45 protein-coding genes, 1 tRNA gene and 1 pseudogene (1 of these 47 cut by a window edge) are annotated in these 57671 nt (G+C 63.4%); 31 read left to right on the top strand and 16 right to left on the bottom strand.

The genetic code is table 11. The features are described from left to right. Positions 1 to 105: 105 nt before the first annotated feature. The gene (locus F6X39_RS02705) at positions 106 to 2223 is read left to right on the top strand and encodes a prolyl oligopeptidase family serine peptidase (protein WP_187615470.1); all 2118 of its coding nucleotides are present in this window, start codon (positions 106 to 108) and stop codon (positions 2221 to 2223) included. 51 nt (positions 2224 to 2274) lie between these two features. On the opposite strand, the gene xth is transcribed toward F6X39_RS02705, so the two are convergent. The 7 genes from xth to F6X39_RS02670 form a co-directional block, all read right to left on the bottom strand. Then, positions 2275 to 3051, bottom strand: a complete 777-nt coding sequence (gene xth, locus F6X39_RS02700; RefSeq protein WP_090800854.1) for an exodeoxyribonuclease III — start codon at positions 3049 to 3051, stop codon at positions 2275 to 2277. A gap of 338 nt (positions 3052 to 3389) precedes the next feature. Then, on the bottom strand, positions 3390 to 4409 hold the full coding sequence (locus F6X39_RS02695) for an ABC transporter ATP-binding protein (protein WP_187615469.1): 1020 nt from the start codon (positions 4407 to 4409) through the stop codon (positions 3390 to 3392). Next, complete coding sequence (locus F6X39_RS02690) at positions 4406 to 5407, bottom strand: ABC transporter ATP-binding protein (RefSeq protein WP_187615468.1); 1002 nt, start codon at positions 5405 to 5407, stop codon at positions 4406 to 4408. The genes F6X39_RS02695 and F6X39_RS02690 overlap by 4 nt, the downstream gene beginning before the upstream one ends. 1 nt (position 5408) lies before the next feature. Continuing rightward, the gene (locus F6X39_RS02685; protein ID WP_409340029.1) at positions 5409 to 6359 is read right to left on the bottom strand and encodes an ABC transporter permease; all 951 of its coding nucleotides are present in this window, start codon (positions 6357 to 6359) and stop codon (positions 5409 to 5411) included. A gap of 1 nt (position 6360) precedes the next feature. After that, positions 6361 to 7296 carry an ABC transporter permease subunit gene (locus tag F6X39_RS02680; RefSeq protein ID WP_184022273.1) on the bottom strand — a complete coding sequence of 312 codons (936 nt, stop codon included), beginning with the start codon at positions 7294 to 7296 and terminating at the stop codon, positions 6361 to 6363. A 17-nt stretch (positions 7297 to 7313) separates the two neighbouring features. Continuing rightward, entirely contained in the window at positions 7314 to 8930 is a 1617-nt protein-coding gene (locus F6X39_RS02675; RefSeq protein ID WP_187615467.1) for a peptide ABC transporter substrate-binding protein, read from the bottom strand. Positions 8931 to 9060: 130 nt separating this feature from the next. Further along, entirely contained in the window at positions 9061 to 11751 is a 2691-nt protein-coding gene (locus tag F6X39_RS02670) for a TonB-dependent receptor plug domain-containing protein (protein WP_187615466.1), read from the bottom strand. Between the two features lie 1073 nt (positions 11752 to 12824). On the opposite strand from F6X39_RS02670, the gene F6X39_RS02665 reads away from it, so the two are divergent. The 13 genes from F6X39_RS02665 to F6X39_RS02605 all read left to right on the top strand — a co-directional run bounded on the left by F6X39_RS02665 (position 12825) and on the right by F6X39_RS02605 (position 28029). Further along, positions 12825 to 13436 (top strand): MotA/TolQ/ExbB proton channel family protein, encoded by a 612-nt coding sequence (locus F6X39_RS02665; RefSeq protein ID WP_184063922.1) that lies wholly within the window; start codon positions 12825 to 12827, stop codon positions 13434 to 13436. A 24-nt stretch (positions 13437 to 13460) separates the two neighbouring features. Further along, positions 13461 to 13880 carry an ExbD/TolR family protein gene (locus tag F6X39_RS02660; protein WP_090800842.1) on the top strand — a complete coding sequence of 140 codons (420 nt, stop codon included), beginning with the start codon at positions 13461 to 13463 and terminating at the stop codon, positions 13878 to 13880. Beyond that, positions 13877 to 14620: an energy transducer TonB gene (locus tag F6X39_RS02655; RefSeq protein ID WP_187615465.1), complete on the top strand. Its 744-nt coding sequence runs from the start codon at positions 13877 to 13879 to the stop codon at positions 14618 to 14620. Before F6X39_RS02660 ends, F6X39_RS02655 begins: the two co-directional genes overlap by 4 nt. 175 nt (positions 14621 to 14795) lie before the next feature. Further along, positions 14796 to 16694 carry an extracellular solute-binding protein gene (locus tag F6X39_RS02650; protein WP_187615536.1) on the top strand — a complete coding sequence of 633 codons (1899 nt, stop codon included), beginning with the start codon at positions 14796 to 14798 and terminating at the stop codon, positions 16692 to 16694. 7 nt (positions 16695 to 16701) lie between these two features. Continuing rightward, a complete protein-coding gene (locus tag F6X39_RS02645; protein WP_187615464.1) occupies positions 16702 to 17754 on the top strand; it encodes a microcin C ABC transporter permease YejB in 1053 nt (350 codons plus the stop codon). After that, positions 17708 to 18820, top strand: coding sequence for an ABC transporter permease (locus F6X39_RS02640; RefSeq protein ID WP_187615463.1), 1113 nt, complete (start codon positions 17708 to 17710; stop codon positions 18818 to 18820). The genes F6X39_RS02645 and F6X39_RS02640 overlap by 47 nt, the downstream gene beginning before the upstream one ends. After that, the gene (locus F6X39_RS02635; protein WP_187615462.1) at positions 18820 to 20466 is read left to right on the top strand and encodes an ABC transporter ATP-binding protein; all 1647 of its coding nucleotides are present in this window, start codon (positions 18820 to 18822) and stop codon (positions 20464 to 20466) included. Before F6X39_RS02640 ends, F6X39_RS02635 begins: the two co-directional genes overlap by 1 nt. Beyond that, positions 20463 to 21902, top strand: a complete 1440-nt coding sequence (locus F6X39_RS02630; protein ID WP_187615461.1) for a TldD/PmbA family protein — start codon at positions 20463 to 20465, stop codon at positions 21900 to 21902. The genes F6X39_RS02635 and F6X39_RS02630 overlap by 4 nt, the downstream gene beginning before the upstream one ends. Next, positions 21899 to 23287, top strand: a complete 1389-nt coding sequence (locus F6X39_RS02625) for a TldD/PmbA family protein (protein WP_262413105.1) — start codon at positions 21899 to 21901, stop codon at positions 23285 to 23287. Before F6X39_RS02630 ends, F6X39_RS02625 begins: the two co-directional genes overlap by 4 nt. 94 nt (positions 23288 to 23381) lie before the next feature. Then, a complete protein-coding gene (locus F6X39_RS02620) occupies positions 23382 to 23903 on the top strand; it encodes a GNAT family N-acetyltransferase (protein ID WP_262413103.1) in 522 nt (173 codons plus the stop codon). After that, entirely contained in the window at positions 23900 to 24463 is a 564-nt protein-coding gene (locus F6X39_RS02615; RefSeq protein ID WP_187615459.1) for a GNAT family N-acetyltransferase, read from the top strand. Before F6X39_RS02620 ends, F6X39_RS02615 begins: the two co-directional genes overlap by 4 nt. A gap of 7 nt (positions 24464 to 24470) precedes the next feature. Then, complete coding sequence (locus tag F6X39_RS02610) at positions 24471 to 27656, top strand: multidrug efflux RND transporter permease subunit (protein WP_187615458.1); 3186 nt, start codon at positions 24471 to 24473, stop codon at positions 27654 to 27656. A 296-nt stretch (positions 27657 to 27952) separates the two neighbouring features. Continuing rightward, positions 27953 to 28029, top strand: a tRNA-Met gene (locus F6X39_RS02605). A 222-nt stretch (positions 28030 to 28251) separates the two neighbouring features. Here the strand turns inward: F6X39_RS02605 and F6X39_RS37510 are convergent. Beyond that, positions 28252 to 28347, bottom strand: a pseudogene (locus tag F6X39_RS37510) (aspartate racemase); the annotation flags it as partial. Positions 28348 to 28460: 113 nt separating this feature from the next. On the opposite strand from F6X39_RS37510, the gene F6X39_RS02600 reads away from it, so the two are divergent. After that, the gene (locus tag F6X39_RS02600; RefSeq protein WP_187615457.1) at positions 28461 to 29297 is read left to right on the top strand and encodes an RNase A-like domain-containing protein; all 837 of its coding nucleotides are present in this window, start codon (positions 28461 to 28463) and stop codon (positions 29295 to 29297) included. Positions 29298 to 29304: 7 nt separating this feature from the next. Next, positions 29305 to 29595, top strand: coding sequence for a contact-dependent growth inhibition system immunity protein (locus F6X39_RS02595; protein WP_184067505.1), 291 nt, complete (start codon positions 29305 to 29307; stop codon positions 29593 to 29595). Between the two features lie 161 nt (positions 29596 to 29756). Here the strand turns inward: F6X39_RS02595 and F6X39_RS02590 are convergent, their stop codons facing one another. Continuing rightward, a complete protein-coding gene (locus tag F6X39_RS02590) occupies positions 29757 to 30455 on the bottom strand; it encodes an aspartate/glutamate racemase family protein (protein ID WP_187615456.1) in 699 nt (232 codons plus the stop codon). A gap of 163 nt (positions 30456 to 30618) precedes the next feature. Here F6X39_RS02590 and F6X39_RS02585 point away from each other — a divergent pair, with 163 nt between their 5' ends. After that, the gene (locus F6X39_RS02585; protein ID WP_187615455.1) at positions 30619 to 31920 is read left to right on the top strand and encodes an amidohydrolase family protein; all 1302 of its coding nucleotides are present in this window, start codon (positions 30619 to 30621) and stop codon (positions 31918 to 31920) included. 130 nt (positions 31921 to 32050) lie between these two features. Here F6X39_RS02585 and F6X39_RS02580 read toward each other — a convergent pair whose 3' ends face one another. The 4 genes from F6X39_RS02580 to fixL form a co-directional block, all read right to left on the bottom strand. Then, entirely contained in the window at positions 32051 to 34156 is a 2106-nt protein-coding gene (locus F6X39_RS02580) for a M3 family metallopeptidase (protein ID WP_187615454.1), read from the bottom strand. A 335-nt stretch (positions 34157 to 34491) separates the two neighbouring features. Further along, a complete protein-coding gene (gene folD / locus F6X39_RS02575) occupies positions 34492 to 35355 on the bottom strand; it encodes a bifunctional methylenetetrahydrofolate dehydrogenase/methenyltetrahydrofolate cyclohydrolase FolD (protein WP_090800818.1) in 864 nt (287 codons plus the stop codon). 438 nt (positions 35356 to 35793) lie between these two features. Next, on the bottom strand, positions 35794 to 36438 hold the full coding sequence (gene fixJ, locus F6X39_RS02570) for an oxygen response regulator transcription factor FixJ (protein WP_062129599.1): 645 nt from the start codon (positions 36436 to 36438) through the stop codon (positions 35794 to 35796). Continuing rightward, positions 36435 to 38951, bottom strand: coding sequence for an oxygen sensor histidine kinase FixL (fixL, locus tag F6X39_RS02565; protein ID WP_222945096.1), 2517 nt, complete (start codon positions 38949 to 38951; stop codon positions 36435 to 36437). The genes fixJ and fixL overlap by 4 nt, the downstream gene beginning before the upstream one ends. 275 nt (positions 38952 to 39226) lie before the next feature. Here fixL and aceE point away from each other — a divergent pair, with 275 nt between their 5' ends. From aceE to lpdA, 3 genes are all read left to right on the top strand, one after another. After that, complete coding sequence (gene aceE, locus F6X39_RS02560) at positions 39227 to 41923, top strand: pyruvate dehydrogenase (acetyl-transferring), homodimeric type (protein WP_187615452.1); 2697 nt, start codon at positions 39227 to 39229, stop codon at positions 41921 to 41923. A gap of 83 nt (positions 41924 to 42006) precedes the next feature. Then, positions 42007 to 43662, top strand: coding sequence for a dihydrolipoyllysine-residue acetyltransferase (gene aceF, locus F6X39_RS02555; RefSeq protein WP_187615451.1), 1656 nt, complete (start codon positions 42007 to 42009; stop codon positions 43660 to 43662). A 129-nt stretch (positions 43663 to 43791) separates the two neighbouring features. Beyond that, on the top strand, positions 43792 to 45570 hold the full coding sequence (gene lpdA, locus F6X39_RS02550; RefSeq protein WP_187615450.1) for a dihydrolipoyl dehydrogenase: 1779 nt from the start codon (positions 43792 to 43794) through the stop codon (positions 45568 to 45570). Positions 45571 to 45888: 318 nt separating this feature from the next. Here lpdA and F6X39_RS02545 read toward each other — a convergent pair whose 3' ends face one another. Next, positions 45889 to 46464: a phasin family protein gene (locus tag F6X39_RS02545; protein WP_013089827.1), complete on the bottom strand. Its 576-nt coding sequence runs from the start codon at positions 46462 to 46464 to the stop codon at positions 45889 to 45891. A gap of 749 nt (positions 46465 to 47213) precedes the next feature. Here F6X39_RS02545 and pbpG point away from each other — a divergent pair. After that, the gene (pbpG, locus tag F6X39_RS02540; RefSeq protein ID WP_187615449.1) at positions 47214 to 48404 is read left to right on the top strand and encodes a D-alanyl-D-alanine endopeptidase; all 1191 of its coding nucleotides are present in this window, start codon (positions 47214 to 47216) and stop codon (positions 48402 to 48404) included. A 143-nt stretch (positions 48405 to 48547) separates the two neighbouring features. On the opposite strand, the gene F6X39_RS02535 is transcribed toward pbpG, so the two are convergent. After that, positions 48548 to 49378: an IclR family transcriptional regulator gene (locus F6X39_RS02535; protein WP_090800805.1), complete on the bottom strand. Its 831-nt coding sequence runs from the start codon at positions 49376 to 49378 to the stop codon at positions 48548 to 48550. 181 nt (positions 49379 to 49559) lie between these two features. On the opposite strand from F6X39_RS02535, the gene F6X39_RS02530 reads away from it, so the two are divergent. After that, positions 49560 to 50282 (top strand): (Fe-S)-binding protein, encoded by a 723-nt coding sequence (locus F6X39_RS02530; protein ID WP_187615448.1) that lies wholly within the window; start codon positions 49560 to 49562, stop codon positions 50280 to 50282. A 111-nt stretch (positions 50283 to 50393) separates the two neighbouring features. Further along, positions 50394 to 51809, top strand: a complete 1416-nt coding sequence (locus tag F6X39_RS02525) for a lactate utilization protein B (RefSeq protein WP_187615447.1) — start codon at positions 50394 to 50396, stop codon at positions 51807 to 51809. A gap of 95 nt (positions 51810 to 51904) precedes the next feature. On the opposite strand, the gene F6X39_RS02520 is transcribed toward F6X39_RS02525, so the two are convergent. Continuing rightward, on the bottom strand, positions 51905 to 52417 hold the full coding sequence (locus tag F6X39_RS02520) for a hypothetical protein (protein WP_187615446.1): 513 nt from the start codon (positions 52415 to 52417) through the stop codon (positions 51905 to 51907). A gap of 263 nt (positions 52418 to 52680) precedes the next feature. Between F6X39_RS02520 and F6X39_RS02515 the strand changes: the two genes are divergently transcribed. The 8 genes from F6X39_RS02515 to hscA form a co-directional block, all read left to right on the top strand. Continuing rightward, entirely contained in the window at positions 52681 to 52920 is a 240-nt protein-coding gene (locus F6X39_RS02515; protein WP_184067533.1) for a hypothetical protein, read from the top strand. A gap of 151 nt (positions 52921 to 53071) precedes the next feature. Continuing rightward, a complete protein-coding gene (locus F6X39_RS02510; protein ID WP_187615445.1) occupies positions 53072 to 53569 on the top strand; it encodes a low molecular weight protein-tyrosine-phosphatase in 498 nt (165 codons plus the stop codon). Between the two features lie 163 nt (positions 53570 to 53732). Continuing rightward, positions 53733 to 54263 carry a Fe-S cluster assembly transcriptional regulator IscR gene (gene iscR, locus F6X39_RS02505; RefSeq protein WP_018417524.1) on the top strand — a complete coding sequence of 177 codons (531 nt, stop codon included), beginning with the start codon at positions 53733 to 53735 and terminating at the stop codon, positions 54261 to 54263. 83 nt (positions 54264 to 54346) lie between these two features. Beyond that, positions 54347 to 55570: an IscS subfamily cysteine desulfurase gene (locus F6X39_RS02500; protein ID WP_184005994.1), complete on the top strand. Its 1224-nt coding sequence runs from the start codon at positions 54347 to 54349 to the stop codon at positions 55568 to 55570. A gap of 72 nt (positions 55571 to 55642) precedes the next feature. After that, positions 55643 to 56056, top strand: coding sequence for a Fe-S cluster assembly scaffold IscU (gene iscU, locus F6X39_RS02495; RefSeq protein WP_184022374.1), 414 nt, complete (start codon positions 55643 to 55645; stop codon positions 56054 to 56056). 78 nt (positions 56057 to 56134) lie between these two features. Continuing rightward, a complete protein-coding gene (gene iscA / locus F6X39_RS02490; protein ID WP_184022376.1) occupies positions 56135 to 56458 on the top strand; it encodes an iron-sulfur cluster assembly protein IscA in 324 nt (107 codons plus the stop codon). 143 nt (positions 56459 to 56601) lie between these two features. Next, the gene (gene hscB, locus F6X39_RS02485; RefSeq protein WP_090800792.1) at positions 56602 to 57129 is read left to right on the top strand and encodes a Fe-S protein assembly co-chaperone HscB; all 528 of its coding nucleotides are present in this window, start codon (positions 56602 to 56604) and stop codon (positions 57127 to 57129) included. Positions 57130 to 57293: 164 nt separating this feature from the next. Beyond that, positions 57294 to 57671 carry the beginning of a Fe-S protein assembly chaperone HscA gene (gene hscA, locus F6X39_RS02480; RefSeq protein WP_187615444.1) on the top strand. 1494 nt of this gene lie beyond the right edge of the window, so the window shows 378 of its 1872 coding nt (coding positions 1-378); the start codon lies at positions 57294 to 57296; its stop codon lies off the right edge, out of view.

The raw sequence follows: 57671 nt of genomic DNA, 5'->3' as shown, positions 1-57671 counted from the left end.
GGGCGGCTCAGGCCGCCTTCGTCGTTGTTGCATCGCGCCCCGCGGCAAACCGTCGACCATCGCGCACGAGGCATAATCAACGCTGTTCCGATCCAACAGCCGACGATGCCAGCTTCTTCAGCTTCTCCCGCCCCGTTCGAGTGGCCGCTTTCCCCCGATCCTTTCCTGTCGCTCGAAGAGCTGGGCGACGCTGACGCACTCGCATGGGTCGACGCGCAGAATGCGCGCACCCGTGTGGCGTGGTGCCGCGGCGAGTCGTTCGACACGCTCAGACGGCGGCTCGCCGATGCCTATCTGCCGCGCGAGCGTCCGGTGATTCCGGATCGCTGGAAGGACTGGGCCTACGATTTGTGGCAGGACGAGCGCAATCCGCGCGGTATCTGGCGACGCACTGCGTGGGCCGCATGGCGCAACGGCGCACCGGTGTGGCAGAACCTGCTCGACTTCGACGCGCTCGGCGCGGCCGACGGCACGCCGTGGGTCTGCGTCGATCTCGATATCCTTTATCCGGACGGCGACCGCGCGCTGATCACGATGTCGCCGGGCGGTTCGGATGCGCTCGTCGTGCGCGAGTTCGATCTCGACGCGCGGCGTTTCGTCGACGATGGCTTCGCGATTGCGAAGGCGGGCAAGCACACGGTGTCTTGGATCGATCGCGATACGCTGTACGTCGGCTGGGACAATGGGCGCAAGACGCTGACGCGCTCTGGTTATCCGCGCGACGTGCGGCGCTGGACCCGCGGTACGGCGCTCGCCGATGCGCCCGTCGTGTTTCGCGGCGAGTTTGGCGACATCGGCGTGGAGGCGCATTACGATCCGGTCGATCGCCGGCATACGGTGACGAGCAGCGTCGACTTTTTCGATTCGCACACGTATTACCTCGACGACGCTAGCGACGCCTGGCATCGTTACGAAGTGCCGTCGCACGTCGCGGTGGGGGCGTGGCAGGGCTGGCTGTTGCTCGAGCCGCGGCTCGATTGGGAATGCGAGTGGGACGGCAATCTCGCGCGCTATCCGGGCGGCGCGCTGCTCGCGATTCGCGAGGACGCGTTTCTGCGCGGCGAGCGCGACGTGACGCCGCTCTTCACGCCGACGCCGCTGACCTCGGCCTGCGAGTGGTCGCATACGCGCCATCATCTGATCGTGTCGTATCTCGACGACGTGCGCGGCAAGACGCTGATCTGGACGCCGTCGCAGCGCGAGGACGGCACCTGGCAGTGGCGTGAGCGTGTGTTCGCGTCGCGCGGCGATGCGCAGGTCGACGTGTCGCCGGTCGAGTCGACACTGAACGACGAAGTGTTCGTCGACACCGACGATTATCTGCAACCGCCCGCCTACTGGCTCTCCGAGCTCGCGCTCGAGGAGCCCGGCGAATGGGAGTTGCTCGACCGTTGGCCGACGCAGTTCGACGCGACGCGCGTTGCGGTGACGCGCGGACATGCGGTATCGGCCGATGGCACGCGCGTACCCTACACGGTGATTGGGCCGAAGGAAGCGCCGTCATCGCCGGGCGATGAAAGCCCGACGCGCCCATGTCTGCTGAGCGGCTACGGCGGCTTCGCGATTCCGCTGCTGCCGAGCTATCTGACGGGGCAGGGCATCGGCTGGCTCGAACGCGGCGGCGTGTACGTGGTCGCGCATATTCGCGGCGGCGGCGAGTTCGGCACGCGCTGGCACACGGCGGCGCAAGGCGAGCATCGCCAGCGTGCGTTCGATGATTTCATCGCGGTCGCCGAGGCGCTGATCGCGACCGGCGTGACGAGCGCCGCACAGCTCGGCATTCAGGGCGGCAGCAACGGCGGTTTGCTCGTGGCCGCCTGCATGGTGCAGCGGCCGCAGCTATTCGGCGCGGTCGTCTGCGAGGTGCCGTTGCTCGATATGAGCCGCTATCACCTGCTGCATGCGGGCGCCTCGTGGATCGACGAGTACGGCGACCCCGACGAACCCGATGAAGCGCGTGCGCTCGCCGCGTATTCGCCGTATCACAACCTCGCGGCGGGTGTCGCGTATCCGCCGGTGCTATTCACGACGTCGACCGCCGACGATCGCGTGCATCCCGGCCATGCGCGCAAAATGGCCGCGCGCATGCAGGCGCTGGGCGCGCAGCACGTGTGGTATCGGGAGAATACGGAAGGCGGCCACGGCGGCTCCGATGAGTTGGAGCAGGCCGAGCATGATGCGATGGTGTTCGGGTTCTTGTGGGGTGTGCTGGGCGGCGCCTGAAGCAATAGGGACGCGAGCCAGCGCTGCCTCGTTTCGTCGCTGTATTCCGGATCAGCCCAGCTGCGCGAACACTGGCGCGTGATCCGACGGCTGCTCCCACTTGCGCGGCACCTTGTCGATGTCGCACGCCGAGCAGATGTCGGCCAATGCCTTCGACAGCAGGATGTGATCGATGCGCAGTCCCGCGTTGCGACGGAACGCCATCATCCGGTAGTCCCACCACGAATAGATTTTTTCCTGCTGCTCGAACTGGCGGAACGCGTCGAGCAGGCCGAGGCCGATCAGCCGCACGAACGCCGCGCGTTCCTCGGGCGACACCAGATTCTGACCTTCCCATGCCTTCGGATCGTGCACGTCGCGATCGTCGGGCGCGATGTTGTAGTCGCCGAGCAAGGCGAGCTTCGGATGCAGCGTCATCTCGGTTGCGAGCCAGTCGTGCAGCGCGTCGAGCCAGCGCAGCTTGTACGCGAACTTGTCGGTGCCGGGCGCCTGGCCGTTGGGGAAATACGCGGAGATGATGCGCACGCCGTCGATGGTTGCCGCGATCACGCGCTGCTGCGGATCCTCGAAACCGGGGATGTTGCGCACGATGCTGCTTTCGTCGACGTTCAAACCTTCGCGCACCAGAATGCCGACACCGTTATAGGTTTTCTGACCCGCGTACCAGCTTCGATAGCCGACCGCCTCGAGTTCGGCGCGCGGAAATTTTTCGTCGGGAAGCTTCAGTTCCTGCAGGCACAGCACGTCGGTGCCGCTGCTCGCGAGCCAGTCGATGACGTGTTGCTGGCGGACTTTGAGGGAGTTGACGTTCCAGGTGGCGATTTTCATCAGTTGCACAAGCTGTTGATTTTCAATAAATATTTGACTTGATGTGGTCGTGATATACGTATCGATATACTCATTTCACGAGTGGTGTTCCGTTACTCAGGAGTCACACGCCATGCCAGTCCGGCGTCGCAGGCTATATGATACGGCCTGTCACGCCGGGGGCGCGGGTTCGAGTCCCGTCCACTCCGCCAGACAAAGCCCGTTCATGGGAACCTGAACGGGCTTTTTGCTTTTGGCCCTTTTGCTTTTGGCCCATCACCAGGCCATCAGCTCGGGCCGGTCGAGCGTGGGCTTTCGCCGCTGTCCCGGTTGTTGAACTCCCGCCCATGAAACAGGCGCTATTCGGTAGGAACGGGAACCCGGATGCACGCAACCCGCCGTGCATCACCTTGCCGGGAAACCGCTTGCGGTTGCGCATCGCCGCATGCGTCGATCGCGGCGGGGCAGCGCGTGCGGAACGCGCATCCCGACGGCGGTTGCAAGGGCGACGGAATCTCGCCTTGAAGCAGCAGATGCCGTCGCGCGCGCTCGACGCTCGGGTCGGGAACCGGTACGGCCGACAGCAATGCACGGGTATAGGGATGCGCAGGTGCCGCGTACAGCGCGCGTTTTTCGCCGAACTCTATCACGCGCCCCATATACATCACCATCACGCGATGGCTGATTGCTTTCACCACGGCCAGATCGTGCGCGACGAACAGCAGCGACAACGACAGTTCGCGTTGCAAGTCGCGCAATAGATTAACGATTTGCGCTTGAATCGACACGTCGAGCGCGGACACCGGTTCATCGCAGATCACGAGTTGCGGCTCGCTGATCAATGCCCGTGCAATTCCGACGCGCTGACATTGCCCGCCCGAAAACTCATGCGGATAGCGCCGCAGATGCTGCGCATTCAGGCCGACGCGTTCGAGGATGGTCAGCACGCGAGCGCGCACATCGGCGCGCGCGACATCGGGCCGATGCGTGATCAACGGCTCCGCGACGATCTGCTCGATCGTCATGCGCGGATCGAGCGACGCCAGCGGGTCCTGAAAGATCATCTGCACGTCGCGCCGCAAGATGCCGAGATCGCGCTTTGTGCCTTGCACGGTTTCGACGCCATGAAGCTTGACGCTGCCGCCCGACGCAGGCGCAAGACCGACGATCGCGCGCGCGAGCGTGGACTTGCCGCAACCGGATTCACCCACCAGCCCGACGGTTTCGCCGCGCCGTACATCGAACGACACGCCGTCGACAGCGCGCAGCGTGGCCTTGCCAGACCACGGTAATTTGCCGCGCGGCACGCTGAAATGCACCTTCAGTTCGTTCACCGACAGCAGCGGTTCGGTACTGTTGCAAGCGGAATGCTGGTTCATCGAACGGCCCCCAGAATGGCTGGAACCGGACGGTGGCACGCGCGCAATGCACCCGCCAGATCGCTACGCGCATCGAGCGACGGCACTGTGGTGCGGCAAGTATCGTCTGCAAACGAACAGCGCGGTTCGAACGCGCAACCCGCGCCGATTTGCCCCGGCAAAGGCGGATTGCCCGGAATGGTTTGCAACGGGCGGTCGTCGTCGTCGGTGATGCGCGGCAGCGCGTTCAACAGGCCGATCGTGTACGGATGGGTCGGCGCGGCGAACAGCGCGCGCGCGTCTGCCTGCTCGACCGTGCGCCCTGCATACATCACCATCACGGTATCGCACAAACCGGCAACCACGCCCATGTCGTGCGTGATGAGAACGATTGCCGTGCCGCGCTCGCGATTCAGTTCGCGCAGCAATTCGATGATTTGCGCCTGAACGGTGACGTCGAGCGCGGTAGTCGGTTCGTCGGCAATCAAAATTTCCGGTTCGGACAGCAACGCCATCGCAATCATCACGCGCTGCCGCATACCACCGGAAAACTCATGCGGATACATGCCGATGCGGCGTGCGGCATCGGGAATCCGCACCGTGTCGAGCACCTCGATGGCACGCCGACGCGCTTCGCGACGCGACAGCTTCTTGTGCAATTGCAGCGATTCCGTCATCTGCCGTTCAATGGTCAAAAACGGATTGAGCGCCGTCATCGGGTCCTGAAACACCATGCCGATCCGGTTGCCGCGAATCCTGTTCAGCGCTGCGTTGTTCATCGTCAGCAGATCGCCGCCGTCTTCGCCACGATACAGTGCGGTGCCCGACACGCTGCCGTTCGACGACAGCAAACCGAGCAGCGCCATCACGGTCTGACTCTTGCCCGACCCCGATTCGCCGACGATGCCCAGCGTGCTGCCCGCGTCGAGCGAAAACGACACGCGTTGGACCGCATCGACCGGCGGTCCTTCGCGGCGCGTGAAGCGCACACTCAGGTCCTTCACTTCGAGTAGCGCCATGTCAATGATCCTTGGGGTCGAGAGCGTCGCGCAAACCGTCGCCGACGAAGTTCACGCAATAAAGCGTCACGCACAGCATGACGGCAGGGCAGAGCAGCAGCCACGGCATCGATTCGAGTTTTTGGGCACCGTCTTCGATCAGCACGCCCCAACTCGTCATCGGCTCCTGGACGCCGAGTCCGAGAAACGACAGCACCGATTCCGTCAGCACGATCGACGGCACTGTGACCGTGGCATACACGACCACCACGCCGATCAGGTTCGGCACGATATGCCGCGCGATGATGGCGCGGGTGCTGACGCCAGTCGCACGCGCCGCGTCGACGAATTCGCGCGAACGCAGCGACAGCGTCTGACCGCGCACCACGCGCGCCATATCGAGCCACGAAAACGCGCTGATGGTCAGCACGACCAGATAGAATGCGCGGCCGAACAGCGTCATCATCATGATCGCGATCAGCATGTACGGAATCGCGTACATCACGTCGACGACGCGCATCATAACGGCATCGACGCGTCCGCCCATGAAGCCGGCTGTCGCGCCCCACGCGACGCCGATCAGTCCGGACACCAGCGTGCCGAGCAACCCGACTTCGAGCGATACGCGCCCGCCCACCAGCGTGCGCGCGAGCAGGTCGCGACCGAGTTCGTCGGTACCGAACAGATGCATGCCGAGCCACGACGGCGGCAGACTGATCGATCCCCAGTCGCTGTCGACCGGATTGTTGGGCAGAAACAGCGGCCCCGCAAAGCATGCGACGACGATCAGCAGCAGGATCACGAGACTTGCAAATGCCGCGCGATTACGCAAAAAGCGCATGCCGGCAATCGCGAACGGTCCGCGCGAAGCCTTCGTGACGATGCCGCCGGACAGACAGCCGCCTGCGGACGCCGCATCGGCCGGCGGCGCGACGAACGCGCGCGCGGCCAGGTTGAATCGACGAATCTTCATGTCAGTACCGGATGCGCGGATCGAGCCATGCGTAAGCAAGATCGACCAGCAGATTGAACAGGACCGCGAATGCCGTGATCAATGCGACCAGACCGAGCACCAGCGTGTAGTCGCGATTGATCGCGCCGTTCACGACCAGTTGACCGAGACCGGGCAGCGCGAATACGGATTCGGTGACGACCGCAGCGGTGATCGACGAAATGCACAGCGAGCCGAGTAGCGATACGACCGGCATCAGCGCCGGTTTCAGCGCATGACGCAAGACGATGGTGCGGCCGGCCAGACCTTTCGCGCGCGCGGTCCGGATGAAATTGCCGGACAGCACTTCGATCATGCTGCCGCGCATCACGCGCGCAATCGTCGATACGTTGATGATCACGAGCAGTACGATCGGCAATACGCGGTAGTGCCAGTCGCCATCACCCCAACCGCCAGCGGGCAGCAGACCATGCTCGCCGCGCTTGATCAGGATCGCGAAGACCCACACCAGCACGGGGCCGAGGATGAATGGCGGCACCACACCGCCGAGATTGCCGAGCAACATCACGCCGTAGTCGATCACGCCATTGCGGCGCACCGCCGCAACCGTGCCGAGCGCCACACCGATCACCAGCGCGATCGGCACCGAAATGCCGCCGACACCGAGGCTGACCGGTAGGGCTTTCCACACCAGTTCGCTGACCGACCAGTCCGTGTAACGGAACGACGCGCCGAGATCGCCGTGCAGCAGCGAGTCGATGTACAGCAAATACTGCTTCCACAGCGGCTGATCGATGTGGTATTTCGCGTCGAGATTGGCAAGCACGGCCGCCGACAGATGCTTCTCCGAATCGAACGGGCCGCCGGGCGTCAGGTGCAGCAGCAGGTAGCACGCGGTGATCACGGCGAGAATCGTCGGGATCGCCCATAACGCGCGGCGCAATGTATAAGCCAGCATGGCAAGGCTCCTTGCGCTCAGTGCTTGATGATGTACATGTCCTGCGACTGCCGCTGATCGACGTAGTTGGTCGGCGAATAGCCGCCCACATACGATTTCACGAGCCGCACCGCCGAGTACTGGAACATCGGAATCAGCGGATAGTCATTCATCGCGATGTCGTGCGCCTGCGTTAGCATCGCGGTGCGCTTCGCTTCGTCCATCTGCTGGTTCGCCTGATCGATCAACGCATCGACCTTCGGATTGCAGTAGTGCTGGTCGTTCTGCACGCTGTTGCAGCGGATCAGGTCGAAGAACGACATCGCGTCGTTGTAGTCGACGAACCAGCCGTCGCGCGACGCCTGCACCTTGCCGTCGTGGCGCATTTTCAGCAGCACGCGGTTCTCGACGTTTTCGAGCTTCACGTTGACGCCGAGCTTGGTGCGCCATTCCGACGTCGTGAATAGCGCGACCTTCTTGTGCAGGTCGTTGGTGTTGTATGTCAGCGTGAACGTCAACGGCTTTGCAGCGGAATAGCCCGCCTGTTTCAGCAGGTCTCGCGCGGTTTCGATGCGCTTCGCCATCGGCCACGCGGCCCAGTCGGGCTGGAATTGCGCCGCGCCTTGCGTGCCTTTTGCAATCAGGCCGTACAGCGGCAACTCGCCGCTTGCGGTCAGTTTGGACGTCAGCAGGCTGCGGTCGATCACCATGGACAGCGCCTCGCGCACGCGCTTGTCCCTGAAGGCCGGGTCGGCGTTGTTCAGCGAGTAGTAGTAGGTGGCGATAAACATCCCGGTCTTCAGTTCGGAGCCGAACTGCTTGCTGACCTGGTTATAGATGCCGGACGGAATCGAATACGTGTAATCGAACTGGCCGGCCTGATACATCCGCATTGCCGTTTCGTCGCTTTCGATCGGCAGATAGGTGACTTTCGTGATCGCGACCTTGCTCGCATCCCAGTACTTGTCGTTCTTCACCATCACGAGACGGTTGCCCGGTTGCCAGTCGCTCAACGCATACGCACCGTCGCTGACCATGTGGCCGGGACGGGTCCATTCGTCGCCGTACTTCGCGACCGTCGCGCGGTTCACCGGTGCCATCGTCGACATTGCGGTCAGTTGCGGAAAGAACGCGGTCGGGTCTTCGGTTTTGACCTCTACCGTGTACGGATCGACCGCGCGCACGCCGAGACTGGAGAGCGGCGCCTTGCCCGCCAGAATCGCCTTCGCGTTCTTCACGAACTCGACCAGGATCGTGTATTTCGAGCCGGTCTTCGGATCGACCACGCGTTGCCATGAATAGACGAAATCGGCGGCCGTGACCGGCTCGCCGTTACTCCAGCGCGCGTTGTGGCGCAGCTTGAAGATCCATGTATCGGGCGCGCTGCGGCTCCACGATTGCGCGACGCCCGGCACGACCGCACCGTCGGCGGCGATTCGCGTCAAGCCTTCGAACAGGTCGAGGCCGATGGTATTAGCGGCCCAGGATTCGATATGCGCGGGGTCGATCGATTCTGCCTCGACGGGTGTTTGCCGCGTCAGTTCCTGGGTGGCTGCGAGCGTGACGCCGGGCGGAATCGTCACGGCGTGGGCGGGAGAGAGAAGGGCGAGCGCCAACACGGCCAACGCCGCCCGAGTGGCGTGAATCGGTTTCATTGCGTATTCCACGTGGCATCCGAAAAGCAAAAAAGCTGGCGGTGCGCGAGGCACCGCCGCCAATCCTCTTCAACAACGAAGAAGAGGCAAGAGGAGACCTACGGTCCTGCGATAAAGCCCGCTGCGACGATCAGAAGCGGTAGGTCGCACCGATCTGGAAGAAGCGGCCCAGATTCGTGTACAGCGACTGGTCGTAGCCGGTGATGTCCGGCGTTGCTTGCCACTCCACGTCGAACGGCGGCTCCCTGTCGAAGATGTTCTGGATGCCACCATAGATCGTCCAGTTCTTGAAGCCGCGATACGTCATCATCAGGTTGAACTGGCTATACGACGCCACCGAACCCGTGCCACCGTCGCCGAACTCGGCTGCCACTGCGTTGGTGTACGGACCCGTGTACTGCCAGCTCAGCGTCGTGGTCATCTTGCGGTAATCCCAAGTCAGGCTCGTGTTGCCCTTCCAGCGGGGATTCGACGCACCGAACGGTTGCAGCAGCGCGAGGTTGTTACCCGCGAAGTCCTGCGTTGCAGAGCCCGGGCTGTTCAGCTTGAAGTGCCACACGTACGCCCAGTCGCCCGACAGCGTGAACGTGCCGTACTTCGTGCCGACCGACTTGCGGAAGTTCATATCGAAGCCGTCGGTGTCCAGCGAGCCGAGGTTGATGAACTGTTGCGCGATGTAGCGGATCGTGCCGTCAGGATTGCGCACGACCCTCGACGGGTCGTTGGCATCCAGCACGGCATTCGGATCGTCGGTACCGATCACGCCGTCGATATGAATCTTGTAGAACGCTGCACCGATATCGGTCGACGCATCCGGCGACAGTTCGAAGCCGATGTTGTAGTTCTTGGTGTGCTCCGGTTGGAGGTTCGGGTTGCCGTTGACCTGTTCCGTCGTGAAGTGCTTGGTCGGCACGCCGCTCGGGTCGTTCGGATCGACGAGGTTCTGGTGAGCCAGGTAGGTTGCCTGCGAGTTTTCGACCAGCGTCGGCGCGCGGAAACCACGGCTGTACGACGCGTACGTCGTCAGCATCTGGACCGGTTGGAAGCGCAGTGCGAAGTTCGGCGAGAACGCGCCGCCGAAGTCGCTATAGTGGTCGTAGCGGCCCGCTTGCGTGAACGTCAGGTTGTGGATGATCGGAATATCGATCTGGTAATACACGGCCGCGATGTTGCGTTCGCCGTCGACGGACTGAACGTTCGCCGGCACGACGATCCCTTGCGACGAGTACGTGCGCGGGTTGATCAGCGAGCTTTCGTGACGGAATTCCGTACCGAAACCGACGCCGACCGGGCCAGCCGGCAGGTTGAACAGATTGCCGGTCGAGGTCTTCGCCGTCACGCTGTCGAGCTTCGAGATCGCCTGCTGGTTGTCGTCCTGGAACAGGCCGTTCAGACCGTTCGGTGTCGATGCCGGGTTCGCGAAGTTGTAGCCGCCGTTCGGGCCGAGGATGTTTTCAAGCGCGGCCGTGTTGATCATGTTCGAGTACGTCGTGTCGACCGTGCTCTGCGAATGACCGTAGTCCACCGACCAGTCCCAGTCGCCGACCTTCGGCGTGGTGAACGAACCTTTCACGCCCGTCGAGGCCTTCCAGAACGTCGATACTGTGTCTGCGCGCTGCGCAACGCCCGGGAAGGTCAGGTTGATCGGCGTATCGACACCGTACGGGTTGTACGGATTCAGCGCCGACACCGTGCGGTCGAGTTGCGACACCGAGCCGGTCAGCGGATTGAACACGTTCGACGTGCTGGTGATGGCCGGGCTGCCGAAATACTGGACCGTCTCGTTGCGGCTCGCCCACAAGTCGGCGTAAGCCTGCACGTCGTCGTTGATCTTGAAGGTGCCACGCACCTTCGCGTTCATACGCGTCGTCTGTGGAATCAGCGAGTACGTGTTCGCGTTCTTGTACACGCACGATGCGCCCGCCGCGTTAGTGCTGCCCGGAGGGCATGGGCTCAACGCGGCTGTCGAGCCGTCGGGCAGTTGCCAGAATGACTGCTGATTCGGACCCAGAGGACCCGCCGACCCACCTGGGAACTGGCTGAAGTCTTCGTTTTTGGTCATGTCGCGCTGGTCGAGCGTCGAACCGGAATCGCGATAGTAGCTGGCGGCTGCCGTCACGTTGAAACGATCCGAGTTCAGGTCGCCGAAGCCGCCGAGCACGCTGAAGTTGCCCTGAGCGTTACCCGGATGCTGTGCCTTGCCGAGCTGCCCGTCGATCTGAAGACCCTGGAAGTTCTTCTTCGTGATGATGTTGACCACGCCGGCAATCGCGTCGGAACCGTATGCGGACACGGCGCCCGTCTTCACGATTTCGATGTGATCGACGATGTTCAGCGGGATCGTGTTGACGTCGAAGAACGTGTCGGTGAAGTTCACCGCCTGTGCGTAGTTCGCGACGCGTTGGCCGTCGACCAGCACCAGCGTGTACTTCTCGGACAGACCGCGCAATGCGATCCCCGAGCCGCCCGGCGCCGTGCCGTTCATCGTGGTGGAACCCCAACTGGACGCGGAGTTGGCAGACATGCCGCGCAGGAAGTCGGCCACGGTCGTGAAGCCGCTTTGCTGGATTTCCCTTGCTGTAACGGTCTGGACTTCGACGTTGCCGGTCTTGTCCGATGTGCGGATCAGCGAACCGGTGACTTCTACTCTTTCGAGCTTGCTGACGGCGGGGGGAGTCGCCGCTGGCGTGCTTGCGGCCGTCGGAACGGCCGCTGTATCAGGTTGGCTTTGTGCGTGTGCCAGCGGGACGAACGCCGCTGTCAACACCAGCTCGGCTCCGATGATTCTTTTGATGGCTGAGGCCAATCGCTTTTGTTTCACTTCCGCTCCTTCTTGTTGTTAAGGCCACTTCCGTTGAACGATCACGCAAACGCAGGCGCGAGTTGCGCGTGCGCTGCAGTGCGTTGACGTCAGCGAGTTCTTCGCTGTCCGGCGCATCCCCGCGCCGTCCCGCACATCCCGTCCAGGGTGCGTCGCCGATCGTGTCGGACGCGCGCCTTGGTCTTGAAGCGAGCGCAGCAAGAGCACGAGATATGCCATGTGTGAGGCCGCGGGCCGTCGGAAAGGCCTCGAGCGGCCTCCGCAAATGCATCGAAGCGATTGATTTGCTTAGGAATTAAGACTTACGAAAAATTTCGTTACTCGGGTAATGCATGGAAATAAATCTCTCCTCGTGCGTGTAACAGAACACAAGAAAATTTCAATTAAAAAAGAATACAGCCTGGTGGTTCGTTGTCGTTACGATTGGTGCGGAATTCGCACCGATAGAATGCGTTAATTCCGAATTGGTGCATTAAATAAAGATGCATCAAGCCCAATTAGATTCCCTAATTCTGGGCAATTGAGGCGCATTAAAAATGTTAAGTAATAAATGTAAGAAAACGATCGGTAAGATGGCTTCGCGTTGCGCGGAGCTTTTTTGGGGCGGGGATTGGTCTGCAATTGGTGTTTATGATGTAAGAAAACTGAAAGTACACAGAAAACAACATGTAATAAAGTTGGCTATGTCGTATTGGGCATTGCACCAAAGCGTTTCAATTGCGATTTTTCGCACCATTTCTGCAATAGCGAATTAAAGACCTTGCCAGGATAAGTCTTCGAAAGCGGCTTTACGCCATTACCGAAATCAATTTGTTTTGCTATACGCGTGCGCGAGCGCCACGCAAGCCTTCGGGATGCGAGTTTTTGTTACGCTACGTAAGGCCATGAAATAAAAGGCAAAGCGTTCCGTGTAAGGGATTGGCGACGTCTTTACGGAGCAATCAGGCGCTGGTCCTGGTACGGGCTTTGCATGGGTGGCAGGCCTTTTTAGCTGGCGACCCATAAGGCAGCCGGCATCTCGATACCCACCGTTATTCAACGGCCGCTTGAGCCTGTACTAACCGGAGTCCGCAGTGCTGAATACCCTCATTAACTACTCGATCCAGTCGATGGGTCTGATCCCTCTCCTCGCGTTCATCTTCCTGCTCGGCATCGCGATCATCATCGAACGATTCATGTTCTTCTCGCGTGCCGTGCGTGCCGGCAAGACCCTCGAACATGACCTGAAACTCGTCGATGCAGCCAATCCCGACGATGCCGCCAAAGTGGCCGAGCACTACAAGCAGACCGTGCAAGGCGAACTCGTGAAGTCGGCGATGAAAGTGAAGGGCAAGAGCGAAGCCGTGGTCGAACGCGAGATCGAGGAAACGATCATGTTCCAGTTGCCGCGTCTCGACCGTAACCTGTGGATTCTCGATACGGCCGTGACGCTCGGCCCGTTGCTGGGTCTGCTTGGCACGATCATCGGCATGGTCGAATCGTTCAACGTGCTCGGCACCAGCGGCACCGCGAACCCGAACGGTGTGACGGGCGGCATCGGTCACGCGCTGACGGCCACCGCGTGCGGGCTGACCATCGCGATCATTTGCGTGATCTTCCTGAACTACTTCAACAAGCGTATCCGGATGACGGTCAACCAGTTCGATCTCATCAAGTCGCTGCTCGTATCGCGCTTCGCAGTCTGACACCCGCACTCAAGGAGACGGACCATGCGAAACCATCGCAGCCATTACCTCGGCGGTGAAGAGAAAGCGCGCATCGAGATCATCCCGATGATCGACATCATGATGTTCCTGCTGGTGTTCTTCATGCTCGCGACGCTGAAGATGATCCAGGGCACAGGCATCAAGCTCGACCTGCCGCAATCGAGCACCGCCGAGCAGTTGCAGCAGACCGTCAAGCTATCGATCGGGGTGACGAAGACGGATGAAATCTATCTGGATTCGAAGCCCGTGACGCCCGACGAACTGACCGCGCGTCTGCAAGGTCTGGTTCACGACTCGAAGAAAGTAGATGTCGCGATTGCCGGCGACGAAGGCACGAGCTACAAGAATATCGTCAAGGTGATGGACCTGGTGCGCGCGGCGGGCATCAGTTCGGTTGCATTGGCCACGAACCCGACGACATGAGTTCACCGGCCATCGACATGAAAGATCCGCAAAACCGCCTGGACGGTGCACTCTGGGCATCGACGACGCCGGCGCATCACGGTCGCATGCCCATGAAGCTGGCGATCGGCGTTGCGGTGGTGGTCGAGGCGCTGGTGATTCTGGGCGTGTCGCACATGAAGTTCCAGCCGCCGCCGCCTCCGCCGCCGAAGGAGATGCGCGTGCAGATTGCGCCGCCGCCTCCGCCACCGCCGCCGCCCGAGGTGAAGAAGCTGGAGCCGCCGCCGGCGCCGCCCAAAGCGCAGCCGAAGCACGAAATACCGAAGCCGACCCCGACGCCGCCGCCGCCGCGACCGACGCCGCAGCCGGTGATCCAGCCCACGGCGAATCCGGCTCCGAACGCTCCGGCGGTCGCCTCGCCGACGCCTGCGCCGGCACCCGCGCCGGCACCAGCCGCGCCGCCGGCGCCGCCCGCGCTGCATGGCGTGGTGGACGGCCGCGGTCATTGCCAGTCGGTGCAGCCGGTGATTCCGCGCAAGGCATTGACGGACGGCATTTCGGCGGACGTGATCGCGCATCTGACGATCGGTACGGACGGCAATGTCAGCGACGTGAAGATCATGCGCGTCACGCCGCCGACGTCGGTGTTCAACGAAGCCGTGATTGCCGCAGGCAAGGCGTACAAGTGCGAGAAGAATGCCGAGCCGTATGTCGGCGAAGTTCAGTTCTCGTTCAAGACCACACCGTCCGACGACGAGTAACCACGACGAGTAACGACGACGAACAAGCTCAGCTTCGACGCGAACTTCCGGCCTTCGCAATTTACCCATCCGGCCTTCAACCCGGAACCGCGCGAGCGGTGGCTACCCGCCGCCGCCCGCGCGGTTTCGAAGCATCGCGCATCGGCTACGAGCCGATTGCGTTCAGACACGCATGATGACAACCGACAGGTTTCGAGGCCCGCGCGCGCGCGTCGTTAAGATGCTCGCGGCGCAGGTTGCGGTGACGCTCGTCGCGGGGCTGCTGGTCGTGCCGTTGACGACGGCGCCCGCGTTCGCGAGGGCGTCGATCGCGCAATACGACGCGCCGAAGTATCCGTCCGGGTTCACGCATTTCGATTACGCGGACCCGAATGCGCCGACCGACGGCACGCTGGTTTTTCAGAACTACGACGAAGCGCAAAGCTACGATTCGCTGAATCCTTTCCTGACGCGTGGTGCGCCGGCGCCGGACATCCTGCATCTGATGTTCGATACGCTGATGCAGCGCAGTTGGGACGAACTCGCGTCGGAATACGCATTGATCGCCGACGACGTCGAGGTGGCGCCGGATGGCAAATCAGCGGTGTTTCATATCGACCCGCGAGCGCGCTTTTCGAACGGCGATCCGATCACCGCCGACGACGTCAAGTATTCGTCCGATACGCTGACCAGCCCGCAGGCATCGCCGCTGTTCAACTCGCAGTTCGCGGTGATCAGCCACGCCACGGTGCTCGACCCGTCGCGGGTGCGCTTCGACTTCAGGCACGTGGAACGCGACGCGCCGTTGATCGCAGGCGACCTGCCGGTTTTCTCGCGCAAGTGGGCAATGCAAGCCAACGGCACGCGCATCGCGTTCGATCAGTTGACCAACGTGCCGCCGGTGTCGAGCGGCCCGTATCTGATCGAGCAGCGCAAGAACGACACGCAGATCGTCTACCGTCGCAATCCGGCTTACTGGGCCGCCGATTTGCCGTCGCGGCGCGGCATGTACCATTTCGCGCGCGTCGCGTTCAAGCTCTATCACGATCATTACACGCAGCTCGAATCGCTGAAAGCGCTCGATACCGACGTGATGGTCGAATACAGTTCGATGCAATGGGCGCGCCGTTATATCGGCAAGAACTTCGAGAACGGCGCGTTGCAGCGCAAACTCTTTCCGGATCACGGCGCGCAGATGCAGGGGCTGATGTTCAACACGCGCAGGCCGATGTTTTCGGATGTGCGGGTGCGGCATGCCCTTGCACTCGCGTTCGACTACGACTGGCTGAACCGGATGACCTTCTACGGCCAGTACCGGCGCACCAACAGCTACTTCGACGATAGCCCGTTCGCCGCGCAAGGCGTGCCCACCGCTGCCGAACTCACGCTGCTCGACCCGTATCGCGCGAGTTTGCCGGCGGCCGTGTTCGGTCCAATGGTCAGGCAGGCCGACACGATTGCGCCGCACACGTTGCGCGAGAACCTGCGCGAAGCGCGCGGCCTGCTCGCCGAAGCGGGTTGGACGGTGCGCGACGGCCAGTTGCGCGACGCGCACGGCAACCCGATGTCGATCGAAATCATCGACGATCAGCCTGGCATGGATCGCGTACTGCTGGCGTATATGCGCAACCTGCAACTGCTCGGCATCGATGCGCATATGCGCGAGATAGATAGTGCGTTGTATCAGAAGCGGATCGACAACTTCGAGTTCGATATGACGACGTTCATCTATCTGCGCGTGACGATTCCCGGTTCCGAACTGGAGCGTCGTTTCAGCAGCGCATCGGCGTCCCAGGTCGGCTCGGAGAACTATCCGGGCGTGAAGTCGCCGGCGGTCGATGCGCTGGTGCGCGCGGTGATCCACGCGAGCACGCTGAACGAACTCGAAACCGCGACCCATGCGCTCGACCGCGTGCTGATCAACGGCTATTACATGGTGCCCGAATATTTCGCGCCGGATACGCGGATCGCGTACAAAAGCGCCCTCGGCTACCCGTCGGTGACGCCGGTCAGTTTCCAGGGCGAGGACTGGATCGTCAGCTACTGGTATCGCAAGCCGCCGTCCGCTGCGGCCAATACCGCCGAGGCGAAGTGAGGGGCTTATGTTTATCTACATCGTCAAACGTCTGCTGCTGATGATCCCGACGCTGATCGGCGTCGTTACGCTGACTTTCTTCGTGACGCAGTTCGTGCCGGGCGGCCCGGTCGAACAGATGATGACGCAGTTGCGTCAGGGCCAGCAGCGCGGCGGCGAAGGCGGAGGCGGCGGCAGCGCATATCACGGCAGCCAGGGCGTCGATCCGCAGCAGATCGAGCAGATCAAGAAGCAGTTCGGCTTCGACAAACCGCCGCTGACGCGCTATCTGAAGATGCTGAGGAACTACGCGCGTTTCGATCTCGGCCAGTCCTACTATCACCATCAGAGCGTGTGGGCGGTGATCCGCTCGAAACTGCCCGTGTCGATCACGCTCGGGTTATGGACGGTCGTGCTGACCTACATCGTGTCGGTGCCGCTCGGGATCGCGAAAGCGGTGCGCAACGGCTCGCGCTTCGATACCGCCACCAGCGTGATGGTGCTGACCGGCTACGCGATTCCGGGCTTCGTGTTCGGCGTGCTGCTGCTGATGCTGTTTGGCGGCGGCACGTTCTGGCAGGTCTTCCCGATGCGCGGCCTCACGTCCGATAACTTCGACGAACTCAGTGCGTTCGGCAAGGTGCTCGATTATCTATGGCACATCGTGTTGCCGGTGACGGCGTCGGTGGTTGGCAACTTCGCGATCGTCACGATCCTGACCAAGAATACGTTTCTCGAAGAGATTGGTCGTCAATATGTGCTGACCGCGCGGGCGAAAGGCGCGCCCAAGCGTGACGTGCTGTGGAAGCACGTATTGCGCAACGCCGCGATTCCGCTGCTGACCGGGTTGCCCGCTGCGTTTATCGGCGCCTTCCTGAACGGCAACCTGCTGATCGAAACGCTGTTTTCGCTCGACGGCATGGGCCAACTGTCTTATGACTCGGTGATCCGCCGCGACTATCCGGTCGTGCTGGGTTCGCTGTTCCTGTTCACGCTGATTGGTCTCGTGACCAAACTCATTGCTGACGTCTGCTATGTCCTCGTCGACCCCCGCATCCAGTTCAACAGCCTGGACCGATGAACTGCCGCCCGGCGCGTTGCCGGTGTCCGTGTCGCCTGGGCGACGCGTGTGGCAGCGTTTCCGCCGGCAGAAGCTCGGTTACTGGAGCCTGATCGTGTTCGCGACGCTGTTCGTGCTGAGCCTGCTCGGCGAAGTGCTCGCGAATGACCGGCCGCTGATGGTCCGTTACGACGGCCATGACTATTTTCCGATCGTGAAGGACTATCCGGAAACGATGTTCGGCGGCGATTTTCCGACCCGCGCGAACTATCTCGATCCCTTTATCCGCAAGCAGTTGACGGAGAAAGGCAACTTCGCGATCTACCCGCCGAATCACTACCACTACGACACGATCGATTACTTCGCGACGCGGCCGTTTCCGGCGTCGCCGTCCGCGACCAACTGGCTCGGCACCGATCAATACGGCCGCGACGTGCTGTCGCGATTGCTGTACGGCTTCAGGTTGTCGGTGTTGATGGCGCTTGCGCTGACGGTGTCGGGTATCGTGCTGGGCGTGCTGGCGGGTGCGTTGCAAGGCTTTTACGGCGGCCGCACCGACCTGATCGGGCAGCGCCTGATCGAAGTATGGAGTTCAATGCCGGACCTGTATCTGCTGATCATCTTCGCGTCGATCTTCGAGCCGAGTTTGTGGCTGCTGTTCATCCTGCTGTCGATGTTCGGCTGGCTGGTGTTGTCCGACTATGTGCGCGCCGAATTCCTGCGCAACCGTTCGCTCGATTACGTTCGCGCCGCGCGCACGATGGGTTTGAGCAACTGGCAGATCATCTGGCGTCATCTGCTGCCGAACAGCATGACGCCGGTGATCACCTTCCTGCCGTTCCGGATGAGCGCCGCGATTCTGTCGCTGACGAGTCTGGACTTTCTGGGGCTGGGTGTCGCACCGCCCACGCCGAGCCTGGGCGAACTGCTTCAGGAAGGCAAGAACAACCTCGACGCATGGTGGATTTCGGTATCTGCGTTTGCCGCGCTGGTGATCACGTTGTTGCTGCTGACGTTCATGGGCGACGCGTTGCGCAATGCGCTCGATGCGCGTTCACGCGGGTCGGCGTTCGGCGGGAGGAAGTGATGGGCGACGCGACGTTGCACAAGCCTTTGCTGGAAATCGACACGTTCTCGATCCGTTTCGGCGACAAGGTCGCGGTTCGCGAACTGAATCTGACGATCGGGCGCGGCGAGCGGGTTGCGCTGGTCGGCGAATCCGGTTCGGGCAAGAGCGTCACGGCGCTGTCGATCCTGCGCCTCGTCGAACATGCGCAGACCAGCGGCCAGATCCGTCTCGACGGCGTCGATCTATTACAGAAAACCGAGCAGCAGATGCGCGGGATACGCGGCGCCGACGTCGCGATGGTGTTTCAGGAGCCGATGACCGCGCTCAATCCGCTGTTCACGATCGGTCAGCAGATCGCCGAAAGCCTGCGTTTGCACGAGGGTTTGCGGTCGAACGCGGCGCGCGCCCGCGGCATCGAACTGCTGCGCCGTACCGGCATTCCCGAGCCGGAACGGCGGATCGACAGCTACCCGCATCAACTATCCGGCGGACAACGCCAGCGCGCGATGATCGCGATGGCGCTCGCGTGCCGTCCGCGCCTGCTGCTCGCCGACGAACCCACTACCGCGCTCGACGTCACCGTGCGTCAGCAGATCGTCGATCTGCTGATCGAGTTGCAGGAACAGGAAGCCGCCGATCGCGGCATGGCGGTGCTGCTGATCACGCACGACCTGAATCTCGTGCGCCGCTTCGCCCAACGCGTGGCGGTAATGGAAAAGGGTGTGCTGGTCGAAACCAATACGACCCAGGCGCTGTTCGCAGCGCCGCAGCATCCTTACACGCAGCGCTTGCTCGACAGCGAACCGCATCGCGAGATCGGGCCGATCGAACCGCACGCGCGTCGGGTGCTCGAGGTGCAAGGCCTCGCGGTCGATTACCGGACGGCCGCGAAAGGCTGGCGCTCGCTGTTCAGCGGTTCGACGTTTCGCGCAGTGCACGACGTCGATCTGACGCTGCGTCGCGGTGAGACGCTCGGCGTGGTCGGCGAATCGGGCTCCGGAAAATCGACGCTGGCGGCGACGCTGCTCGGTCTGCAACGGCCCGCCGCCGGTCATATCCATATCGACGGCGCGCCGTTGTCGGCTTTGCGTGGCGCGAACTCGCGCCGCGCGTTGTACTCGCGGATGCAGGTGGTGTTTCAGGACCCGTTCGGGTCGCTATCGCCGCGTATGACGGTCGAGCAGATCGTCGGGGAATGGATCGAGGTGCACCGGCCGGAAATCGACGCGCGCACGCGCCGCGCGCGGGTGGGGACGATGCTCGAAGAAGTGGGCATGCCGCAAGAATCGATGCTGCGCTATCCGCACGAGTTTTCCGGCGGGCAGCGGCAGCGAATAGCGATCGCGCGTGCGTTGGCGGTCGAACCGGAAGTGCTGATTCTCGACGAGCCGACCAGCGCGCTCGATGTGTCGATCCAGCAACAGGTGCTTAAGTTGTTGGCGGGCTTGCAGAAGAAGTACCGGTTAAGCTATCTATTGATCACCCATGATCTGGCGGTGATGCGTGCAATGGCGCATCGCGTGATCGTGATGAAGAACGGCCGCGTGGTCGAGGCGGGAGACACGCTCGACGTGCTGCATGCGCCGTCACATCCTTATACGCAGTCGTTGCTCGCCGCGTCGATGATCGCGCCGGAGCACGACGAACCCGAGGTGCTGCAATGAGTGAATCGCGCTGGACGCAGGCCGCCCGTGCGTTGAAGAGCACCGCGGCGTTCTGGTCCTTACGGATTGTCGATGAACAGATCGACGACCACGAAGTGCGCAACGACGTCGCGCAGCCGCTGCGCACGCAGCGCGAACGCGGCGCCATGCTGACCGCGTGGGCCGGCGCGGGCGCGGGCTATGCGGCAACCACGGATCTGTCCATCGCGGGCTTGCAGGCTGCGCTCGATATCGCGACGCAACGTGCGCTGGCGAGCGCCGGCGCATCGCTGATCGACCATCGCGCGGTGTCGCGCGAAGCGCGCAGCGGCGCGTATGTCTCGCCCAATGCCGACCAGCCGCTGCCGACGCGCGGCGAATGGCTCGCGCGCCTCGCGCACGAATGCGCCGCCGCGAAAATCGACGACCGGATCGTCGAGCGCACGGCATCCGTGCAGATCACGCGCACCGAACAGGTTTATCTGACCAGCGACGGCGCGCGAATCGACCAGCGCTTTTGCTTCGTGATGCCGGAAATGAGCGTCGCGGCGCACGCGAACGGCGACACGCAGGTGCGCACGCTCGGGGGCAATTACGGCACGCTCGCGCAAGGCGGCGTCGAAGTGCTGGACCGCTACGCGTTCGACGGCGCAGGCATGCGGCTCGCCACCGACGCGCTGACCTTGCTGGCCGCGCCGAACTGTCCGGCTGGTCCGCGCGACCTGCTGCTGATGCCTGATCAGATGATGTTGCAGATTCACGAATCGATCGGGCATCCGCTCGAACTCGACCGGATTCTCGGCGACGAACGCAACTTCGCCGGATGGAGTTTCGTGAAGCCGGAGATGTTCGGCACTTACCGTTACGGTTCGGAACTGCTCAACGTGACATTCGATCCGTCGTTGCGCGAAGAAGCGGCGTCGTACGCATTCGACGACGACGGCACCGAAGCGCGCAAACAGTATCTGATTCGCGATGGCGTGCTCGAACGTCCGCTCGGTGGCGCGCTGTCGCAACAGCGCGCAAAGATGGCGGGCGTCGCGAATTCGCGTGCGTCGAGCTGGAATCGCGCGCCGATCGACCGGATGGCGAACCTGAATATCGAACCGGGAACCAGCACGCTGGGCGAAATGATTTCCGGCATCGAACACGGCATCCTGATGCGCACCAATACGTCGTGGTCGATCGACGATCACCGCAACAAGTTTCAATTCGGCTGCGAGTTCGGCCAGTTGATCGAAAACGGCAAGCTCACGCAAATCGTCAAGCAACCGAATTATCGCGGCATATCCGCGAATTTCTGGCGCAGTCTGAGCGCGGTCGGCAATGCCGGCACGCGCGAAGTGTTCGGCACGTCGATGTGCGGCAAAGGCGAACCGGTGCAGCTGGTGCGCGTCGGCCATGCGTCGCCGCCGTGCGTGTTCACGCATGTCGATGTATTCGGAGGCGCGCAATGACTACAACCCATGCAGTCAATGCATCGAGCGGCTTCGATTTCGCCTCGAACGCGCAGTCGCCGGATTGGCACGCGCATTTCGCGCTGCTCGCCGATGCGATCGACACGTTGCTCAGCGGCGACGAAGTGGCGTTGACGCGGCTGTCGGCGGAGCAATCCGACTTTATCCGCTTCAACGGTGGCAAGGTTCGGCAGATCGGCCAGGTGTCGCAAGGCAAACTGACCGTCCGCCTGATCGACGGCGCCAGGCAGGCGTATTCGAGCTTCACGGTAGGCGGCGATCCAGCGACGGACCTGCGCGATATCGCCGATGCGCTGAATACGTTGCGCGACGGCTTGCGCGATGCGCCCGACGACCCGCATCTGTTGTACGACGCCACCCAATGGACCCAATCGACGCGCCGCAGCGGCAAGCTGCCCGCGCCCGACGCACTGTTGCGGATCGCCACCGAAAGCGCGCGCGGACTCGATTTCGTCGGCTTCTATGCAGGTGGCTCGATGGTGCGCGGCTTCTCGTCGTCGCGCGGCAGTCGCGGCTGGTACGAAGTCAGCAACTTCAGCTTTAGCTGGTCGTTGTACGACCCGAGCGGCCGTGCGATCAAAAGCACGTACACCGGCGACCACTGGGACGACAGCGTGTTCGCCGCGAAGGTCGAACAGGCCGCCGCACGTTTGCCGGTGCTTGGACACACGCCGCGTGCGTTGTCGCCGGGGCGGTATCGCACGTATTTGGCGCCGTCGGCGATGCTGGAACTGGTCGGCACGGCGTCGTGGGGCGGGTTTTCCGCGCGCGCGAACGCCACCGCGCGCAGCCCGTTTTACCGGCTGCACAGCGGCGAAGCCGCGCTCGATCCGCGCGTGTCGATGACCGAAGACCTGAGCCTGAATATCACGCCGCGCTTCAACGAAGACGGTTATCAGCGCGACAGCGTGCCGTTGATTCACGACGGCCGCAACGCCGGGCAACTGACCAACGCCCGTAGCGCGCGCGAATACGGATTGACGCCGAACGGCGCGCTCGCCAGCGAAACGCCCGAGTCGCTGGCGATGGCTGGCGGCGATCTCGACGCCGCCGATATCCTTGCCGCACTCGATACCGGGCTGTATGTCGGCAATCTCTGGTACGTGAATTTTTCTGACCGGATGAATTGCCGGTTGACCGGCATGACGCGTTTCGCGACGTTCTGGGTCGAACGCGGCCAGATCGTCGCGCCGGTCGACGCGATGCGTTTCGACGACAGCCTGTACCGTTTGCTGTCGAGCGAACTCGAACGTCTCGACGCCCAGCCGGAACTGCTGCTGAACGATGGAACGGAGGGCGAGCGGCAGACCGGCGGCTGGAAACTACCCGGCTTGCTGGCACGCTCGTTCGAACTGACGCTGTGAGTGAGTTTTCGATGACAGATTGAAGGCCATAACAATGACAGAACCAAAGACAATATTTGAGAGCACGACACGGTTCGGGGCCGAACCGGTCGAGATGAGCATCAGGCCGCTGGATCCGGACGACGCCGCGCAATTCCACGCGCTGCGTTCATGCCCCGGTGTGATGCGCCAGAACCCGATGCCTCCGTATCCGACCTTGCAGCAGGCTCAAGGCTGGCTCGCGAAGCTCGCGGCGCCGTCGATGGCGATTGCAGCGCTGGTGGGCGATACGCTGGTCGGCGCGGCCGATCTGCATCCGGGCGCGCTGCGTCGCGCGCATAGCGGCTGGCTGGGTATCAGCGTGCACGACGACTGGCAGGGCAAGGGCGTCGGCACGCGGCTGATGGCCGAACTGATCGATGCCGCCGACAACTGGTACGGGCTGCGCCGTCTCGAGCTGAACGTGTTCGCCGACAACCATCGCGCGATTGCGCTGTATCACAAGTTCGGTTTTTCGCACGAAGCGACCTTTCGCGGCGCCGTGCTGCGCGACGGCAGGCTGATCGACTCGGTGTTCATGGGCCGCTTACGCGCGCCGATGGGTCATCTGCAAGCGGAAATCGAGGCGGCCGTATGAACGTCTCGTTGAAACCCGACACGGCGCATGTGATTATCCGCGCCCGCGAAGTGTCCGACCTCGACGCGATCACTTCGTTGATGAACTGCCCCGGCGCGCGGCATGGCACGTTGCAGACGCCGTATCGCTCGAACGCGACGGTCGGAAGCTGGCTCGAAAAAATGCCCGCGAACACGCTCGGACTGTGCGCGCAGGCGGGCGGTCGCGTGGTCGGGATGATCGACGTGTTGCCGCGCATGCACCGGATGGCGCATTGCGCGGGAATCGGTCTGTGCGTGCATGACGATTACGTCGGGCGCGGCGTCGGCACGGCGCTGCTCGCGGCGGCCGTCGAGTGCGCGGATACGCTGCTCGGCCTGCGTCGGCTGGAGTTGACCGTGTTCGTCGACAACCACCGCGCGATCGCTCTGTATCAGCGCTTCGGTTTCGTCGAGGAAGGACGCTCGCCGGCGTTCGCGATGCGCGACGGCAAGCTGGTCGATGCATTCCATATGGCCCGTTTCGCCGATGCGCCGGTGTTCGCTTCGCCGGTCGCGCTCGCACCGAACCCACACGCGTGAGCATGCCTTGGCCGCCTTTTTTATCGACCGACCGGTGTTTGCGTGGATTCTGGCGCTTGCGGTAATCATCGCGGGCGCGCTCGCGTTGACGCAATTGCCGGTCGCGCAATATCCACGACTCGCGCCGCCGCGTATCGTGATCGATGCCGTCTATCCGGGTGCATCGACGGAAGCCGTGGATGCGAACGTAGGCAGCATCATCGAAGAAAGTCTCGACGGTGCCGACGGGATGCTTTACTACGAAACCGCCAGCGACGGCCTCGGCAACCTTGAAATCGCGGCGACCTTCGCGCCCGGCACCAACCCCGATATCGCGATGATGGACGTGCAGAACCGGCTCAAGCAGGTCGAGCCGCGTTTGCCGCAACAGGTGGTGCAGCAGGGTATCAGCGTTTTCAAGGCCGCCAACACGTTCCTGATGCTGGTCGCGCTGACATCCACCGATGGCACGCGCGATTCCGCGCAACTGAGCGACATCCTCAGCCGCGACATCATGCGCGAACTGAAGCGCGCGCCGGGCGTCGGTTCCGCGCAACTGTGGGACGCCGACGAAGCGTTGCGCGTCTGGCTCGATCCGATGAAGCTGCGCGAATTCGGCCTCGCCGCGTCCGACGTCAACGCCGCGATTGCCGCGCAAAACGCGAGCGTCGCGGCAGGCACACTCGGCGACGCGCCGCTGGTGGACGGCCAGCAGCTGAGCGCGTCGGTGAACATCAAAGGGCAGTTGCTGTCGCCGGAGGAATTCGGCCAGATCGTGCTGAAAGCGCACCCCGACGGCTCGGCAGTGCGGCTTGCCGACGTCGCGCGGGTCGAAATCGGCCGCGACAACTATACGTTCTGGTCGCGCCTGAACGGCAAGCCGTCGGCGACGGTCGGGATTCAACTCGGGCCGCGCGGCAACGCGCTCGAAACATCGGACGCGATTCGGGCGCGGCTCGCGGAACTGGCGAGCCGTTTGCCGCCGGGCGTCGCGGTTCAGGTGCCGTTCGATAGCGCGCGCTTCGTCAACGTTGCGATTCGCGAAGTGCTGATCACGCTGGCCGAGGCGATCTTGCTGGTGTTTCTCGTGATGTGGCTGTTCCTGCGCGATCTGCGCTACGCGCTGGTGCCGACAGTGGTGATTCCGGTCACGCTGATGGGTGCGTTTGTCGCGATGTACGCATTCGGCTTGTCGATCAACGTGTTCACGATGTTCGGCCTCGTGCTGGCAATCGGCATTCTGGTCGACGACGCGATCGTGGTGGTCGAGAGCGTGCATCGCGTGATGGACGAAGAGGGCATGGCGCCGCGCGACGCGACATTGAAAGCGATGAAACAGATCGGCGGTGCGATCGTCGGCGTGACGGCGGTGCTGACCGCCGTGTTCGTGCCGATGGCGTTCTTTCCTGGCGGCGTCGGTGGGATTTACCGGCAATTCGCGGTCGCGATGATTGCGTCGATGCTGGTGTCGTCTTTCATGGCGCTGTCGTTGACGCCCGCGTTGTGCGCGAACCTGCTGGGCGCGCCTGCGCAATCGGTCCGTCAGCGTGACGCGCGACGCGGTTTGCGTGGCGTTGCCGCGCGCCTCTCGACGCGTTTCGAACAGGGCTTTGATCGCGCGTCGCGCGCCTACCGGGCCATGACGGCCGCCGCGATGCGCAGGGTCGGGCCGCTGCTCGCGGTGTATGCCGTATTGCTGCTGCTGTGCGGCGCGTTGTACTGGCGGATGCCGGGCGGCTTCCTGCCCGTCGAAGACCAGGGCCAACTGCAGGTGATGATCCAGTTGCCGGCCGGCGCGACACAGGCGCGCACGCTCGCCGTCGTCGAAAAGACCGAGTCGATTTTGCGCATGCAAACGGCGGTGGCGAACGTGACAAGCGTGATCGGCTGGAGTTTCGAGGGCAGCGGACAGAACGTGGCGATGTCATTCGTCACGCTGAAAGACTGGGGCCAGCGCGGCGTTGATGCGATGACGCTGCGCGACACGTTGAACCGGTCGTTCAGCCGGATTCTCGACGGCAACGTGCAGGCGCAATTGCCGCCGTCGGTGCCGGGCGTCGGGCATTCGGACGGCTTCACGTTCCGGCTCGAAGATCGCGGCGGCTTGGGCCGCGACGCGTTGAAAGCCGCCCGCGACCAGCTTGCCGAGCGCGCGAAGGCCGATCCGTCGCTGGCGTCGATTCATTTCGAGGATCTGCCCGACGCGCCGCGTATCGAACTCGACGTGGACCGCGCGAAGGCGTACGCGCTCGGCGTATCGTTCGACCGGATTGCGGACGTGCTCGGCAGCACCTTTGGCTCGTACTACGTCGACGATTTTCCGGCGGGTGGCCGGATGCGCCGCGTCCTGGTGGCGGGCGATGCGTCGACGCGGATGACGGAAACCGATCTGCTGGCGTTGTCGGTGCCGAACCAGTCGGGCGCGATGGTGCCGCTGTCGTCGGTTGCGACGCGCCGCTGGACCATCGGGCCAGTCGCATTGACGCGCTACAACGGCTATCCGTCGCTCGATCTGAACGGCCGTGCGGCGAGCGGTGTCAGTTCGGGGGCGGCGATGGAGGCGATGGAGCGGCTCGCGGCGAGCTTGCCTGCGGGCATCGCGTTCGACTGGGTCGATGCGGCGCGCGAAGAACGCGCGGCGGCGCGGCTGACGCCGTTGCTGCTCGGACTGTCGCTGCTGGCGGTGTTCATGGCGCTGGCCGCGCTATACGAAAGCTGGACGATTCCGCTCGCGGTGTTGATGGTCGTACCGCTTGGCGTAGTCGGCGCCATTGCGGCGATGCTGATGCGCGGCATGCCGAACGACGTTTACTTCAAGGTCGGGATGATCACAGTGATCGGCTTGTCCGCGAAAAACGCGATCCTGATCGTGCAATTCGCGCGCGACCTGAGCCTCCGCGGCGTGCCGCTGACGCGCGCGGTGATACGCGCGGCGGGCGCGCGATTTCGCCCGATCGTGATGACGTCGTCGGCGTTCCTGCTGGGCGTCGTGCCGCTGGTGCTGGCGAGCGGCGGCGGTGCGGAAAGCCGCCGGTCGATCGGTACGGGCGTGTTCGGCGGCGTCGTGACGGCGACCTTGCTCGGGCTGGTGTTTGCGCCGGTGGCGTTTCAGGCGGTGGCGGTGGTCGCGCAGCAAGGGCCGCGCGGCGCGCTGCGGCGCTTGCATGGCTATCGGCGTCAGTCGCGCGAGTTGATTCGCGATGTCAGCACATGATCGGCTCACGCGCCGTCGATCTTCAGATACGCACGCGCGAGGGCTTCGTTTTCAAAGCCGAGCCGCTCGAGGGCGGCTCGATAAATGAAGTCCCGGCCAGTTGCTCCGATTCGCGGTAGTCCCGCATCTTATCGCGTGCGCGAGCGGGGAGTGTGCAACTTGCCGTTGCGATGTTTCGTAGCGCGTGCGACGCATCGCGCCGCGCGAATGTGCCGCTTGCTCGACGGCACTCGATATGTATTTCGCGCCAACATTTGACGTTGTGTCAGCGATCCGATATACTCTTTTTTCTCTGACGCGGGGTGGAGCAGTCTGGCAGCTCGTCGGGCTCATAACCCGAAGGTCGTAGGTTCAAATCCTACCCCCGCAACCAAAGCATTGTTGAAAGCCCGCATCGCGCAAGCCATGCGGGCTTTTTGACTTTCGGCGCTACGTTTTGCTTGTGGCGCTCGCTGCGTATGCTGTGCGCGCGTAAATAGATGCAACACGATTCGCGCGGGATCGAGGCCTCGAGCCCATCGTCACTCTCCTCCAATCGCCCACTGCACCGCCGCCTCGTCATGCAACGCGGCGGTATCGAAGCCGGGCAGCACTGAATCTTCCGGCTCATGTTCGTCGCGAGGTTCATGAGATCGGCGCCGCTGCGTTCGAGTTGGCGCGCGGCGTTGGCCATCCGTTCGCCGAGCGCGAGTCAGTATCCGAATCTTCGTTGACCGATGGGACGCAAGAATCATCCATCGCCCATATCCGATGTCTAAGCCGACGGTTAGCGTGGTCGTCCCAACGACCAGGAGTAGGTTTCAGATGTCATATGAACAGGATTCAGACAGCGTGCGCGTGGTGCTGAGCGCCCCGCAACTGTCGGCCGTACTGGCTCGCCAGTCGATTAGCCCCACCGAAATGCTTTCCAACCGTCTGTGGGGCGGTTTGCAGGTTGTCGGCGGGGTGCTTGAAATGGCTGGAGCGGCAGCGCTGTGCGTGTTGCCCGAACCGACGATGGCAAGCAAGGCTGGGTGTGTAGTGTTCGGGGCGCATGGTTCGGACACGGCCGCGGCGGGCCTGCGTCAGGTCTGGACAGGGCGCGATACCGCCACCTTGACTCAGCAGGGCACGGCGAAGCTGGCAGAGGCGATGCGGGTCAGCCCTGACATGGCAGACCAGATCGGCCTGTCTATCGAGATGGCCGTGCCGTTCGGCTTTGCTGGCTCGATCAAGGCAGCACGTGCGGCCAGCATTACGATGGGCCGGATCCATCTGCAAATGCACGAGGCGAAAGCGCTCAATCCAAGGCTTGGAGGGCACACGCTCCAGAAGCATGTTGGTAAGAACGAAGCATGGCTCAGGGAGCGGCTGAAACGCGAGTCCGGGCGAGACATCGTGTCGTCATTTACAAATCTCGAGCAGGCCGAACGTGCCATTTCTGAAGCAGTGGATGCCAATGCTGGAAGAATCAGGACGTGGGCGCAGTCTTCGACTCGAAGCGCGACGATCATGGTAACCAAAGTCGTCTCAGGCGACATTGGATATGGAGTGACCCGGGAAACAGGCACACTCACGCGCATGAACCAGGTGTTCGTCGTCCTGAAATACGAAACCTATAACGGCATGCCATATTACGTCCTTACCGCCTACCTTGAATGAGAAATCAATGAGTTACTCCGAGCGCTATCCAGCAATGGAGCATATTTTTAATGTGTATTTCGGCCAGGACTTCGACCTGTTCGGGGAGAACGTGCAAGAAATTGTCGCGTGTTACAAGAAAGACAGCCCTTACGATTATGAAAATTTGATTCGCGAAATTGACTCGTTCAGGAGCGAACATCCGAGTGACCTGGACGCCACTTTCAAACAGGTGTTCAGGAGGGGGTTTCGTCCCGAAGGCTGGGGCTACACAACCGCCTCTTTTCTCGACGAGATCCAGCGCGTTCTGAGCGAATAATCGGCTTGTTGCCAGTTGCGGACAGTTCCGTGCGGTCCGGCGTCTATGCACGGGACGTTCTCAGTGTCGATCTATCGCTTTCGACTCGCGCCTTCTCTCACCGCCAAAGGGAGGCGAATCTGTTTTCGTTCCGGCGCAAAACCAGAGCGCCGCGCCCATCCTCACTCCGCCTCAATCGCCCACTCCACCGCCGCCTGCGCATGCAACGCAGTGGTATCGAACACCGGCAGCACCGAATCTTCCGGCTTGATCAGCAGCGTGATCTCGGTGCAGCCGAGTATCACCGCCTGCGCGCCACGCGCGGCCAGATGCTCGATCACGCGTTGATAAACCTTGCGCGACGCGTCGGCCACGTTACCGTGGCATAGCTCGTCGTAAATGATGCGGTGCACGTCCGCGCGTTCGTCCTCATCAGGCACGAGCGTGTCGAGTCCATAGCGCTCGCGCAGCCGGCCCATATAGAACGTCTGCTCCATCGTGTAGCGCGTGCCGAGCAGGCCCACCCGCTCGACGCCCGCCGCGCGCAGCGCCGCGCCGGTCGGATCTGCGATGTGCAGGAACGGTACCGTGATCGCCTGCTCGATCGATTCGCACACGCGATGCATCGTGTTCGTCGCAAGAATCACGAGATCGGCGCCGCCGCGTTCGAGCTGGCGCGCGGCGTCGGCCATCTGTTCGCCGAGCGCGTGCCAGTCGCCGGCGCGCTGGTTCGCCTCGATCGACGCGAAATCGACGGTCAGCAGAAGACTGCGCGCGTTGTGATGGCCGCCGAGCCGCGCCTTCGCGTGGCGGTTCAGCAGCCGGTAATACTCGGTGGACGACTCCCAGCTCATTCCGCCGATCACGCCGATCGTTTTCATCTGTACGCTCCGTCAATGCATGGCCGAAACGGCGAGTATAGGCGCGTCGCATCGCGCGCAGCCGGTACGGATTTCGGCCTGCGCGCCGGTACGCATCGATGCCCGGATTTTTCTGGCGCCGATAGAATCGTAGCGAGTCCGAACGCGATCAACCGGAGCGAACATGGATCTGATCATCCGCCACGCGACGCTGCCGCGCAGTGCCGCCCAGCTGTCCCCGCATCACCAGTCCCCAATCGACATCGGCGTCGACGCGGGCCGTATCGTCGCCATCGAGCCGAACCTGGCCGCGAGCGCGCGCGACGAAATCGACGCGGCCGGTTCGCTCGTCACGCCGCCGTTCGTCGACCCGCATTTCCATATGGACGCGACGCTGTCGTACGGTTTGCCGCGCGTGAACGCGTCGGGCACGCTGCTCGAAGGCATCGCGCTATGGGGCGAGCTGAAGCCCGAGCTTACGCAGCAAGCGTTGATCGAACGCGCGATGCAGTATTGCGATTGGGCGGTCGCGCGCGGCCTGCTCGCGATCCGCAGCCACGTCGACGTGTGCGATCCGCGTCTGCTCGCGGTCGAGGCATTGCTCGAAGTGAAGCGCCGCGTCGCGCCGTATCTCGATCTGCAATTGGTTGCCTTCCCGCAAGACGGTCTGCTGCGCAGCGCCGGCGCGTTCGATAATCTGAAGCGCGCGATCGACATGGGCGTCGACGTGGTCGGCGGCATTCCGCATTTCGAGCGGACGATGGCCGACGGCGCGCAGTCGGTGCGCATGCTGTGCGAGTACGCGGCCGAAAAGGGCCTGCGCGTCGACATGCATTGCGACGAATCGGACGATCCGCTATCGCGCCACATCGAAACGCTCGCGGCCGAAACGCACCGGCTCGGCCTGCACGGACGTGTCGCCGGTTCGCACCTGACGTCGATGCATTCGATGGACAACTACTACGTGAGCAAGCTGTTGCCGCTGATGCGCGAGTCGGGCGTCGCGGCGATCGCGAATCCGCTGATCAACATCACGCTGCAAGGCCGCAGCGACACGTACCCGAAACGGCGCGGCATGACGCGGGTGCCGGAGATGCTGGCCGCGGGCATCACGGTCGCGTTCGGCCACGACTGCGTGATGGACCCGTGGTACAGCCTCGGTTCGGCCGACATGCTCGAAGTCGCGCAGATGGGCCTGCATGTTGCGCAGATGACCAGCGTCGACGGCATGCACGCCTGTTTCGACGCGGTGACCGTGAACGCGGCGCGCATTCTCGGTCTGGAAGACTATGGCATCGCGCCCGGATGCGCGGCCAATCTCGTCGTGCTCGATGCGCGCGACGAGCTCGAGGCGATCCGTCTGCGCGCCGCGCGGCTCGCGGTGGTGAGCCGGGGCAGGGTGGTCGGCCGCGCGCCGGCCGCGAGCGTGTCGTTATCGCTCGAAGGGCGGCCTGAGCAGGTCGATTTCAAGCTGCATCGCGCGTAGCGACGAATCTCGCGCATCAATGACAAACCGGCGGCCTGCGCGAGCAGACCGCCGGTTTTTCTATCGGCATCGTTCATTCAGCGCCATGGCATCCGGGCCGAACGAACGATCGTCGCGACGTTTCAATCGCTCAGTGCGCGGCACCCGGCGCCATGCCGTTATGCCGTAGCAGCGCATCGATATTCGGCTCGCGGCCACGGAACGCCTTGAACGATTCCATCGCCGGACGGCTGCCGCCCACTTCGAGAATCTCGCGACGATAACGCATGCCGGTCGACTGATCGAGCACGCTGCCCGCGGCTTGCGCGGCTTCCTCGAACGCCGCGTACGCGTCGGCCGACAGCACTTCGGCCCACTTGTAGCTGTAGTAGCCGGCCGCGTAACCGCCCGCGAAAATATGGCTGAACGTATTCGGCCAGCGCGAGAACGGCGCTTGCGGCACGACGTGGAAGCGTTCGTTGATTTCGCGCGCGAGTTCGTTGGCGCTCTTCGCGCCGTTCGCGTCGAAGCCGGTATGCAGTTGCATGTCGAACATCGAGAACACGATCTGCCGCAGCGTGCCGAGGCCGCTCTGGAAGTTCTTCGCGGCGAGCATCTTGTCGAACAGCTCGCGCGGCAGCGGCTTCGCGGTATCGACGTGCGAGGTCATGTCGGACAGCACGTCCCACTCCCAGCAGAAGTTCTCCATGAACTGCGAAGGCAGCTCGACCGCATCCCATTCGACGCCGTTGATCCCCGACACGCCGAGCTCATCGACGCGCGTGAGCATGTGATGCAAGCCGTGGCCGAACTCATGGAACAGCGTGATCACTTCGTCGTGCGTGAAGCAGGCGGGCTTGCCGCCGACCGGCGCCGAGAAATTACAGGTCAGATACGCGACCGGCGTTTGCACCGCGCCATGCGCGAGCTTGTGACGGCCGCGTGCGTCATCCATCCAGGCGCCGCCGCGCTTGCCTTCGCGTGCATACAGGTCGAGATAGAACTGCGCGACGAGGCCGCCGTCCTGATTCTCGACGCGGAAGAAGCGCACGTCCGGATGCCAGACGGCCGCTTCGTCGCGGCGGATGCGCACGCCAAACAGCGTCTCGGTGACCTTGAACAGGCCCTTGAACACCGCGTCTTCCGGGAAGTACTGCTTCACTTCGTTTTCCGAGAACGAATAGCGCTTCTGGCGCAGGCGCTCGGCGGCGAACGTCATGTCCCAGGGCTGCAGATCGGTCATGCCGAGTTCGCTCGCCGCAAATTCGCGCAGCTCTTTCCAGTCCTGCTCGGCATGCGGACGCGCGCGCGTCGCGAGGTCTTCGAGGAAGGCCATGACCTGCGCCGGCGATTCGGCCATCTTCGGCGCGAGCGACACTTCGGCGAAGTTGCCGTAGCCGAGCATCTGCGCTTCTTCGGCGCGCAGCTTCAGTTCGTCGGCGAGCACCTGGGTGTTGTCCCACTCGGTCTTGCCGTTGCCGTATTGCGCGCCGAGCTCGGACGCGCGCGTCACATAGGCGCGATACATCGCTTCGCGCATCGGACGGTTTTCCGAGTACTGCATGACCGGGAAATAAGACGGGAAGTGCAGCGTGAACTTGTAGCCAGTCTTGCCGTCTCGCTCGGCGGCTTCCTTCGCGGCTTCGATCACGTCTTCGGGCAGTCCCGCCAGTTGCGTTTCGTTGCCCGTATCGACGATGTACGCATACGCGTTAGTCGCATCGAGCACGTGATCCGAAAACGCCTTCGACAGCGCCGCCTGGCGCTCCTGCAATTCGGCGAAACGCGGCTTCTGGTCTTCCGGCAACTCGGCGCCCGACAGACGGAAATCACGCAGCGCGTTGCTGAGGATCTTCTTGCGTTCGCCGTTCAGCGATGCGAATTCGTCGCTGGCGTTCAGTGCCTTGTACTTCTCGTAGAGCGCGAGATTCTGGCCGACGCTCGACCAGAACTCGGTCACGCGCGGCAGGTTCTCGCCGTACGCGGCGCGTAGCTCGGGCGTATCGGCGACGGCATTGAGATGACCGATCACGCTCCACGCGCGCGACAGCGGCTCGGTGGCGCGCTCGACCGGTTCGACGACGTCGGCCCACGACGCGGGCGTGACCGGCAGCGCGGCACGCTCGACGGCGGCCGCCGCGTCGGCGAGCAGCACGTCGAGGGCGGGCGTCACGTGTTCGGGTCGGATGGAGCCAAAGCGCGGCAGATCGGAAAAATCGAGGAGCGGGTTGTCTTGATGCGTGGCGGTAGTGGACATAAGGCTTCCTGTCTGACGCGGGTGAAGGGGGCGGTGCGGCGCTCGCGCGTGCCGTCTCGTGCCGTCTCGTGCTGGGTCGCTCGACGCCCGGCGCCCGGCGCCCGGCGGCACCGGCTACGGACATTATTGGGGCGGGGGGCGCCGATTCCAATCCATCGGCTGACAAATTAACAGATGTTGCGGCGCGTTGGGCGCGCGTTGGGGCAGGGCGTGGGCCGCGGGATCCGGCGACGCGGTAAGGAGGCGGTGGTTCTGCGAGAGAGAAGGGCGGGTGATGACCCGGTGGACGAGACGGATGAGTCGCCTCACTCCGCCTCGCGCTCACCGCCCGGCGGTTACGCCTTGGCCGCGTCTGCCTCGCGCTCGGCCGCTTCGATCGTGTTGACGAGCAGCATCGTGATCGTCATCGGGCCGACGCCGCCCGGCACCGGCGTGATATGGCCGGCCACTTCCTTGACACCCGCGAAGTCGACGTCGCCGCACAGCTTGCCGGCGTCGTCGCGATTCATGCCGACGTCGATCACGGTCGCACCCGGCTTCACCATGTCCGCGGTCAGGATGTTGCGCAGACCGGTCGCGGCGACCACGACGTCGGCGTTGCGCGTGTGCGCGGCCAGATCGCGCGTCTTGCTGTGGCAGATCGTGACGGTCGCGCCCGCTTCGAGCAGCAGCAGCGCCATCGGCTTGCCGACGATGTTCGAGCGGCCGATCACGACCGCGTTCGCGCCCTTCAGATCGATGCCGTAGGCCGCGAACATCTTCATCACGCCGTACGGCGTGCACGGACGGAACAGCGGCTGACCCGTCATCAGCGCGCCCGCATTGGCGACGTGGAAACCGTCGACGTCCTTCTCGGGCGCGATCGCCTCGATCACCTTGTGGCTGTCGATGTGCTTCGGCAGCGGCAACTGCACGAGAATGCCGTGGATGGCCGGATCGCGATTCAGCTCGTCGATGCGCGCGAGCAGGTCGGCTTCGGGCAGATCGGCCGGATAGCGGTCGAACGACGAGCCGAGGCCGTTGTCGTGGCAGGCCTTCACCTTGTTGCGCACATACACTTCGCTGGCCGGATTGTCGCCGACCAGAATCACGGCGAGGCCCGGCTGATGGCCGCGGGCGGTCAGGGCGGCGGCGCGCGCCGCGACGTCGGCGCGCAGGGTCTTGGAGAGGGCGAGGCCGTCGATCAGTTTGGCAGTCATGGTCGGTCGAACGTTGGGTCGAGATTGGGATCGGGAATCAGGTCGGGACAGACGGTTTGGCAGGCGGGGCGAAGCGCTCGCGCGGAGGGGCGTGCGACGGCGTGCTTCGGCTGGCTGACGGAGCCCCGTCGCCCTGCGACAGGCGCGCTGCCGGTTCGGGCAAGGCGCCGCCGCGAAGTCCAACATTATACCGGCGCGGGGGCGCGCTTTCGCAGTGGATTCGGGGCGCGCGGCGCGCGTGGGAGCGTCCGGGATGTGAGGCGGCGATCCTGTGTGGCGGCAAGGAAGCGCACTGCGAGCGGCGGGGCAGGCCGCTCGCACGCCACCCGCACGCCGGACTCGGCGTCGGTCAGGCCGTCGCGAACCGGCGACGCAACCGCCACGGATGGCGGCCACGTACCAACGGCCCCTCCGGACGAAAGGCCGCCCGTGCCTCTGTTACTGCGCCGTTTGCGGCTTGTTCGACAGCGCGAGTCGCAGCAGATCGGCGACCGTGTTGACGTTCAGCTTTTCCATGATGTTCGCGCGATGCGCTTCGACCGTCTTGATGCTGATGCCGAGGTCGTCGGCGATCTGCTTGTTCAGGCGGCCCGCGATGATCCGCTCGAGCACCTGATGCTCGCGCGCGGTCAACTTGCCGAGGCGCTCGGCCGCGGCGCGCTGCTGCTGGACGCTGGTGCTTTCGCTGCGTGCCTTGTCGAGCATGCGCTCGACGAGCTTGCGCAGTTCGGCTTCGTCGAACGGCTTTTCGATGAAGTCCATCGCGCCTTTTTTCATCGTCGACACCGCCATCGGCACGTCGCCGTGGCCCGTCACGAAAATGATCGGCAGCGACGCGTTGTCGGCGATCAGGCGTTCCTGCAACTCGAGCCCGCTCATGCCGGACATCCGCACGTCGAGGATCAGACACGCGATCTGGCCCGGATGCTGATGCGGCTGCCATGCGTCGATGAACTGCTCGGCGCTCGAGAAGCACTGAACGCGGTAGCCGTTCGCCTCCAGCAGCCAGCGCAGCGAATCTCGCACGGCCTCGTCGTCGTCGACGACAAAGACGGTTTCCTGTGTGGTGACTGGGCTGTTCATAGCTCTCCCGTAACGGTTTGTGGTATCGGCGCCTCGGACCCGCCGTTGCTCGGGCCGTCAGGCTCCCCAATGGGCAGACTGCAATGGAACGTGGCGCCCGTGATGTGGCCGTCGGATTCGACGTTGTTGACCACCCACAGACGGCCGCGGTGCGATTCGATAATCGAACGGCAAATGTTCAGCCCCATGCCCATGCCATCGGACTTGGTGCTGTAAAACGGTTCGAACAGACGCTCGGCGGTCGCTTCGTCGACGCCGGGCCCCTGGTCGACGACGCTGATGCAGACGAAGCCGCTCTCCAGTCGCACGACCACGCGGATGACTGGGTCGACCGCGTTCGGGCGCGCTTCGGCCATCGCTTCGACGCCGTTCTTCAGCAGGTTCACGAGCACCTGCTCGATCAGCACCGGATCGACGTAGATCACCGGCAGCCGCGAGCGCAGATCGGTAACGATGCGAATGCGCCGCTTCCTTGCCTCGATTTCGGCGAGACCCACCGCGTCCGCGACGATATCCGCGACCCGCGTGGCCTGCCGCTTCGGCTCGCTGCGCTTCACGAACTCGCGGATGCGCTTGATGATCATGCCGGCGCGCACCGCCTGCTGCGCGGTCTTTTCGAGCACCGGCAGCAGATTGTCGGGCGTCGTTCGACCGGATTTAACCAGTGCGACGGTGCCGGAGCAATAGTTATTGATGGCGGCGAGCGGCTGGTTCAGTTCGTGCGCGAGCGACGAGGCCATTTCACCCATCGTCATCAGGCGGCTCGTGAACTGCAGCTTTTCGTCCTGCTGGCGCGCGAGTTCCTGCGCGCGCTTGCGGGTCGTGATGTCGGTCGCGATCTGCATCTGCGCGAGGTGGCCGTCGACCCACTGGATGTACTGGCGTCGCACCTCGAACCACTTCTGGATGCCGGGGATGTAGATTTCCTGCGCGTCGGCGGCGCTTTCGGTCAGCGCGGCGGCGGGCAGGCCGACGAAGGTGTCGACCATGTCGATCGAATCGGACGACGCCTGCGAGGCGTCGAAGCCGCCGCCCGCGAGTTCGAGGTGGCCGTCCGGGCGGATGCCGAACAGATGCCGGTAATAGCGGTTCGCGAACAGCAGTTCGGCTTCGTCGGCGGCCAGCACGGACACCGCGGCATCGAGGCTTTCGAGCACGGTCGTGAAACGTTCGTGGGCGGCGGCGAGCTCTTCGCGCGCGCGCTTCGGCTCGGTGATGTCGGTCATCGACGACATCCAGCCGGTCTGGCGGCCCGAGCTGTCGATCAGCGGCGACACGTAGAGCCGCGCGTGGAACGTCGAGCTGTCCTTGCGCCGCACGCGCAGCTCGAAGCCGGACGAGGGCGCCTTGCCGCGCAGCGTCATGTCGAGCTGACGCTGCATCTCGGGGTACGCGTCGCGCGGCCAGTAGGCGAACGGCGCGCTCTTGCCGACGAGGTCGCTTTCGTCCCAGCCGGTCATGCGGCAGAACGCCGGGTTCACGTGCGTGATGCGGCCGTGCATGTCGAGCACGCGCATGCCGATCAGCACCGAGTTTTCCATCGCGCGGCGGAAAAACGCTTCCGCGTAGAGCGCCTGCTGCGCCTCGAAGCGCTGGCGCGTGTGCTTCCACAGACTCCACAGGCTCCACAGTACGAAGCAGGAGAGGCCGGCCACCAGCCACACCAGCGTGTTGTTCGTGAAGTTGGTGATCTGCGGGAACGCGTACACGCGCACCGAAATGCCCTGGCCCGGCGGGTCGAGCGGCAGGTCGTAGAACATGTCGCGCGGCAGGCGCGGGCGGGTCGACGTGGTGGTCAACTCGCGGTTGTTCGCGTCGATGATCGAGATCTTGTATTTGGCCGACAGCTCGGGCGGGATGTCGCGCTTCAGAATGCCTTCCACCGAGAACACCGCGGCGATGGTGCCGAGGAAATCGCGGTCGCGGAAGATCGGCGTTTGCAGCGTGATGAAGCCGTTGCCGAGGTCGTCGTAGATGAGCGGCGAGTACACCTGGCGGCGCGTGTTGCGCGCCTCGGCGAAGCCGGCCTTGACAGCTTCGTCCATCTGCGCGTCGTTCGGACGCGCGAGCCGCTGGCCGAGCACCGGCGGCGCGGCGTTGGGCCAGCGCGGCTGCTGCTGGCCCGTGTACCAGTTCATGTAGAGGATCTCAGGATGCCCCTGCATGATGTCCGTGGTGCTCACCTGGAACGAATGCTCGTCGGCATGGCCGGCGGCGAGGTCGCGCGCGAGTGCCTGGATCTGCTCTTGCGCGCCCGTCATCGACAGGCGGATCTGCTGCTGCGCCCACGCGACGTTGCGGTACAGCGCGTCTTCCTGCTGTTGCTGCTCGCGCCGGTTCAGACTCCACAGAATCAGGCTCATGACGACCAGGAACACCAGGATCGACAGGAGCGGCGTCAGCAAATAGGAATTGGACCACCAGGGTCCGTGGTGCCAGCGCGAGGACGGCGACGAATCCGCCGGCGAACCCGCGGTGCGCGCCGAGCGAGAGAAGAGCCGTTCGGTCAACATGCGTGGCATTGTAGCTCAGCACGTCCCCGACAAATGGCGCAAAAAAGCACGGATAGTGCAGTTAATCGGTGCAAACTAGCCGGCGGATCAGTCGATCGGCAGTCAAACCAGGTTGCGTCGCAGCAATTTTCCGCATTATGAGAATTGATCTCGTAATTTGAAAATTTGGTTGCGCTGACGTCGGGACCCTTATTACAATCGGCCGGAGCTGCCGCGGCCGTTCCTGCGTCCGCGTCGTCTGTTCAAAGTGCGTTCCCCATACCCAGGAGACGAGCATGTCCGCTGTACCCGACGAAGTCATGAAATATGTCGCCGCCGATAAAGACGACGATCCCCAGGAAACCGGCGAATGGCTGGAAGCGCTGGATGGCGTGATTTCTGCAGTAGGCCCTGACCGTGCCCACTACCTGATCGAAAAACAGATCGAATTCGCACGCGTGCACGGCGAACATCTGCCGTTCTCCGCTAACACTCCTTACATCAACACGATTCCGGTCGCGCGCCAGGCCAAGAACCCCGGCGACCAGGACATCGAACACCGTATCCGCTCGTACACCCGCTGGAACGCGATGGCGATGGTGCTGCGCGCCGGCAAGGAAACCAACGTCGGCGGCCACATCGCGTCGTTCGCATCGGCCGCCACGCTGTACGACGTCGGCTACAACCACTTCTGGCACGCACCGTCGGCCGAGCACGGCGGTGACCTCGTGTTCGTGCAGGGCCACTCGTCGCCGGGTGTCTACTCGCGCGCGTTCCTGCTCGGTCGCCTGACCGACAAGCAGCTCGACAACTTCCGCCAGGAAGTCGGCGGCGAGGGCATCTCGTCGTATCCGCATCCGTGGCTGATGCCGGACTTCTGGCAATTCCCGACCGTGTCGATGGGCCTGGGTCCGATCATGGCGATCTACCAGGCGCGCTTCATGAAGTACCTGCAGGCGCGCGGCATCGCGAAGACCGACGGCCGCAAGGTCTGGGCCTTCCTCGGCGACGGCGAAACGGACGAGCCGGAATCGCTCGGCGCGATCGGCATGGCCGGCCGCGAGCGCCTGGACAACCTCGTGTTCGTGATCAACTGCAACCTGCAGCGTCTCGACGGTCCGGTGCGTGGCAACGGCAAGATCATCCAGGAACTCGAAAGCGAATTCCGCGGCGCCGGCTGGAACGTGATCAAGGTCATCTGGGGCAGCCGCTGGGACGCGCTGTTCGCGCGCGACAAGTCGGGCGCGCTGATGCGCCGCATGATGGAAGTCGTCGACGGCGAGTACCAGACGTACAAGTCGGAGTCGGGCGCGTTCGTGCGCGAACACTTCTTCAACACGCCGGAACTGAAGGCGCTGGTCGCCGACTGGTCCGACGACGACATCTGGAATCTGAACCGCGGCGGCCATGATCCGCACAAGATCTACGCGGCGTTCACGGAAGCGACGAATTCGAAGGGCCAGCCGACCGTCATCCTCGCGAAGACGATCAAGGGCTACGGCATGGGCGAAGCCGGCCAGGCGATGAACATCACCCACCAGCAGAAGAAGATGCAGGTGGAGCAGCTGAAGAAGTTCCGCGACCAGTTCCGTCTGCCGATCACGGACGAGCAGATCGTCGACGTGCCGTACCTGACGTTCGAGGAAGGCTCGAAGGAACTCGAATACATGCGCCAGAAGCGCATGGACCTGGGCGGCTACCTCCCGGCGCGTCGTCAGAAGGCCGAGTCGCTGCCGGTGCCGGAACTGTCGGCATTCGAGCCGCTGTTGAAGGGCACGGGCGAAGGCCGCGAGATCTCCACGACGATGGCGTTCGTGCGGATCCTGAACATCCTGCTGAAGGACAAGGCGCTCGGCAAGCGCGTCGTGCCGATCGTGCCGGATGAATCGCGTACGTTCGGCATGGAAGGTCTGTTCCGTCAGATCGGTATCTGGAATCAGGACGGCCAGAAGTACGTGCCGGAAGATTCCGACCAGCTGATGTTCTACCGTGAGTCGGAGACCGGTCAGATCCTGCAGGAGGGCATCAACGAAGCCGGCGGCATGGCCGACTGGATCGCGGCCGCGACGTCGTACTCGACGCACGGCGAGATCATGATCCCGTTCTACATCTTCTACTCGATGTTCGGCTTCCAGCGCATCGGCGACCTCGCATGGGCCGCTGGCGACATGCGCTCGCGCGGCTTCCTGCTGGGCGGCACGGCGGGCCGCACGACGCTGAACGGCGAAGGCCTGCAACACGAAGACGGCCACTCGCTGATGTGGGCGGCTTCGGTGCCGAACTGCATCAGCTACGACCCGACGTTCGGCTACGAACTCGCGGTCATCGTGCAGGACGGTCTGCGCCGCATGGTCGCCGACCAGGAAGACGTCTACTACTACGTCACCGTGATGAACGAGAACTACGAGCACCCGGCGATCCCGCAGGGCGAGACCGTGGCGGCCGACATCATCAAGGGCATGTACTCGTTCAGCAAGACCGCAGCCGATAAAAAGGCGCCGCACGTGCAGCTGATGGGCGCGGGCACGATCTTCAACGAAGTGATCGCCGCGGCCGACCTGCTGAAAAACGACTGGGGCGTCAACGCCGACCTGTGGAGCGTGCCGAGCTTCACCGAGCTCGCGCGCGAAGGTCACGAAGTGCAGCGCTGGAACCTGTTGCACCCGACCGAAGAGAAGAAGCTGTCGCACGTCGAGAAGCTGTTGAAGGATGCGCCGGGTCCGGTCATCGCATCGACCGACTACGTGCGCGCGCTGACCGAGCAGATCCGCGCGTTCGTGCCGCAGAAGTTCGTCGTGCTGGGCACCGACGGCTACGGCCGTTCGGACACGCGCGAGAAGCTGCGTCACTTCTTCGAAGTCGATCGCTACTGGGTCACGGTCGCCGCGCTGAACGCGCTGGCGGACGAAGGCACGATCGAACGCAAGGTGGTCGCCGAGGCGCTCAAGAAGTACAACCTTGATCCCGCCAAACCCAACCCGATGACCGTCTAAGGCATCACCCGTGTGCCACGATGCACGCGCTTGCTCCTCATCGCGAGGGGCCGGCGGCGTGCGCGGCCCAGGAGACACTAACAATGAGTCAAGCGATCGAAGTCAAGGTGCCGGACATCGGCGATTACAAGGACGTCCCTGTGATCGAGGTGCTGGTGAAGGCGGGTGACACCGTCGAAAAAGAGCAATCGCTCGTGACGCTGGAATCCGACAAGGCGACGATGGACGTGCCGAGCTCGGCCGACGGCGTCGTCAAGGAAGTGAAGGTCAAGGTCGGCGATGCGGTGTCCGAAGGCACGCTGATCATCGTGCTCGAAGGCGCCAACGCCGCTGCCGCGGCGCCCGCGCCGGCTGCCGCACCGGCTCCTGCTCCTGCGCCGGCGGCAGCTCCCGCTGCGGCGGCGCCCGCGCCCGCGGCAGCAGGCGGCGGCGTGCAGGAAATCAAGGTGCCGGATATCGGCGACTACAAAGACGTCCCCGTGATCGAGATCGCGGTGAAGGTCGGCGATCGTGTCGAGAAGGAACAGTCGCTCGTCACGCTCGAATCCGACAAGGCGACGATGGATGTGCCCAGCTCGGCCGCCGGCGTCGTCAAGGAAGTGAAGGTCAAGGTTGGCGATACCGTGTCGGAAGGCTCGGTCATCGTCGTGATCGAAGCGGAAGGCGGCGCTGCCCCGGCACCCGCGCCGGCACCGGCCGCGAAGGCGCCGACTGAAAAGCCGTTCGACGCGCCGGCCGCGCCGACCCCGGCACCGGCCGCGCCGTCCGCGCTCGCGCAAGCGCCGCTGATCCCGGCTGGAGAAGGCGGCTCGCGTCATCCGAGCCATGCGTCGCCGTCGGTGCGCAAGTTCGCGCGCGAACTCGGGGTGGACGTCGGCCAGGTGAAGGGCACCGGTCCGAAGGGCCGCATTACGCAGGCCGACGTGACCGCGTTCGTGAAGGGCGTGATGACGGGCCAGCGCGCGGCGCCGGCTGGTGCGGCCGCGCCGGCCGCCGGCGGTGGCGAGCTGAATCTGCTGCCGTGGCCGAAGGTCGACTTCACGAAGTTCGGTCCGGTCGATCCGAAGCCGTTGTCGCGTATCAAGAAGATCTCGGGCGCGAACCTGCATCGCAACTGGGTCATGATTCCGCACGTCACGAACAACGACGAAGCGGACATCACCGAGCTCGAAGCGCTGCGCGTCAAGCTGAACAAGGAACACGAGAAGGCGGGCGTCAAGTTCACGATGCTCGCGTTCGTGATCAAGGCCTGCGTGGCGGCCCTGAAGAAATTCCCGACCTTCAACGCGAGCCTCGACGGCGACAACCTGGTGTTCAAGCAGTACTACCACATCGGTTTTGCCGCTGACACGCCGAACGGCCTCATGGTGCCGGTGATTCGCGACGCGGACAAGAAGGGCCTCGTCGACATCGCGAAGGAAATGGCCGACCTGTCGAAGGCCGCGCGCGAGGGCAAGCTGAAGCCGGACCAGATGCAGGGCGGCTGCTTCTCGATCTCGTCGCTGGGCGGTATCGGCGGCACGCACTTCACGCCGATCATCAATGCGCCTGAAGTCGCGATTCTCGGCCTGTCGCGCAGCGCGATGAAGCCGGTGTGGGACGGCAAGCAGTTCGAGCCGCGCCTGACCATGCCGCTGTCGCTGTCGTACGACCATCGCGTGATCGACGGAGCGGAAGCCGCGCGCTTCAACGCATACCTCGGTTCGATTCTTGCCGATTTCCGGCGTGTGATTCTTTGACCGGCTGGTGAGGTCCGCCGGCGCGGGCGCGGATGGTTTCGACCGATCCGCGTCGCGCCGTCCGCGCGTTCGCGTGCTGTGCGCGTCGAAGGCGCCGCTCATCATCGATCAATAAGAGAAGGGGACACCATGAGTCTCGTCGAAGTAAAAGTGCCGGACATCGGTGACTTCAAGGACGTCGACGTCATCGAAGTCAACATCAAGCCGGGCGACACCATCGAAAAAGAGCAGTCGCTGCTGACGCTCGAATCCGACAAGGCGTCGATGGAAGTGCCGAGCGATACCGCCGGCACCGTCAAGGAAGTGCGTATCAAGCCGGGCGACAAGGTCTCGCAGGGCACGGTCATCGCGCTCGTCGAGGCAACGGCGGGCGGCGCGGCTGCGGCCGCTGCGCAGCCGAAAGCGCCCGAGAAGGCGGCTCCCGCGCCGGCGCCTGCCGCTGCGGCGCCGAAGGCCGCCGCAGCGGCTGCGCAAGCCGGCAGCTATTCGGGCAGCGCCGACATCGAGTGCGACATGCTCGTGCTCGGTTCGGGCCCCGGCGGTTATTCGGCCGCGTTCCGCTCCGCCGACCTCGGCATGAAGACCGTGCTGGTCGAGCGTTATCCGACGCTCGGCGGCGTGTGTCTGAACGTCGGCTGCATCCCGTCGAAGGCGCTGCTGCACACCGCGCTCGTCATCGACGAAGCGGCTGATCTTGCCGCCCACGGCATCACGTTCGGCAAGCCGCAGATCGATCTCGACAAGCTGCGCGATTTCAAATCCGGCGTGGTCAGGAAGCTGACCGGCGGTCTCGCCGGCATGGCGAAGGCGCGCAAGGTCGAAGTGGTGGTCGGTACGGGTGCGTTCGTCGATCCGAACCACATGGAAGTGCAGACCGAGGGCGGCAAGAAGGTCGTCAGGTTCAAGCAGGCGATCATCGCAGCGGGCTCGGAAGCGGTGAAGCTGCCGTTCATTCCGGAAGATCCGCGGGTCGTCGATTCGACCGGCGCGCTCGAACTGCGCCAGATTCCGCAGCGCATGCTCGTGATCGGCGGCGGCATCATCGGTCTCGAAATGGCGACTGTGTACTCGACGCTCGGCGCGAACATCGACGTGGTCGAAATGCTCGACGTCCTGATGGCCGGCGCGGACCGCGATCTGGTCAAGGTCTGGGAGAAGTACAACAGCGAGCGTTTCGCGAACGTGATGCTGAAGACCAAGACCATCGCCGCCGAAGCGAAGGACGACGGTATCTACGTGTCGTTCGAGGGCGAGCAGGCGCCGGCCGAGCCGCAACGCTACGACCTCGTGCTGGTGGCCGTCGGCCGTTCGCCGAACGGCAAGCGGATCGGCGCGGAAAAGGCCGGCGTCGCGGTGACGGATCGCGGCTTCATCGAAGTCGACAGGCAACAGCGCACGAATGTGCCGCACATCTTCGCGATCGGCGACATCGTCGGTCAGCCGATGCTCGCGCACAAGGCCGTGCACGAAGGCCACGTGGCGGCGGAAGCCGCGCATGGCGAGAAGGCGTACTTCGACGCGCTGCAGATTCCGTCGGTGGCCTACACCGATCCGGAAGTGGCTTGGGCCGGCAAGACGGAAGACCAGCTGAAAGCCGAAGGCGTCAAGTTCGGCAAGGCGGTGTTTCCGTGGGCCGCATCGGGTCGCGCGATCGCCAACGGTCGCGACGAGGGCTTCACGAAGCTGCTGTTCGATGAGGAAACGCATCGCGTGATCGGCGGCGGTATCGTCGGTCTGAACGCGGGCGACCTGATCAGCGAAGTCTGTCTCGCGATCGAGATGGGCGCGGACGCAACGGATATCGGCAAGACGATCCATCCGCATCCGACGCTCGGCGAATCGATCGGCATGGCGGCCGAGTTGTATGAAGGCGTCTGTACCGATCTGCCGCCCGTCAAGAAGAAGTAGCGCGGTGCGCCGCGCCTGCGTGACGACATGCGGGCGCGGCAAAGCCGGTCGAGCCGAACGGCAAAGAAAAACGGCGCGCTCCATGGCGGAGCGCGCCGTTTCTGTTTTCGTGGCGGCCAGTGGCGGGCAAAAAAATCCCGGCTTGGCGGCCGGGCAAACGATACGCCATTGCAACGTATCGGAGCGTTCGGCTCATCAAACCGTATAAGCGGCAACGGCACGACGCTGTTGCTTGCGATAACGCCGGCGCAGCGCATAGGCTGGGCCGGCGTGAAAGACGACGCGAGGCATAAAGCCTGGCGTGTTGACGCGTGAAGCTTAGACGGCCTTCTTGGCGGCGGCGCGCGATGCTTGCGCAGCAGCTTGCGAAGCTGCCTTCGAAGCGGCCGTTGCAGCTGCGTTGAAGTTGCTTTCGGCGATTTCGACAGCCTGGCGGGTTGCCTTGTGGACCGTTTCGTACGTGGTGTTGGCGGCGGTGATAGCCGACTTCATCACGGCGACAGCGGTTTCCGAACCGGCCGGTGCGTTCTTGGCGACGTTTTCGACGAGCGCCTGAACCTTGCGGTTTTGCTCTTCGAATTGCGCTTCCGCGACGCGGGTGAATTCACCCTGCGTTGCCGAAACGATTTCGTACACATGGCGGCCATACGACAGCGCCTTTTCAGCCACCGGCTGCGCGAGGCTTGCTTGCAGTGCCAGCAGTTCCTGCGCATCCTTCACGGACAGCGCGCGTTGGGCATTTTCCTGGCTTTCGGCGAGCGTCGACTTCACAACTTGCAGGTTCAGCTCGACCAGCTTTTCGACACCTTCAAATGCTTTGGTCGTCAGGCCGAACAGGGTTTCGAAGTTGGCTTTCTGGGCTGCGGCGAATTGCTCAGGGGTCAGCAGAGTCATGGTTTACGCTCCTGGATCGCGGCCGGTCTGTGCGGGCCGCATTGGGTGGGTGGCGAGACGCAGATTCATCGTCTCCCCGGACCGCGATGTATTGTGCATCGCAGCAATGGTTCCCATTTTAGGATGCCCACAAGGAATGTCAAGCGTTTTTTGTGCATCGCACAATGTTAAGAAAATGCCGACAAAACAATAGGTTATACAGTAGGCATGTCATTAATATGACGCGGAACGATTGCGCGTTGCACCGTGTTGGTGCGACATAAACCAACCGTTCAGCAGGCCGTCGGGAGATTATTTTTTCCGTGTGGCAGCAATTCGCCCCTGAAAAACCGATCATCATCAATTCGATGTAAACCACAAGATGACAAGGAACGTTAAAGAACGATGGCAGTCGAACGCGCGTTAGTGACTTTCGTCAGACACTTACTTAAAAAGTCCGTCGCACGCTCGCAACGCCTTCATGGCGCGGCGCAGTAGTTTCCGCCGGTGCTCTGACAGTATTCCCCGGATCAAGGTTGTCTCAAAATTGCCGTTATCCTGCAATGATCTGCTCGATTGGGCCGGGCGGCGATGGCGAGGCTTGCTGGCGACGATCGTTTTTTTCGATCGAGGCGCGGCACTTATTCGTGTTTTCGCGATCGGAGCTGACAAGCCGGTTTAAGGAGCGCGTATAAGTGCTTCAAATTGCTAATTTTTCGTTGCTTTACTACACTTGCGGAAACCTCTCGCCGCTCCCTATCGAACACCCAATGAAAACCGACATGTTTTCGTCGCTAAAAGTGCTCCACGGCGCGGCGCGCAGCACCGCTCTGTCGGTGGCCGTCTCGCTGGCCGTCGCAGCGGCGTTCGCTACGCCTGTCAGCACTTTTGCAGCTACGTCTGCTGCATCCGCAAAAACTTCCAAACACGCTAAAACTGCCAGGAAGCCTGCGCAGGCGGCCGCCACCGCAAAGGTGTCGAGCCATGCGGCGAAAGCCGCCAAGGGTGAGGCCGTGAAAGCCGCTGCGGCGGATGAAGATGCCCCGCACGCCGGCGTCAAACGCAAGCGCGTCACGTTCACGGCGAACGGCCGACACCGTTCGGTGATGCGACGCGTCGCGTACGAGCCGCGCCAGCCGAGCGTCGGCCAGGCGTTTGGTCTGCACGAGACGCCGGACGCGCTGATGCTGCGCTCGAGCGTCGCCTATGTGATCGACCAGAACAGCGGCGAGACGCTGTTCGACAAGAACTCGCGCGCGGTGGTACCGATCGCATCGATCAGCAAGCTGATGACGGCGATGGTGGTGCTCGATTCGAAAGAGCCGATGACCGATCAGATCGAAGTCACCGACGAAGACCGCGACTACGAGAAGAACACCGGTTCGCGTCTGTCGGTGGGCTCGGTGCTGTCGCGCGAGGACATGCTGCACATCGCGCTGATGGCGTCGGAAAACCGCGCGGCGGCGGCGCTGTCGCGCTACTACCCGGGCGGCCGGCCGGCGTTCCTCGCAGCGATGAACGCGAAGGCGAGGCAGCTCGGCATGAACGACACGCACTTCGAGAACCCGACCGGTCTGACGAGCATGAACGTGTCGAGCGCGCGCGATCTCGTGAAGATGGTCAACGCGGCGTATCAGTACCCGTTGATCCGCAAGTTCTCGACCGATCACAGCTATGAGGTGTACACCGGCAAGCGCACGCTCGCGTACAACAGCACGAACGCGCTGGTGCGCAACCCGACGTGGGACATCGGTCTGCAGAAGACCGGCTTCATCAACGAAGCGGGCGAGTGTCTCGTGATGCAGGCGACCATCCACGGCCGGCCGATGATCCTGGTGCTGCTCGATTCGTCGGGCAAGTACTCGCGTTTCGCGGACGCGACGCGTCTGCGTACGTGGCTCGACAACGGCGGCGACCAGCCGCGTATCACGAGCGCCGATGCCGGCGGCCCGGGTACCTGAAGCCGCAACGCATACTCAGCCGGTGGTAGTCAGTCCGGCTGCAGCTGACGTGCAAAGAAAAAGCCTCGCGGATGCGAGGCTTTTTTCATGGCGCCGGCGGGAGGGCAAAGGGTGCAACGGCGGTTGGGCGGCCGCCCCCTTCACTAATGCTGGCCGTGCGAGCCATGTGAGCCGTGCCCGCCGTGCGCATGGTCCTGCTGCGGCTGCGGGCGGTAGCCGAGCGATTCCGAAATCATCAACGCGGTCTGGCTCAACTGCCCGAGCCATGAATCCTGTAAACGATCGGCCGGCGCCGACAGCGACAGTCCCGCGACCAGCTTGCCGGTATCGTCGTAGATGCCGGCGGCGATGCAGCGCACGCCCAACTCCAGTTCCTCGTTGTCGCGCGCGCAGGCCTGCTGGCGCACATGCGACAGCTCGCGTTCGAGTTTCGCGAGATCGGTGATGCTGTTCTGCGTGTGGCCCGACAGACCGGTGCGTGTTGCGTAGGCACGCACGCGGGTGGCTTCGTCGGCCGCGAGGAACAGCTTGCCGACCGAGGTCAGATGAAGCGGGGCGCGCCCGCCGATCGCCCGCACCACCTGCATGCCCGAGCGCTCCGAATACGCGCGTTCGATATAGACGATTTCGTCGCCCTGACGCACCGACAGGTTCACGGTCTGCCCGGTCTCGCGGTGCAGCTCGCGCATCGGCGTGAGCGCAGCGTCGCGCACCGACAGGCGCGCCTTGACGAGATTGCCCAGTTCGAGCAGGCGCATGCCAAGACGGTAGGTGCCGGGGTCTGAACGGTCGACCAGCCGGCACATCACCATATCGTTCAGGATGCGGTGCGCGGTGGATGGATGCAGCTCCGTGCGGATGGCCAGTTCTTTCAGGCTGACCGGGTCGCTATGCGCCGCCAGTGCGTCGAGCAGGCGCATCATGCGTTCGATCACCTGGATCGAAGTTTTGGGATCCGGGTTCGTGTCGCTCATATGAGAATCGGTGGATGCGTCAAACAGCGAAAACTGATTGTATCTCGTATTGTGAAAAAAGCGAACGCTTCGGGGCGCGCTTCCAATCCGGCGCGGCGTGCTTCTTCCTATGCCTTCCGGCCGTTGGTATTGCACCGGCAAACAGCGGATAATCAGGGACGTTTCCCCGCAAGGAGGGCTCATGCGAGTCGGATTGTTCATCACTTGCCTGATTGACCTGATGCGTCCCGAGATCGGTTTCTCCGTCATCAAGCTGATCGAAGGCGCCGGTTTCGAGGTCGTAGTGCCGCCCGCGCAAACCTGTTGCGGGCAACCTGCGTATAACTCGGGAGACCGCCGCCTCGCGCGCGACCTTGCCGAGAAAACGCTGCGCGAGTTCGAACAGTTCGACTATGTGGTGGTGCCGTCGGGCTCCTGCGGCGGGATGATCCGCGCGCACTACGGCGACCTGTTCCGCGACGATCCCGAACTGATGAACCGTTTCGGCCGCCTGCGCGGCAAGGTGTTCGAGCTGACGGATTTCCTCGTCAACGTCGCGAAGGTGCAGTTGCAACCGGGCGAGTTCGCGGGACAGGTGACTTATCACGACTCGTGTTCGGGCTTGCGCGAACTGGGCGTCAAGGAACAGCCGCGCGAACTGCTCGCGCAGGTCGGCGTCGCGGTCACCGAGATGAAAGGCTGCGAGCATTGCTGCGGCTTCGGCGGCACTTTCGCGGTCAAATACGGCGATATCTCGACCGCGATCGTCGACGAAAAGTGCGCGAACATCGCCGCGAGCGGCGCCGGTGCGGTGGTGCTCGGCGACCTCGGCTGCATGTTGAATATCGAAGGGCGGCTGCGCCGCAACGGCGACTCGACGACGCGCGTGCTGCATATCGCACAGGTGCTGGCCGGCGACGTGTAATCCCCGCGCGGCGAACACCGCCATTGTTCGCGTCACGTTTATCTTGTCTGTCACGCGTTGCGTCGGGCGCGAATGCGCCGCGCGTTTCAATCCGATCTCATCAGGGCCGCCATGCAAGTCCAATCGATGCAGTTCAAGGCTCGCGCCGGTCAGAAACTCGCCGACCAGCGCCTGCAGCAGAACCTGACCAAGCTGTCCACGAAGTTCGTGTCGGCGCGCGCGAGCGCGATGACCGCGATCGATTTCCCCGCGACGCGGGCCGCGCTCAAGGAGCGCCGTGATCGCGCGCTCGAGAATCTCGACGTGTGGCTCGAAACCTTCGAGCGCGAGGCGACCCGGCGCGGCGTGACTGTGCTGTTCGCGGAGACCACGCAGGAGGCCGCGCGGCTCGTCGGCGACATTGCGCGCAAGCACGACGTGAAGAAGGTGATCAAGACCAAGTCGATGGTCACCGAGGAAATGCGTCTGAACGAAGTGCTCGGGCAGATGGGCGTGCAGTCGATCGAAACCGACCTTGGCGAATACATCCTGCAGATCAACGACAACGAGCCGCCAAGCCACATCATCGCGCCGGTCGTTCACAAGGATAAGGACGAGATCGCCGACCTGTTCGCGAAGACGCACGGCCGGCCGCGGCTCACCGAGATTCCCGACATGACGCGTGAGGCGCGCGAAATGCTGCGGCCGCATTTTCTGAGCGCGGACATGGGCGTGACGGGCGGCAATTTCATCATCGCGGAAACGGGCTCGGTCGCGGTCGTGACCAACGAGGGCAACGAAGGTATGTGCACGGTGATGCCGCGCGTGCATGTCGCTGTCACTGGCATCGAGAAGGTGCTGCCGACGCTCGAGGATCTCGCGACGGCTATGCGTCTGTTGCCGCGTTCGGCAACCGGCCAGGCCACCTCGAACTATTTTTCGATGCTGACCGGGCCGCGTGGCGTGGGCGATCAGGATGGGCCCGAGCATATGTACGTGGTGCTCGTCGACGGTGGCCGCACAGGGCTGATCGGCGGCGACTTTCAGGAGATGCTTCGCTGCATCCGCTGCGGCGCGTGCATGAACCATTGCCCGGTGTATCAGAAGGTCGGCGGGCACGCGTATGGCTGGGTCTATCCGGGGCCGATGGGGTCGGTGCTGACGCCGAGCTATGTCGGCATCGACAAGGCGCTCGACCTGCCGCAAGCGGCGACGTTATGCGGCGAATGCAATAGCGTGTGCCCGGTCGGTATCCCGCTGTCCGATCTGTTGCGCAAGCTGCGCGAAAAGCAGATGGAGCGACACCTGCGGCCGTGGAAGGAGCGCGCCGGGTTGGCGCTGTGGGGCTGGCTCGCGCTGCATCCCGATGCCTATGCGCTCTTTACCAAACTCGCCGTGCGCGTGCTGGAGCGCATGGGTGGGCGCAATCGGTCGATCGCCAAACTGCCGCTCGGCGGCGCGGGCTGGACCGATACGCGCGACATGCCGGCGCCGGTGGGTCGTACGTTCCGCGAGTTGTATGCCGCGCAGCGCAGCCATATTGGCTGAGCGGGCGGCATTGGGATTGGTTTGACGGCTGCGCGCTCGCGCAGCCGTCGAAATGGGCGAAGAAGCCGGCGGGATACTTCAGCGCCGCTCCGTCTTCAATGTTCGGTCATCTGCCCCGGCTGACGCGCGGGCGCATTTCTCCCCAAATCGTTGCCTCGTCCACCGCCGTTGCCGGCTTGCGGCTGGCCCGCGCCGGGGCGCGGGCCGCCATTGGCGCCACCAGGGCCGTGCGGACCGCCCGCTGCGCCCTGCGGCGGCGGGCCGCCGTGCGGTTGTCCAGGACCGCCGCCGTTGTTGCCATGACCGTTGCCGTGATCGCCGTGGTGCCGGTCGTTGTCGTTCGGATGACCGCGATCCGGATAGCCGCGATAGCCGGAGCCCGGCGCCGGGCCGTAGTAGCGTCCCGGACCGTAATCGCCGTAGCCGAGGTACACATTGGTTTGCGGCACGACCGCGGCACCCGGCGCGTATGCGGAATCGTCATAACCGTTGTAGCCGCTATAGGCGCCGTAGCCGTTGCCGTACATCGGCGTGCCGTCCGGATAGACCGCGCAGCCGCCGAGCAGCGCGGCGGCCACCAGGCCAGCGAGAGGTGCAATGCGTTTCATTTTGTGGTGCAAAGAAATGTAAGGGTAAGAATAAGACCGTCATTGTCGCCGTCCGTCGCAGCGGCTTTGTATGCGTTTGTAAGCTTTACTTTTGTGTGCCAGCGATGCGCTAATCGTTCCCGAAAGAGGTCTCAATTGACTGTTTCGTATCAAGCAACGATCTATCTCGCGCGGGCGGGTTTTTCCCGATTGTGAATTCCTATAGCATTTCGTTAGGGCATAGTGCGTAATAAGCTCATGCGCCCCTAATTGAAAAACACATCATGAAAAAGACAATATCGGTGTACTGGCCCCTAGCCATCGTTGTACCGCTCGCGGTGCTCGCCTTTCTGCACGTCAACGGCCAAACCGCTTCGCGCGCCTCGCAGATGCCGCTCGACGCCAATCATCTGACCGCCGAACTCGCACGCGCGGTGTCGTACGGCATGATCGACACGGCGTCGGCATTGCCGGCCAAGCCGATGCGTGCCGCCACGGCGACGCCGCTCGCCGAGGCATCGTAAGCCGGCGCGGCGGACCGCGACGCTCCGAAGCCGCTGATCTTGCTAGCTGCGCCCGCTCGGCGCGAATCTGTCGAGATTTGTATAATCGCGGCGCAGTCCGCTGACTGTCTGACGACCTCACGCGCGGCGCCTCGGGCGTCGAAAATCCCTGATGAAAACTGTGTCCATCTGTTTCGTTTGCCTCGGGAATATCTGCCGTTCACCGACGGCGGAGGGCGTGATGCGTCATCTGGTCGACGAGGCGAAGCTTGCGGACTGCATCCTGATCGATTCGGCCGGCACCGGCGATTGGCACATCGGCGCGGCGCCCGACGAACGCGCGCAACACGCGGCCCGCCAGCGCGGCTATGCGCTCGACGCGCTGCGGGGCCGCCAGATCACGGTCGCGGACTTCGAGCGCTTCGATCTGCTGATTGCCATGGACGACCGAAACATCGCCGCGTTGCGTCAACTGTGCCCGCCCGCACAGCGCGACAAGATCCGTCTGCTGATGGAGTTCGTGCCTGAGTCGGATGGCCGCTGGAGCGGCGCGCGAGAGGTTGTCGATCCGTATTTCGGCGGCGCGGAAGGCTTCGAGTTGGTGCTCGATCAGTGCGAAGCAGCCTGCCGCGGGCTGATTGCCGCGCTGCGCCCGCAGTTGCTCGCTTAGGCATCGGGCGAAGAACGCAGACGCACCACACGGGTCGGGGCGCGGCGTCGACGTATGGCGATCAATTAAGCGAATGACACAAAATTTACCGCCCATACTTGACTAAATCGCTCATGTATTTATACTTGACCAAACTTGTCGAGAATTGCGGTTCCCACATCATATGAGACTCACCACGAAAGGCCGTTTCGCCGTCACGGCGATGATCGACCTGGCGCTGCGCCAGGAGCAGGGCCCGGTGACGCTTGCGGGTATCAGCCAGCGCCAACACATCTCCCTGTCGTATCTCGAGCAGCTGTTTGGCAAGCTGCGCCGTCATGAAATCGTCGAATCCGTGCGCGGACCGGGCGGTGGCTACAATCTCGCGCGCCGTGCCGAAGAGGTGACGGTGGCCGACATCATCATCGCGGTCGACGAACCGCTCGACGCCACCCAGTGCGGCGGTAAGGGCACATGCGAAGGCACCAAGCAGCACGACGGCCACTGCATGACGCATGAGCTGTGGTCGACGCTGAACCAGAAAATGGTCGAATACCTCGATTCGGTTTCGCTGAAGGATCTGGTGGATCAGCAGCGTTCGCGCGAAGGCACGCCGGCCGTGCTGCGCGACAGGCGCAACGACGCGCCGGCGGTCGAACCCGTGCGCGTGGCGCCCAAGGGTCCCAATTCCGTTTTCAACATGGCCGGTTCGTGAAGCGCGGCACGCAAAAGAAAACCCTCGCCGCAGCCCCATATCGAACCCAGAAGCCAGAGCACATGACGTCCCCGGAGCAATTGATGAATAACGACTCTCTCCATCTGCCTATCTACATGGACTACAGCGCCACGACGCCGATTGATCCGCGTGTGGTGGACAAGATGATCCCGTATCTGCGCGAGCAGTTCGGCAATCCCGCGTCGCGTAGTCACGCTTATGGCTGGACCGCCGAGCGCGCAGTCGAGGAAGCGCGCGAGCAGGTGGCCGCGCTCGTGAACGCCGATCCACGCGAAATCATCTGGACCTCGGGTGCGACGGAGTCGGACAACCTCGCTCTGAAAGGTGCCGCGCACTTCTACAAGAGCAAGGGCAAGCACATCATCACGGTGAAGACCGAGCACAAGGCGGTGCTGGACACCACCCGCGAGCTCGAGCGCGAAGGCTTCGAAGTCACCTATCTGGATGTCAAGGACGACGGTCTGATCGACCTCGACGCGTTCAAGGCGGCGCTGCGCCCGGACACGATTCTGGTGTCGGTGATGTCGGTCAATAACGAGATCGGCGTCATCCAGGACATCGAGGCGATTGGTGAGATCACGCGCGAGAAGGGCATCATTTTCCACGTCGACGCGGCGCAGGCCACCGGCAAGATCCAGATCGATCTGCAGAAGCTGAAGGTCGACCTGATGTCGTTCTCGGCGCACAAGACCTACGGCCCGAAGGGCATCGGCGCGCTTTACGTGCGTCGCAAGCCGCGTATCCGTATCGAGGCGCAGATGCACGGCGGCGGTCACGAGCGCGGCATGCGTTCGGGCACGCTCGCCACGCACCAGATCGTCGGCATGGGTGAAGCGTTCCGTATCGCGCGTGAAGAGATGGCGACCGAAAACGAGCGCATCCGCATGCTGCGTGACCGGCTGTTGAAAGGCCTGTCGCAAATCGAGGAAGTGTATGTGAACGGCGACATGGAAAAGCGTGTGCCGCACAACCTGAACATCAGCTTCAATTTCGTCGAAGGCGAATCGCTGATCATGGCGGTGAAGGACGTCGCGGTGTCGTCGGGCTCGGCGTGCACATCGGCGTCGCTGGAGCCGTCGTACGTGCTGCGCGCGCTTGGCCGCAACGACGAACTCGCGCACAGCTCGATCCGCTTCACGGTGGGTCGCTTCACGACCGAGCAGGAAATCGACTACGTGATCAACCTGCTGAAGTCGAAGATTTCCAAGCTGCGCGATCTGTCGCCGCTGTGGGAAATGCACAAGGACGGGATCGATCTGTCGACCATCCAGTGGGCCGCGCACTGACGCGCCGGCTGGACGAAGCGGACATCGAACGTTCATCGCATTGCAGGTTGAAACGAATCAAGGAGTGTAATCATGGCTTATAGCGACAAGGTCCTCGACCACTACGAAAACCCGCGCAACGTCGGTTCCTTCGCGAAGGACGACGACACGGTCGGTACCGGCATGGTCGGCGCGCCGGCCTGTGGCGACGTGATGAAGCTGCAGATCCGCGTCGGCGCGGACGGCATCATCGAAGACGCGAAGTTCAAGACCTACGGCTGCGGCTCGGCCATCGCATCGAGCTCGCTCGTCACCGAATGGGTGAAGGGCAAGACGCTCGACCAGGCCATGTCGATCAAGAACACGCAGATCGCCGAAGAACTGGCACTGCCGCCGGTGAAGATCCATTGCTCGATCCTCGCGGAAGACGCGATCAAGGCAGCGGTCGCCGACTACAAGCAGCGCCACGGCGAAGCAGCGGTTGTCGAAGACGGCAAGGCCGCCTGAGCAACAGGGTAAGAAAGAAGCAACCGGTGAGCGCGGCGCTAACACGCGCGCCGCGCACGCTGGCAACTGAGAAACGTTATGGCAATTACGTTGACCGAAAAGGCAGCACAGCACGTCCAGAGGTATCTGACCCGCCGCGGTAAGGGCATCGGGTTGCGCGTCGGCGTGCGCACCACCGGTTGCTCGGGCCTCGCCTACAAGCTCGAGTACGTGGACGAACTCGCGCCGGAAGACCAGGTGTTCGAGACGGGCGGCGTGAAGGTCGTCGTCGACCCGAAGAGTCTCGCGTATATCGACGGCACGGAGCTCGACTTCGCGCGCGAAGGGCTGAACGAAGGCTTCAGGTTCAACAACCCGAACGTGAAAGACGAATGCGGCTGCGGCGAGTCGTTCCGCGTCTAGATTCGTTACCTTCCGCGTGCGGCGGATAAAAGGCGGCGCGGGCCGCCTTTTTAGTTTGATCCGCGCTCCACTGAACCGGTCACGCCTGACAAGGCCCGACCCCGACGTCTCCATACCAGTTTTCATCAACGGACTTTAATCCGATGGCCTCGCTGAACGACAGCCACTTCGATCTGTTTGGTCTGCCGGCGCAATTCGCGCTCGACGCGAGCACGCTCGATCACGCGTACCGCACCGTGCAGGCGCAGGTGCATCCGGATCGCTTCGCGGCGGCCGGCGATGCGCAAAAGCGCATCGCGATGCAGTGGGCGACGCGCGCGAACGAGGCCTATCAGACGCTGCGCGATCCGCTCAAGCGCGCGACCTATCTGCTGTCGTTGCGCGGCATCAACGTCGGCGCGGAGAACAACACGGCGATGGAGCCCGCGTTCCTGATGCAGCAGATGGAGTGGCGCGAGAACATCGAGGACGCGGCCGCGGCGAAGAACGTCGACGCGCTCGACGCGCTGCTCATCGAGTTGCGCGACGAGGAGCGTCGGCGCTTCGACAAGCTCGGCGCATCGCTCGATCACGGCGCAAATCAGGCGGCGGGCGAGGCGGTGCGGCAGCTGATGTTCATCGAGCGCGTCGCGTCGGAAATCGATGCCCAGATCGAGCGGCTCGAAGGCTAGCGCGGTTTCGCGCGACGCGCGCAAAAGCGCGGCGCGGGCAAGCAGCAACAGTAGGCAGCGACGTAGTAAGCGACAAACAAAAAACCAGAGCGGCCGCGAGCCGCGGCATCACCCCAGCAACGCGAACATTCAGGACGGGGCACAACGTCCCCGAGAAGATCCAGATGGCCTTACTGCAAATCTCCGAACCCGGCATGGCGCCGGCGCCTCACCAGCGGCGTCTGGCGGTCGGTATCGATCTCGGCACCACCAACTCCCTCGTCGCCGCTGTGCGCAGCGGCGTGCCCGATGTGCTGCCCGACGAAGACGGGCACGTGCTGCTGCCGTCGGTGGTGCGTTATCTGGAGCAGGGCGGCCGTCGCATCGGCCGCCGGGCGAAGGCCGAAGCCGCGACCGACCCGCGCAACACGATCGTGTCGGTCAAGCGCTTCATGGGCCGCGGCAAGGCCGAGGTGGAGGGCGCCGAAAACGCGCCGTACGACTTCGTCGATGCACCCGGCATGGTGCAGATCCGCACCGTCGACGGCGTGAAGAGCCCGGTC

The sequence above is a fragment of the Paraburkholderia sp. UCT2 genome (genome assembly GCF_014397665.1).
GTDB lineage: Bacteria > Pseudomonadota > Gammaproteobacteria > Burkholderiales > Burkholderiaceae > Paraburkholderia > Paraburkholderia tuberum.
Note: the sequence above shows the minus strand (reverse complement) of the source record. Positions and strands in the feature narration are given on the sequence as shown.

Coding starts and splice junctions, on each gene's coding strand:
- F6X39_RS02525 (WP_187615447.1), top strand. CDS start 50,394: ATGCAAGTCCAATCGATGCAGTTCAAGGCTCGCGCCGGTCAGAAACTC.
- F6X39_RS02500 (WP_184005994.1), top strand. CDS start 54,347: ATGAATAACGACTCTCTCCATCTGCCTATCTACATGGACTACAGCGCC.
- F6X39_RS02635 (WP_187615462.1), top strand. CDS start 18,820: ATGGGCGACGCGACGTTGCACAAGCCTTTGCTGGAAATCGACACGTTC.
- F6X39_RS02520 (WP_187615446.1), bottom strand. CDS start 52,417: ATGAAACGCATTGCACCTCTCGCTGGCCTGGTGGCCGCCGCGCTGCTC.
- aceF (WP_187615451.1), top strand. CDS start 42,007: ATGAGTCAAGCGATCGAAGTCAAGGTGCCGGACATCGGCGATTACAAG.
- F6X39_RS02685 (WP_409340029.1), bottom strand. CDS start 6,359: ATGAAGATTCGTCGATTCAACCTGGCCGCGCGCGCGTTCGTCGCGCCG.
- F6X39_RS02515 (WP_184067533.1), top strand. CDS start 52,681: ATGAAAAAGACAATATCGGTGTACTGGCCCCTAGCCATCGTTGTACCG.
- F6X39_RS02675 (WP_187615467.1), bottom strand. CDS start 8,930: ATGAAACCGATTCACGCCACTCGGGCGGCGTTGGCCGTGTTGGCGCTC.
- F6X39_RS02640 (WP_187615463.1), top strand. CDS start 17,708: ATGTCCTCGTCGACCCCCGCATCCAGTTCAACAGCCTGGACCGATGAA.
- F6X39_RS02660 (WP_090800842.1), top strand. CDS start 13,461: ATGCGAAACCATCGCAGCCATTACCTCGGCGGTGAAGAGAAAGCGCGC.
- iscR (WP_018417524.1), top strand. CDS start 53,733: ATGAGACTCACCACGAAAGGCCGTTTCGCCGTCACGGCGATGATCGAC.
- iscU (WP_184022374.1), top strand. CDS start 55,643: ATGGCTTATAGCGACAAGGTCCTCGACCACTACGAAAACCCGCGCAAC.
- xth (WP_090800854.1), bottom strand. CDS start 3,051: ATGAAAATCGCCACCTGGAACGTCAACTCCCTCAAAGTCCGCCAGCAA.
- F6X39_RS02595 (WP_184067505.1), top strand. CDS start 29,305: ATGAGTTACTCCGAGCGCTATCCAGCAATGGAGCATATTTTTAATGTG.
- F6X39_RS02510 (WP_187615445.1), top strand. CDS start 53,072: ATGAAAACTGTGTCCATCTGTTTCGTTTGCCTCGGGAATATCTGCCGT.
- lpdA (WP_187615450.1), top strand. CDS start 43,792: ATGAGTCTCGTCGAAGTAAAAGTGCCGGACATCGGTGACTTCAAGGAC.
- F6X39_RS02625 (WP_262413105.1), top strand. CDS start 21,899: ATGACTACAACCCATGCAGTCAATGCATCGAGCGGCTTCGATTTCGCC.
- fixJ (WP_062129599.1), bottom strand. CDS start 36,438: ATGAACAGCCCAGTCACCACACAGGAAACCGTCTTTGTCGTCGACGAC.
- F6X39_RS02590 (WP_187615456.1), bottom strand. CDS start 30,455: ATGAAAACGATCGGCGTGATCGGCGGAATGAGCTGGGAGTCGTCCACC.
- F6X39_RS02620 (WP_262413103.1), top strand. CDS start 23,382: ATGAGCATCAGGCCGCTGGATCCGGACGACGCCGCGCAATTCCACGCG.
- F6X39_RS02535 (WP_090800805.1), bottom strand. CDS start 49,378: ATGAGCGACACGAACCCGGATCCCAAAACTTCGATCCAGGTGATCGAA.
- F6X39_RS02690 (WP_187615468.1), bottom strand. CDS start 5,407: ATGGCGCTACTCGAAGTGAAGGACCTGAGTGTGCGCTTCACGCGCCGC.
- F6X39_RS02705 (WP_187615470.1), top strand. CDS start 106: ATGCCAGCTTCTTCAGCTTCTCCCGCCCCGTTCGAGTGGCCGCTTTCC.
- pbpG (WP_187615449.1), top strand. CDS start 47,214: ATGAAAACCGACATGTTTTCGTCGCTAAAAGTGCTCCACGGCGCGGCG.
- hscB (WP_090800792.1), top strand. CDS start 56,602: ATGGCCTCGCTGAACGACAGCCACTTCGATCTGTTTGGTCTGCCGGCG.
- F6X39_RS02580 (WP_187615454.1), bottom strand. CDS start 34,156: ATGTCCACTACCGCCACGCATCAAGACAACCCGCTCCTCGATTTTTCC.
- aceE (WP_187615452.1), top strand. CDS start 39,227: ATGTCCGCTGTACCCGACGAAGTCATGAAATATGTCGCCGCCGATAAA.
- F6X39_RS02650 (WP_187615536.1), top strand. CDS start 14,796: ATGACAACCGACAGGTTTCGAGGCCCGCGCGCGCGCGTCGTTAAGATG.
- F6X39_RS02630 (WP_187615461.1), top strand. CDS start 20,463: ATGAGTGAATCGCGCTGGACGCAGGCCGCCCGTGCGTTGAAGAGCACC.
- F6X39_RS02680 (WP_184022273.1), bottom strand. CDS start 7,296: ATGCTGGCTTATACATTGCGCCGCGCGTTATGGGCGATCCCGACGATT.
- F6X39_RS02545 (WP_013089827.1), bottom strand. CDS start 46,464: ATGACTCTGCTGACCCCTGAGCAATTCGCCGCAGCCCAGAAAGCCAAC.
- F6X39_RS02655 (WP_187615465.1), top strand. CDS start 13,877: ATGAGTTCACCGGCCATCGACATGAAAGATCCGCAAAACCGCCTGGAC.
- iscA (WP_184022376.1), top strand. CDS start 56,135: ATGGCAATTACGTTGACCGAAAAGGCAGCACAGCACGTCCAGAGGTAT.
- F6X39_RS02600 (WP_187615457.1), top strand. CDS start 28,461: ATGTCATATGAACAGGATTCAGACAGCGTGCGCGTGGTGCTGAGCGCC.
- F6X39_RS02645 (WP_187615464.1), top strand. CDS start 16,702: ATGTTTATCTACATCGTCAAACGTCTGCTGCTGATGATCCCGACGCTG.
- folD (WP_090800818.1), bottom strand. CDS start 35,355: ATGACTGCCAAACTGATCGACGGCCTCGCCCTCTCCAAGACCCTGCGC.
- F6X39_RS02530 (WP_187615448.1), top strand. CDS start 49,560: ATGCGAGTCGGATTGTTCATCACTTGCCTGATTGACCTGATGCGTCCC.
- fixL (WP_222945096.1), bottom strand. CDS start 38,951: ATGTTGACCGAACGGCTCTTCTCTCGCTCGGCGCGCACCGCGGGTTCG.
- F6X39_RS02695 (WP_187615469.1), bottom strand. CDS start 4,409: ATGAACCAGCATTCCGCTTGCAACAGTACCGAACCGCTGCTGTCGGTG.
- F6X39_RS02585 (WP_187615455.1), top strand. CDS start 30,619: ATGGATCTGATCATCCGCCACGCGACGCTGCCGCGCAGTGCCGCCCAG.
- F6X39_RS02615 (WP_187615459.1), top strand. CDS start 23,900: ATGAACGTCTCGTTGAAACCCGACACGGCGCATGTGATTATCCGCGCC.